Genomic DNA, 57,506 nt, shown 5'->3' on the forward strand with positions numbered 1-57,506 from the left:
CGAACAGCAGCAGGATCCAGGCCGTATCTCTGAGCAATTCAAGCAGGTAACGTACGAAAAAGCCGGGGTGCCCCCAAAGGCTCTGGGAGACCAGGGTGCTTGCCCACAAGGTGGTGACCAACGCCGCAAGGAAGAGGGCGCGGTCAAGATCCCTTCGCAGATAACGTGTAGCGATCAGCACAGACAGCACCGCGAACAATGCTGCCGCCGCACCGTAGCTGATCACGCTGATGTCCCTGAGCATTCGGCCTTTCCTTGAACCTGGATTCTGTACTTATTCTGTACAGGGTAGCTCTGAACTCCCGGTTCCGTCTACGGGTATCGGCGTTTTCCCGGCCTGGTTCACACTGGCCGTTTGTTGTCCCGATAGTAACGGAAAATATCTTTCAACTGACGTTTGGGGGTAAATCCGAACTCCCGGGCAAAGGCCCGGCCATCAATCACCACTGGGTACTTGAAGAACGCCATCAGATAAGTCGGGAAGCTCCTGAGGTTCAGAATTCTTGAAATCGCCTTGGGAACGACGGGGGGAATGGATGGCAGTGGAATGCGCTGGCATCCGCAAAGTTTCAGGGCCTGTTGATAGGCTACCCAATCCTGGGGGGCGACGTTGAACACGCCTTTTACGGGTTTGTTCCAGGCCAGTACGATGGCATCTGCCATGTCGTCTATGTGGATGAATTGCATCATCGGCGAGAAGCCGGCCAGCACCGGAGCCCGGGAGCTGCCCAGCAGTGAGCTCATGGAATTTCGCACACCGGGGCCCACGATGTTGCATGGCCGAAGAATGGTGATGTTCAGCTCTGGATAGCGCCAGAGGTAAATGTTGGCCAGGTTCTCCAGTTCCACGGAATCCACAAGATCCGCGCTCAGGCCCGCGCTTTTGAGAGGGGCGGATTCATCAATCAGGGCCGGGTTGTAGGCGACGGCGCCGTATACGTGGTAAGTGGAGAGAACAATCACCCGGCGAATGCCGTACTTCTGGGAAAGGTCCAGCAGCTTCTGGGTGCCCAGCACGTTGGCGTTATAACGGCGCATGCGCGTTAGCTGGCTGGACAGTATCCGGCCCAGGTGGATCACGCCGTCAAACTGATATCGCCTGAACAGGTCCTCGAAAACTCGCTTGTTGAAGTCGATGCAATAGCTGGGGATGTCATCTCCGAGGTACACCTGCTCACGGAAATCGACGGCGACCAGGTCGCAGGTTTCCTTGAGGCGGCTGATGACTTGTTGAGCCAGGGCGCCGGCGGCACCAGTCACGAGGATGTGGGGTCTGCGTTTGGTGGTCATCAGAACAGCCTTTTCCTTTCACTAAGCCCTTTGTCGATCAATCGGCTGATTTCAGCCTTGACGGCTTCCACCCGCTCGGTCACCTGTTCTTCCGGGATTTCGGTATTGTCGAAATGCATGGGTGGGCCGAAGTTCAGGTGTACCTTGGCCGGAAGAATCACCGGCAGTGCCACCGGAACGTAGGGCACGCCCAGTACGTTGGCCAGTGGCTTTATATTGGCAATGGCAGGGATGGTTTCCTCGCAACCCACCACACCTACCGGAACAATCGTCGCGTTGTATTTCATGGCCAAATGCATGAAGCCGTTACCGAAGCGCTTGAGCTGATAACGGTCACGGTACAGTTTGCCGGAGCCGCGAACCCCTTCGGGGAAGACGATCACCGCTTCATTGTTCTCCAGCATCTTGGCGCAATTGACCGGGTCCCCAAGAACGGCGCCCATCTCATTGAGCAGGTTGCCCAGCCAGGGCACGGTGGGAAAGAACCGCTCGATCATGGCCCGGGGAATGCGGGGGTTGTCTTTTCGTGATGCCAAAGCATAGCCGATAAGGAGGCCATCCAGGGGGAGCTGGCCGGAATGGTTGGCAATGATCAGAACCGGGCCTTCGGCGGGCACATTGTCAACGCCAGAGGCCTGAACACGGAAGTACTTCTCGTAGATCTGCCGGGTAAGGGAGAAGCCGTACTTGATGGCCTCGTTGTTATAACCCCAGGGGTCGTAACCCAGTGAGCCGATTGGCTTGCGTATTCGCTCTATCTGCTGGTCCAGTTCGGCTGGTACCAGCCTGGATTTGAGAAACGATGTCAGGCCCATGCCTGCTCCCTGTCTGATGGATTTGGATTTTCGGCGCCGTTAGATGCGGCCGATCAGTACACCCAGAGTGTGGCTCTGGCCCTCATTCAACACCCGATAATCGCCCGCGGCATTGGCTGTTTCGACACACAGCATTTTTTGCCAGCCATTGCTGGGGAAGTCCGAAAGCCGGGCAGATTTGTCCGGGCCGGGATTCCAAACCACGGTCGAATCACTGCCCACCGAGGTCAGCTTGCGTTTGCCAAGCGGTGTCACCACTGTAAGGGGCTCGCCGGATTCATAGATTCTGTCGGTTTCACCCTCGAAATAGACCGGGCCTTCCTGAGTGCAATAATCCCAGTCTTTCAGGGTGTCTATGTACTGACTGTTGCCAAGGCCAAGCACGCGGTTGCGGCTGATGTCAGCGGTTGGTAAATAGGTGTGCAGCGCCTGGCTGAACGCCAGTGGCTGGCGTGAGAGGTTGGTGGTGGTCAGTGCAACCTGGCAACCCCTGACCGAGAAACTGAACGTGGCCAGCACGAGTGCGTGGCCATCCCATTGCTCGGCGAAATCCTCGTTGGCATTCAGGGACAGACTGATCTCCACTTCATGGGCACTCTCGCGTACATCTTCCAGGCGCCACAGGGCGGTGCGGGCGAAACCGTGAGCAGTCGGTTCATGAACCCGCTTCCGGATTTCCGGCGGGTTTTTGGCTGGGTCGCCAAACCAGGGCCAGCAAATTGGAATGCCGCCCCGGATTGGCCGGCCTGGTTGGAATTTGGCCAGCTCACTCAGCCACAGCCAATTGTTCTGGTCCCGTGGGGAAAAGTGAGTCAGGTGTGCGCCTTGGAGGAAAATAGTGGCCTGAAACAGAGGATGGTGCACCTCTAGGGCCTCAAGCTGGCCGATGGTTTGCCAGCGGGTGAACGACCATTGTCCCGGTGTAACCGAGACCGGTGGTTTGTTACTGCTTTCAGACATGGCGTGCGACGACTTCCTTTGCGATGACTTCCTTAAGGGTATCTGCTTACCAAGAGAGTAAATTAAATCCGCCGCGCCGGCGAGTTTGATCATACAATAGCCTAAAATTCAGGGGGTGTATTGATGGATTCTGATAGCCAGAGCGCGGTTATTGTTCCACTGCCGGAGCCTCGGCTCGAACACGGCCAGGGACATTTCGATCGGGTAGTGGGCGAGGGCTCGCTGGCGGGCACTGCGGGCGCGCACGATGTTGATCGCGTTGACGCAAGGTGGCTGGATCAATTGGCGGATGGCTTGAGCGAGCACGCCTGGCTTGAGCTGGATCTTGCTGACCGCCTGCCGGAGGGCTTGGTGCCGGCCCTGCTCAATGAGGTGAAGATTCTCGAACGCACCGAAGCGATGAGCCGGGCTGGTATCGGGCGTGGAGCGGATCTGGTGAAGGATCGCAGCGTTCGGCGAGACAGTATTGCCTGGCTGGAAGGGTTCACCAAACCGCAGGCAAGTCTTTTCAGGTTTCTGGACCAGTTGATGGCTGGCCTCAATCAAAGGCTGTTTCTCGGGCTTAAACGGTATGAAGCGCATTATGCGACCTATCAGGCCGGCGACTTTTACAAGTGCCACCTCGACAGCTTTCGCGGGCGAGCGTCCCGGATGATCAGCCTGGTGCTTTACCTGAATGACGACTGGGGCCTTGAAGACGGCGGCGAATTGCAGGTGTTCAGCCCACGGGAAGAGGATAGGGCGATTGGCCTTGTGCGCCCGGAAGCTGGCCGTGCCGTACTCTTCCTGAGCGAGGAAGTGCCCCATGAGGTGCTGCCGGCAAGGCGAACCCGTTATAGCATTGCCTGCTGGTTTCGGCAGGATGAAGTGCTCTTGCCGCTCTAGGCCGTTGTAGTCCTTATATCCTTCTGATAACATGCGCGCCACTTTCGGGGTAAAAGTCCCGGAACGCCGTTATGGTGGCCCCATTGGTGCCCCCGCAACATGAAACCGTGAACCCGGTCAGGCCCGGAAGGGAGCAGCCGAAGCGGTGGATGTGTGTGCCGGGGGATTGCTGATGGGGTCACCCCCAGATTTCCCTCCCCTTTGTCCTTGAAACAGCGTTCCCTGAAACAACTTTTCTTCTTTAGAATCACGGTCCATGCTAAGGTTATGCTCGATTTTCTGAGTAGTTGAAGGATCATGAGCTATCAGGTTTTAGCCCGAAAATGGCGCCCCCGAACCTTTGAGGACATGGTGGGGCAGGAGCATGTGCTTCAGGCACTGGTGCATGCGCTTGAGCACCAGAGGCTGCATCACGCCTACCTGTTTACCGGCACCCGGGGCGTGGGTAAAACCACCATCGGTCGATTGCTGGCCCGTTGCCTTAATTGCGAAACAGGCATTACCGCCAATCCGTGTGGCAAGTGTGGCAGTTGCCAGGAAATCCTGGAAGGGCGGTTTGTTGACCTGATTGAGATCGATGCGGCCTCCCGCACCGGTGTTGACGACATGCGTGAACTGACAGACAACGTTCAGTACGCTCCCAGTCGCGGCCGCTACAAGGTATACCTCATCGATGAGGTACACATGCTCACCAACCAGTCCTTCAATGCCTTCCTGAAGACCCTGGAAGAGCCGCCCGAGCACGTAAAATTCCTTCTGGCTACGACCGATCCCCAGAAACTGCCGGTGACGGTGCTATCCCGTTGTTTGCAGTTCAACCTGAAGCGGATGACACCGGAACACATCGTAGGCCACCTCAAGCACGTACTGACCGAAGAGCAAATTCCCTTTGAAGAACCAGCGCTCTGGCTGCTTGCCCGGGCGGCGGACGGCAGTATGCGTGATGCCCTGAGTCTGACCGACCAGGCGATTGCCTTTGGCAACCAGAACCTGGCCGCCAGTGATGTCAGCAATATGCTGGGCACCATTGATCAGCGCGACATTGAGCGCATTGTTGCAACGCTGGTTGAGCGGGATGGCCCCGGTTTGCTGGCGGAGATCAGCCGCATTTCAGATTTTGCGCCGGATTACGCGGTCATTCTTGCGGATCTGCTATCAGTCTTTCACCGGGTCACCATGGAACAGGTGGTGCCGGGCAGCGCCGACAATGCCCTGGGGGATGCCGCCCAGGTTCAGTCACTGGCGAAACAGTTGAGCGCGGAAGACGCCCAGCTGTTCTATCAGGCGGCATTGATGGGCCGGAAAGATCTGGCGATCACACCCGATGCCCGTATGGGGTTTGAAATGACCCTGCTCCGGATGTTGGCTTTCCGGCCCGGGGCTGATCGCCGTGAGCCGCCAACCATTGCCTCTGGTGGCAATGAGGGCCAGGCGCGCGCCGAACCGGAACCAGACCCTGCGCCAGCTCAAAGCCAAAAGCCTGCACCGGTAACTGAGCAGGCGCCAATGCCCCCGCAGAATCCTGAGCCGGTGCAAGAGCCGCAGCCGATTCCAGAATCAGCGCAAGCACACCGTCCAGCCGAGGCTGACTCGGCAGAACCGGAACCCGCGCCGCCCATGATGGATGCTCCACCCTGGGATCCAGACCCCGGCGACCCGGCTCTGAGCGCGGAGGCTGAAGAGCCAGAGACTTTGGTGAGTAATATTGCACTTGAGCCCACCGAACCGCCGGTATTTGAGGAAGCCCAACCTCAAGGCCCGGTGGAACCGGAGGTTGAGCCGGTTGTCGAAAATCAGGAGCCGGTAACTGCGGACGGATTTGTATGGGAACGGGATTTTCGCCAATTGGACATTAATGGCATGCCCGGCAACCTCGCCAGTTACAGTGCCATGGCGATGGACGGGCAAACCGTGGTGTTAACCCTGGATGAAGGTCACGCCCGGCTGCTGAATGCGCGCCATGAAGAAAAAATACTGGCGGCCTTGAGATCGCGCTTCGGTGATGCCACTTCACTGAGAATAGAGCAGGGTGAGCCAGGGCTTCATACCCCGGCCGCCTGGGAAGAACGCCAGCGGGCTGCCAGGCAGAAAGCGGCAGAGCAAGCGATCCGTCAGGACCCGGTGGTAAAAAATATCGTTGAAAGATTTGAAGGGCGGGTGGTTGAAGAAAGTATCCGCCCCATAGAGACAGGCAGGAGATAAACACATGATGAATAACATGGGCGACCTGATGAAAAAGGCGCAGCAGATGCAGGAGCAGATGCAGAAGGCCCAGGAAGAGATTGCAAAGGCGGAAGTCACAGGCGAGTCCGGTGCCGGCCTGGTCAAAGTGACCATGAACGGTCGCCACGACGTTCGCAAGGTAGACATTGATCCGTCGCTGCTGTCTGAAGACAAAGAGATTCTTGAAGATCTGTTAGCAGCGGCCGTTAACGATGCCGTTCGCCGTGTTGAGGCAAATCAGAAAGAAAAGATGTCTGGCATGATGTCCGGAATGGGTGTGCCCCCCGGATTCAAGATGCCGTTCTGAACCTGGCCCCGGCCCGCCATAGTCTTTGAGGAGCGTTCATGGCATTCAGCCCCCTGGTTGATGAATTGGTTGAATCTCTCCGGTGCTTGCCCGGAGTTGGTCAGAAAACAGCACAGCGCATGGCATTTCATCTGCTGGAGCGGGGCCGCTCCGGTGGCACCCGGCTAGCCGGTGCTCTGAGCCAGGCCATGGACGGTGTTCGTCGTTGTAACAGCTGTCAGAATTTCTCCGACACCGAAATCTGCCATATCTGCGAGAAGCCTGAAAGGCGCACCGGCACCCTTTGCGTTGTGGAAAGTCCTTCCGACTTGCTTGCCATCGAACAGGCCGGCGATTATCGGGGCAGTTATTTCGTGCTGATGGGGCACTTGTCGCCGATTGATGGCGTGGGCCCGGAAGAAATCGGTATTGAACGGTTGCTACAGCGGGTGCGCGAAGAAGGCGTGACCGAACTGATCCTGGCGACCAATCCCACCGTCGAAGGCGAGGCAACTGCCCACTACATCGCCGACCGCCTGGATGGCCAGAATATCCTGATCACCCGTCTGGCCCATGGCATCCCGGTGGGTGGCGAGCTGGGCTATGTAGACGGCTTTACACTTACCCATGCATTCCGGGGCCGCAAGCCCCTGTCTGAATAACGTCTCAGGTTCCTTCATGACTCTTTCCGCACCGGCCGTTACCGTTCCCCCGGCCCCTGACACTGTTCGCTGGATTCGCGAGCCAGATACCCTGGACAATTGGCTGGACGCCCTCGAGCCCGGGGTACCGGTGGTGCTGGACACAGAATTTGAGCGGGTATCTACTTTCTATCCCATTCCCGGTCTGGTGCAGTTGGGCGGCGGCGGTGAGTTCTGGCTGATTGATCCGGATGTAGCCGAGGCCTCTGAACGGTTTCGGGCGATGCTGGCGGATAGCCAGCGACCAAAGCTGCTATACGCCATGAGCGAAGACCTTGAGCTGTTCCGGCACTGGCTGGATGTGATGCCTAAAGGTGTGTTGGACCTTCAGATTGGCGCGGCACTGGCCGGTGCCGGGTTTTCCGTGGGTTATGCCCGCCTGGTGGAAACCCTGTTCGGCGAAACCCTGGATAAATCTGTTACCCGGTCCGACTGGGTAGCCAGGCCATTGAGCCCGGAACAAGAGCGCTATGCTCTGGATGATATTCGTTTTTTGCAACCGGTGTATGAGTGGGTCTGCCATGGCTTGCGCCAGCGCGGGCTGGAACAGGCTATGGCCGACGAGTCACAGCGCTTTGCGGATGAAGCGGCCAGCCTGGAGGACGCGGGGCAACACTACCTGAAACTTCGCGGCGGTTGGACACTGAATCGGGAACAGCAGGCGGTTCTGCAGGCCCTGGTGGTGTGGCGGGAACAGGAGTGCAGGCGGTTGGACCGCCCCCGAAACCGGGTGTTGAATGATGGCTTGCTGATAGCCATTGCCGAGCGCTGCCCTGGTTCGCTCAGAGTCCTGAATGATGTCCAGGGCGTTCCGGGCGGCATTGTAAAGCGTTATGGTGAACACCTGCTGGAACTGGTTCGGGGTGCCAGAGAAGCCGACCACACCGATCTGAAGCCCATACCCAGGCCGCTGACCCGAGATCAGCAGGCGCTGTTCAAGAAAGTTAAGCGTTGCTTCAGAAAAGTGGCAGACGATACTGATATACCAATTGAATTGCTGGCGCCAAGAAAACGCCTTGAAGGCGTTATTGAAGATGGCACCATGGCAGGTAATCCGTTTTTTGAAGGCTGGCGCAGAGACATACTGGCGCCGGTCGTCCCGGAAATTGAGGAGCTTCTCGCACAATGAAAGACCGTGAATTTGTATCGGTGTTTCGCAGCAGTAAAAAAAGCGATACCTACATCTATGTTCGCCGCGGCCAGAATTGGGACGACCTGCCCGAGGCCTTGCGTTCGATCTTCGGGCAGCCGGTTCACGCCATGGATCTGCTGTTGAGCCCAGACAAAAAACTTGCCAGGACCACTGGCAAAGAAGTGCTGGAGGCATTGGCCGAGAAGGATTTCTTTTTGCAAATGCCGGAAGAGCAGGAAACCTACATTGTTGATTTTCGGAGTAAAATCGAGCGGCGTGGACAATGATCGCAGAGATTCCCTTCTGGCAGCGTAAGCGCCTCAACGAAATGACCAGGCCGGAGTGGGAATCTCTGTGTGATGGCTGCGGGCTTTGTTGCCTGCAGAAGCTTGAAGACGAAGACACCGGCGAGGTGTACCACACCGACCTGGTCTGCGGTTACATGGATACGCAAACCTGCCGTTGTACCGTGTATTCCGACCGGCTGAAAAAAGTTCCAGGTTGTACGGTTCTGACACCGGAAACGGTATCAGACTACCACTGGTTACCGTATACCTGTGCTTACCGAACGTTGGCGGAAGGCCGGCCCCTTGCGGACTGGCACCCCTTGCGATCCGGTGATCCGGATTCCGTGCATCGTGCCGGGGTATCCGTTCAGGGCAAAGTCGTCTCTGAGGACAGCGTGCCGGAAGAGGATTGGGAAGACCACATTATTCACTGGGTTCTGTAATGATCGATACTGATGCTTCACTAGCTTACGGAATTTTCTGGGCGGCCTATGCAGTTGCTTTCGTTGTGTTGTTCTACATGATGAAAGCGCTGTTTCGGATACTGCCATTCTATGGTGTGCGGACGCTGCTGTTGTCGGCTATGGTTGTTTTATTTCTGACGCCCGTAGAGTCTGCAGAGCTTGCAGGCTGGTGGATTCCCGCCTGGTTGTTCGCCGGTTACGAACTTATTCTGGGAGACGCCGACGCGGCGGGCAGGGCACTGCTGAATTTCAGCATTGCCGCTCTGGTGATGTTGTTGGTCTGGATTCTGGATCTCGTCCGGTATCGGCTGGTGCGCAAATAACTCCAAGAACGTGCGAAATGTCAAACAGGTAAGGGTAGATATGAAACGAGTTCAGGTAATCCTCATGCTGGTGCTGGCCAGTTTTGTGCCAGCGCAGTCCAGTGCCCAGGATTCAGGTCTGACATTACCCGAGCAGGCCGACGTGCGCATCATTGTTGATATCTCCGGCTCTATGAAAGAAACCGACCCGGAGAACCTTCGCCGGCCGGCGGTGCGCTTGTTGGCCCGGATGCTGCCAGCGGGTGCTGAAGCCGGTGTCTGGACCTTCGGCCAGTATGTCAACATGCTGGTACCCCACGCCACTGTTGATGATGCCTGGCGTAACAGGGTTATTGAGCGTTCCGAGCAGATCAATTCCGTCGCCCTCTATACCAATCTCGGGCTGGCTATGGAAAAGGCCAGCGACGACTGGTTGTCTGACGGAACCCTGGAAAACACCCACCTGATTCTTCTGAGTGACGGCAAGGTCGATATTCCGGGCGGAGAGGCTGCCAGCCGTGAAGAGGAGCGGCGCATCCTTGAAACCCTGCTGCCTTCCCTGAAAGCCAAAGGCGCCACTATCCATACCGTTGGCCTGTCGGAATTGGCAGACATCACCTTCCTGCAGCGCCTGGCCCGGGAAACAGGCGGCAGCTTTCAACTGGCCAAAACCGCTGAAGCACTCAATCTGGCGTTTGCGGATGCTCTGAACACGGCCGTACCGCAGGAGCAGATTCCCATTGAGGGCGATGGCTTCGCCGTAGATGCTGGCGTCCGGGAATTTACCGCTTTGATCCTCACGGGCGGCTCCGACTCCGAAGTGCGAAGCCTGGCCCTCTCTGAGCCGGATGGTGAGCCGTTCACGGCCAATAATCTGCCAGACAACGTGCGGTGGGCGGTAGAGCCGGGTTACGACCTGATTAGTGTAACTGAACCGGCCGCAGGGCGATGGCGTATTGTTGGAGACCTCGGCCAAGGTAGCCGGGTGACGGTTGTCAGTGACTTGCGCATGGCCGTGAGTGAGGTGCCGCCAGAATTTTCGGAAGAAACGCCGTTCAATCTGGAGGTCGTGTTTTTCGAGGAATCCGAGCAGATCAGGAATCCGGATTTTCTGGGCGTGATGCAGGTAAGCCTGTCGATCACCGCCAATGATGGCCGGCGGGGCACCAAGGTGCTGTCTGGTGATCAGCCACCGGAAGACGGCGTTTATCGGGACACGGTGACGCGTCTGCCTGCTCCCGGGCGGTACCAGATTGATGTGGTGGCTGACGGCGGTACGTTCTCCCGGAAATTCAGTGCAATGACCGCTTTCACTTTGCCGGGCGAGGAGCCTGAGCTGGCGGTGGTGTCTGAGCCTCTGGTGCCTGATCTCAGTGAACAGGTTGAACCCGAGGCGCCGGCTGAGCCAGAACCGGTCGAGGCGCCGGTGCCTGTCGAGGACCCGGAACCAATGCCTGTGCCTGAATCTGAGCCTGAACAGGCAGAAGCGCCCTCGGAGCCACAACCTGAACCGGTTCACGTACCGGAGAAAGGCACGTTGTGGGGAATACCGGTTTGGGCATTTGGGGCGGGTGCCGCCTTGCTGGTGGCCATTATCGGGCTGGGGCTTTTCGCCTGGCGCCAGAAGAAGTCCATTGCGGAGGCTGAGCAGGCCGCCGCAGCGGAGAGAGAGACCCTGGAGGATCTGCTGGAGGAAGAGCCGGAGATCCCTGTGGTGGCAGCGGCTGTGCCAGACAGCGAACCGGATGAAACGCCGGAGCCCGAGGATGTCCCGGAACTGACCGAATCGCTTGAAAGCGATGAGATTCTGGAAACGGAAGATGACCAGATTCCCGTTGCCGATGATGCGGTTAACGAAGAGCCGGAAGACGATGAGACTTTGGCCGAAACTGATCCAGAGCCAGAGCCAGAGCCAGAGCCAGAGCCAGAGCCAGAGCCAGAGCCAGAGCCAGAGGAAGACGACGATGATGAGTTCGGTCTTGAAGACTTTGACTTGTCGGAGTTTGATGATCTGCCGGAGCTGGACGAATCAGAAGCGGACGACGAGGCTACGGACAAGTCCGAAGCCGACGACACCGATAAAGACGACGAAGATCAGAAAAAGTAACCAACAGGAAACAGACACATGAAGTTTACCGGTACCGATAAATACGTAGCCACCGATGACCTGCAGATGGCTGTAAACGCAGCAATCGCGCTCCAGCGCCCGTTGCTGATCAAAGGCGAGCCCGGCACCGGAAAAACCCTGTTGGCGGAAGAAATGGCCGCGGCTCTGGGCATGCGCCTGATTCCCTGGCACATCAAATCCACCACCAAGGCCCAGCAAGGTCTGTACGAGTATGATGCGGTATCCCGCCTTCGTGATTCCCAACTGGGGGATGAAAAGGTCAAGGATATCCGCAACTACATCGTCAAGGGCAAGCTCTGGGAGGCCTTCGAGGCCGATGATCAGGTGGTGCTGTTGATCGATGAAATCGATAAGGCCGATATCGAGTTCCCGAACGATCTGCTGCTGGAACTCGACCGCATGGAGTTCTTCGTCTACGAAACCCAGGAGTTCGTGAAAGCGAAGAAGCGCCCGATTGTGGTTATTACCAGTAACAACGAAAAGGAGCTGCCAGACGCCTTCCTGCGCCGGTGCTTCTTCCACTACATCAGCTTCCCGGACCACGACACCATGAAAGACATCGTGGATGTGCATTTCCCGGGCCTTCAGCAACAGGTTGTGCGTGACGCCCTGGAAGTGTTCTTTGACGTGCGCAAGGTGCCGGGACTGAAGAAAAAGCCGTCAACTTCCGAGCTGATTGACTGGCTGAAACTGTTGATGGCCGATGAGCTGTCTGCCAAGGCGCTGCAAGAGAAAGACAGCAGTTCTGCACTGCCGCCCCTGTATGGCGCACTGGTGAAGAACGAGCAGGATGTCCACCTGCTGCAGAAGCTGGCGTTCATGGCACGTCGCCGCAACTGATCTCTGGCAAGAGTTTCGCTTTATGTTGATCGATTTTTTCCTCGAAGTGCGCCGGGCCAAGGTTCCGGCCAGTCTGCGAGAGTTCCTTGACCTGCTGGAAGCTATCCAGCAGCGCCTGGCGTTCGCAGACATGGAGGAGTTCTATTACCTGGCACGGGTGTGCCTGGTGAAAGACGAAAGGCACTTCGACAAGTTTGACCGGGCCTTCAAAGCGTATTTCGAAGGCATCGAGAACCTGGACGATCTGCTCGAAGCCCTGATCCCCGACGACTGGTTAAGGGCCGAGTTCGAGAAGCACCTCACCGAAGAAGAAAAAGCCAAGATTGAATCCCTGGGTGGCCTTGAGGAGTTGATTGAAACCTTCAAGAAGCGCATGGAAGAGCAGAACGAGCGCCATGCCGGCGGCAATAAATGGATTGGCACCGGCGGTACTTCACCCTTTGGTGCCAATGGCTATAACCCTGAAGGCTTCCGGATTGGCCAGAAGAACGGCCGCCACGGCCGGGCCGTCAAGGTCTGGGAAAAACGGGAATACCGTGATCTCGACGACAGCATCACCCTGGGGCTGCGCAACATCAAGGTGGCCCTGCGCCGGTTGCGTAAATTCGCTCGACAGGGGGCGGCAGATCAACTGGATATGGATGACACCATCCGTTCCACCGCCCGCAACGCCGGCTACCTGGATCTGAAAATGGTGCCAGAGAGGCACAACGCGGTGAAGGTTCTGATCTTCTTCGACGTCGGCGGCTCCATGGACCCACACGTCAAAGTATGTGAAGAGCTGTTCTCCGCCGCCAGGCTTGAGTTCAAGCACATGGAGTATTTCTACTTCCACAATTTTATCTATGAGAGTGTGTGGAAGAACAATATTCGCCGCATGAATGAGACCCTGAGCACCTGGGACATCCTGCACAAGTACACCCCGGACTATAAGATTATCTTTGTTGGGGATGCCACCATGGCACCTTACGAGATTACCCATCCCGGTGGGTCTATCGAGCACTGGAATGAAGAAGCAGGCGCCACCTGGTTCCAGCGGGTGTCGGAGCATTTCCGCAAGGTGGTTTGGCTGAACCCGCTACCGGAAAGTTACTGGGGTAGCGGTGGTTCGCTGGGCATAACCAAGCAATTGGTCAATAATCATATGTACCCACTGACCATTGAGGGGCTTGAATCCGCCATGAAACACCTGAGCAAGTAGTTCTGTTCGAGGTGGGTGGATCAAAAAAAAGCCGATGCGGTTGAGGGCATCGGCAAAGCTCGGCATATTCAAGCGGGGGTTGCCAGAAGGCGCTCCCGCCGCTTTCCCCGTAGCAAGCCTTGGGCCACTGGTAAATAGGCTTTAATTATCAACTGGTTACCTTTTTAGTTCGGCCATATCCACTGGCCCTCTTCGTTCCCGCCTTTTGTTCTGTCAAATAACTCGACACTTATTCCTACGCCACTGCCGGCGAAAGTTTCATTTGGTGAATTGGATACCGTTCTTGGTTGTTAGCGGGTGTTACTCTTTATTTCGAATTGTAACGGTGCCCGGTTTTGCCGGGGCCCGAGATCGCACGGCAGGAAAATTATGTTCGGCAAACAAAAATCACAACACTGCCGGATTGTCCCAGGGACCAAGGGGCTTTGGATATCCGGAATGATGGCCGCACTGGCATTCGGCTCTGTTTCAGCTTCATCGCTGGACGATGAAATCGACCGCCTGACAGCGGACGTTACCCGTCATTCGGCATCGGTGCATGCCCTTGAGCAACGCTTGCTGCACCCGGTGGATACCCGTGTCTCGGTATTCCTGACCCTGGGGAACCGGCAGGCACTCAATCTTGATTCTGTTGAACTCTTTATCAACGATCAGCCCGTAGCATCCCATCTATACAGCGCCACGGAACGAACGTCGTTGGAGCAGGGTGGGGTGCAGCAGCTATTCGTTGGCAATATGGCTGACGGCAACCACCAGCTGAAGACGGTGATCAACGCCCGGGCTGCCAACAAGCGCTTTGTCCGCCGTGAGGTGGTTCACCGGTTTGATAAACGTCCGGGTACTTTGCGGCTACAGATGAATCTCGATGCCCGGGCTCCGGACTACGAGCCGGAAGTCACGTTCCAGGAATGGAAGTAGCCGATCATGACGGGACCTGTTCGCACCGTTCATTGCGCTGCCCGGGCTTTGCTAGTGGTTTGTACGCTGGCGGTGCCTCAGGCAGGCGCATCTGAGTCTGTGCCGACAGAGCTGGCCACTGGTGTTGCCCGGTTTGCGCTGGATACCGGGAATATCGCACAGGCTATTCCTCTGGCCGGCCAGGTCAAAGGCGATTCCGCCGACTACCTTAACGCGCGAGTGTTGCTGGCCAGTGGCCGGACCAATGAGGCGAAACGGTTGCTGGAGCGTGTGTTCAACAGCAACGTTCATCGCGCCGAAGCCGCTCTGGAGCTTGCCCGACTGGCAGAGACGGGAGGGGACCAGGTCGAAGCTGACCGGTGGTATCAGGAGGTTGTCCGAGCCGGATTTGGCGAGGTTCGCCAAAGAGCACTGCTAAACCTTGCGGAAACACAGCGGCAGCAGGGAAAAACGGATCGTGCCGGCCAATACCTTGCCAGTATGGACGACGGTTACTGGGCCGCAGTGGGCTATATGAACCTGGCGGGCGATTTCGCCCGGGATGACCTGGATCCATCAAGGGCCCTGGTGTCTTTGAGGGTTGCCATGGCCATGGCTGCGAAAGACCCCGACAGTGCCCGTAGCGCGGATCTGCGCGATCAGCTTTATCTCCGGGCAGGCTATTTGTCTGTGCGCGACCAGGATTACGACAAGGCCACAGACTTCCTTGAGAAAGTCTCTCTGGAGAGCTATTACACCCCCCAGGCCCTGTACCTGCATGGTTTCGCCCTGTCCGAAAAGGGCAATCACCGAGCGGCGATGCAGAGCTGGCACCGTGCCAAGAAATTCCCGCTGGCGTTTCCCGGGGTGGCCGATGCCTGGATCGGAATGGGCCGTGGATACGATCTGGCGGGCTATCCGGGGCAGGCCGGGGAAGCCTGGCTTGCTGCCAACGCTGCTTACGAAGGGGAGCGGGTAACGCTTGGTAAGCTCGCAGAGCGAATCCGTGTTGAAGGTGCCTACAAGGCGCTGGTGGCAGACGCACGGGGCGTTGATACCCAATGGTTCCTTGCCGACAGCCGAACGTTGACCCAGCCCCGGCTGGCTTACCTTCTTCGCTTCCTTGAGAGCGCCGAGGGGCAGTCGGCGGTTGGTCGGGTAGCCCGGCTTGATGATCTGGCGTTCTCCCTGGAGAGCAGCAAGCATGATCTCGATGTATTTATCGGTGCCCTGGAAAACAACCATTATGGTGGTGGGGGCGGCCAACGGACCGCGTTGCAGGAGCAGCAAGACACGTTAACCCGGCAACTTGAACAGCTTGCGGATCGCCCATTGAGTGCAGATCACATCGCCCGGCTTCGGCAGCTGCAGCGTTTGCTTCAGTCTGGAGGGCAGCGTCTGTCGTCCTTGCCCCGTCGTGAAGCCGGCAGGCAAGAGCAGTTGCGGGACAACCTTGCCGAGGCCCGGCAATTGCGGGACGAGATCTCCAGCCTGCAGACCCGTGTGAGCAAAGCCCGCACCCGGGCTGCTGACTACCTTGATAAAAAAGCGCTGGCCCTGGTTGCCGCTGAAGAGCAGCGGATGGCCCACTCCCTGGGTAAAACCGAACAACAGATTGCGCACCTATACGAGTATCTTGCGCTGGAAAACATCGGGGAGGCTGCCCGATGAATCGTCAGTTTATGCGTCGGTTGTCGCTCGCTGTAATCCTGATATCTGCAGTTCCAGGTGGGAGCGTAGAGGCCCAGGAATCGTTCCGTGTGGAACTTGGCCGGGATGGCGAAACCCTGGGCGATATGCGCCCGGTGTTTCTCAAGTTTGAAAGCCGCCCCCTGCCTGCAATCTCGCCGAAAGAGGTGGCTCGTCGCTATCAGAAACTGTTCGAGAAGTCCGACGAACCTGAAGTCCGTATTGATGCGCTGAATCGCCTCAATAACATCCGAGACCGTGCCGGCCAGGATATTGGCTTCTCCGATCAGCAGCAGTCGGCGGTTTATGAAGAGGCTCTGGCCAGCTATGAGAGCATCCTGGCCCGCGGATCCTTCTCCGGCAAACTCGACGAGTTGCTCTATCAGATGGCCAAAGCCCATGCACTGACTGGACAACATGAAGAGTCCATCCAACGACTCAGACAGCTGGTGGGCCTGTACCCTCGCTCATCACTGGTGCCGGAAGCCCGGTTCCGGATTGCCGAAGCTGCCTATAACGCCGGCGAGTATCAGGAAGCGGAAACCGGGTATCGGCAGTTGATTGAAGGTGACGGTCACCAGGACCTGGTCATGAAAGCCCGTTACATGCTGGGTTGGAGCCAGTTCAAACAGGGGCCCGCGGCCTGGAACCGGTCGGCCGAGACGTTTATGGCATTGCTGGATCAACAGCTGCCCAGCGAAGCCACGTTGCTGGATCCGCCGCAGACTGGTTTGGACATGATTGAAGACAGTTTTCGAGTGCTGGCTTTGATGGCCGCCCGGACTGACAACTCTGCGACATTGGCCGCGTGGCTTGGCAACCGAGCGCCAGTGGCCTGGCCGCACCTGCTTTACGACCGGCTGGCTGATTTGCACGCCCTTGAAGGGCGTTTTGATCTGGCCGTTGGCATTAACCAGGCGTTCGCCGGGAACTATCCCGAGCATTCAGCCGCTCCGGATTTCCTGGCTCAGAGTGTGGATTACTGGCGGATGGAGGGCGACACCAGTAAGGCTCGTGAAGCGAGGGCAGATTATGTGGCCCGGTACCAGTCACAGCCGAAGTTTCAAGAGTTGAAGGGCCAACAGCAGGCTCTCTGGCGGGACTATGCACGCTTCCTGGGGGATTACCATTATGCTGCAGAGGATTGGACCAGTGCGGCTGGCTACTATGAAGTACTTGCAGGCCATTCCGGCGACACTGGCAAACTGTTGCACCTGGCCGGCGATGCCCGGTTACAGGCCGGCAACCGCAACAAGGCTCTGGAGAACTATCGCAGCGCCGCATACGGCGCCAGTGGGGGCGGCCAGCAGCGGTACCCCGATGCGGCCGAGGCGGGTTGGGCTGCTATCAAGGTGTTGAAATCGACCCTTGAGGAAAGCGCTGCCGGGGCAGCCAGAGGCGTCTTGGCGGAGTTATCCAGTGAGGAGCAACAATTCGGCAAAACCTTCACGCAGGACCCCAGGCTTTCAGGTTTGAGGGCTGACCTGGCAAACCGCTGGTACGAGGTTGGTGCCTATGATGAGGCACTGGCGTATGCCCGTTCGACACTGGTTCTTGAATCGGCAAAGACCGAAGAACGTTATGCCACCTGGCTGGTGACCGCCCGGGTACGCCAGAGAACCGGGGAGTTCGGGCTGGAAGAGCGGGCCTGGCGACAGGCGCTGTTGCTGGTGGACAGCGCGCCTGATCTGGCTACAACTCCGGACGAACCGGAACAGATTCGTGAGCAACTGGCAACAGCCATCTACCGGCAGGGTGAGAAAGCGGCGACCCGTGGCGACACTGCCGTGGCGGTCGCCCATTTCCAGCGTGTGAATTCCGTTGTGCCCAATACCGAGATTGCCATCCGGGCGCGCTTTGATGCCAGTAATGCATTGCTCAAGGCTTCTGAATGGCAAACGGCCATTAACGAGCTGAACCGTTTCCGGCTCGACTACCCGGCCCATGAGCTCACGGAAGAGGTCAGTGAAAAGCTGGTCTACGCCTACCACGAATCCCGCCAACCTCTGAAAGCAGCCGGTGAACTGATGGCTGCCTCTGAACGTGCGCAAGAACCCTGGCCGCTGAAGCTACGCGCTGCGGCGCTCTACCACCAGGCCGGTGAATCGCCCGAGCGCAATGCCCTGTATGTGGATTGGCTGGCGGTTGCTCCGGATCCGGATGCGGCGGCTGACCATGTGCAGCAGCAAACCATGCGCCAGAGGTTGATTGAATCCGGTGTTGATTCAGTGCGCCAGCAGAAAGCGATGGTCACCCGTGAAGCAGCGAGCCAGTGGCACTCGGAAGAAACCCTGCTGTGGGCCGGCAAGGCGGCGCTGGCCCTGGGTGCTTCGGTGGCTCAGGAATTTGCTGCCATCCGCCTGGAACATCCCCTGGAGCGGGCACTTGAACGCAAGCAAAAGGCAATGGAGCAGGCCCAGGCCTATTTCCTCGAAGCGGAATCCTTTGCCGGAGAAACTGTGGCATCAGAGGTGCTATACCGAAGGGCCGAGCTCTATCGCACCCTGGCGGCAGACCTAATGGCTTCTGAGGTACCGTCAGAACTCAATGAGCTGGAAGCCATGCAATACCAGATGCTTCTGGAAGAAGAAGCCTGGCCGCTGGAAGAGCGGGCAATGGAATTGCATTCCAGGAATCACGGGCGCATTGCCAGCCAGGGTTTTGATGAATGGATTGGTCAGAGCCTGGAGGCGCTGGCCGTCATGCACCCAGGGCGTTACGACCGTGAACTTCGCTGGATGAGCTGGAACATGGAGGAGAACGAAGGTGCATAGAGGTTTTCACTACGCGCAACGTGCCCTGATCATCTCAGTGCTGGCGGGTTTGACCGCTTGCGCTACTGGCCCCGGCAAAGCCCCCGAGCGGGCCGCGATGCAGCCTGTGCATTCACCGGAACAGGCGAGAGAGTGGGCCATAAAGGGGGTGAACGCCCATGAGAACGGCGACATCCCCGGGGCCATCAAGGCCTGGCAGACCTCGGTGGCCCTGGACCCCAGCGACGCGACAACGGTCAATAACCTGGCGCTTTTGCTGAAACAGCAAAACCGTTTCCGGGACGCGGCCAACCTGCTGGAGCAGGGCGTGGAGGCGGCTCCGGACGTTGCCCAGCTGCATTACAACCTGGCGGTGATCAGTGAGCTTTATCTACTGAATCTTGATAAGGCGCTGGTTCATTACCAGCGATACCGGGCGTTGACCGCTGAGGAAGACAAGCTGGTTGCCGGCTGGATCGCCGACCTTGAGCGGAGGCTGCAATGAGCATCGGCCGGAATCTTCTCCGCCTCTGCATTGTTGTGCTGGCCAGTGGTTTTTTCCAGGCGGCCACCGCCGAAGACCGGGAGCAATCGGCCCTGACAGTGAGCGGTTTGTCTGCCAGCGTGGGGTACGATGACCCCAGGGTGCTTTACATTCTGCCCTGGCAGAACCCGACGCTGCCCAGAAGGCCCAGGGCAGAGCTCAATAGCCAGGCGCCGGAGCTTAACCAACCCCTTTCCCCTCAGGTGCTGGAAAACCATCGCCAGTTCCGGGAATCCCTGAACCCATTGGTTCTGGAACCAGCCGCAACTGTGTCTGGCCCCAACCAACCGTGACCCTGCAGTAAACGGAGACGAAGACATGCTCGATACCATCATTCGATTTTTTCAGGACGGCGGTCCATTCATGTACCCCATTGCCATTGTGTTGGCGCTGGGGCTGGCAATAACCCTTGAACGGTTTCTTTACCTGGGGTCGGTGCGGCGGCGCAATCGCCTGGCGTTCGAGCGGGGTATTCTGCCTGCCCTGCAAAAACGGGATTACCAACGTGCCATGAAGGCGGCAACCAGCTCCGACAGTGCCATTGCCTCGGTGCTCGGGGCGGGCATTTCACGGTTGCTGAATAACAGCCGCCGCGAAGATATCGAATACGCCATGGAAGAAGGTTTGATGGAAGTATTGCCGCGCCTGGAAAAGCGCACTCAGTACCTGGCAACCCTGGCCAATGTGGCCACTCTTTTGGGCCTGCTTGGCACCATTATTGGCCTGATCGCGGCGTTCACCGCCGTTGCCGCAGCCGATCCTGCCCAGAAGGCCACCCTGTTGTCGGAAAGTATCTCGGTGGCCATGAACACCACCGCGTTTGGCCTGATATCCGCCATTCCCTTGCTGTTGTTCCATGCCCTGTTGCAAACCCGCACCAATGAAATCGTGGACAGCTTCGAGATGGCCGGGGTCAAGCTGTTGAATATGGTGTCAGATCCCGACGCCGGCAGGGTAGCCGCCTGATGCACTTCGTGTTTCAGCCAGTGTAAACAGGAGTATGGCGATATGAGACGCAGACATCGCAGGCTGACGGCTCAGGCGGATCTGGACATTACCGCGTTTCTGAACCTGATGATTGTGCTGGTACCGGTGTTGTTGCTGGGCATGGTATTCACCCAGATCCGCATGATCGAGCTGAATTTTCCCGGGATGGAAGCCGGGCAGGCGCCAGCCTCTGAAAATTTCCGGCTGGTGGTCACTGTTATTCCGGGTGGCCTGGAAGTGGCCGACAGTGAGCGTGGGCTGATTGAAGTGCTTCCGGTCAAGGATGGGGGCCAGGACTTTCAGGGGCTCAGCACTGTTCTTCAGCAGATCAAGGCCCGTATGCCCGAAAAGACCGACGTAACCCTGGAAGTAGGCCCGGATGTGGATTATCAGACACTGGTAACCGTTATGGACACAGTCCGCTCTTACCCGGCAGTCGTTGCCGCCAGCGTGGTGGAGGCTGAGTTGTTCCCCGATGTGTCCCTGATGGATGCAGGCGAAGATCGCTCCCTGGCTCAGCGTGCCCCGGCAGCAGACGGAGGTGGCGTATGAAGGCATCACGCCGCGCCCGTCTGCGCCAACGCCATTACGGCAGGATGCACAAGGCCGGTGGCCTGAACCTGGTGTCGCTGATGGATATCTTCACCATTCTGGTGTTCTTTCTGATGGTGAATTCCTCCGATGTGAAGGTCATGCAGAATACGGCAGACGTGCCTTTGCCCACCTCGACGGCGGAGAAAGAAGCCGTGGAGAATCTGACCGTGCAGATCAGTGGCCGGTCTATTCTGGTTCAGGGCCGGGAAGTGGCAAGGCTGGACGGTATTGAGGCCTCGGACACTCACATTGCGGGCCTGTCTGAGGAGCTGGCGTATCGCCGGGGCCGCTGGGCGGAAGTGCCAGATCAGGGACTGGAAGTCACCATCATGGCGGCGAAAGAGACCGACTACCGGTTACTGCGCAAGATCATGCAAACCTGCGTGGACGAGGATTTCCGACAGGTCCGGCTGGCGGTAGAGGCGGAGGTGCGCAATGGCTGAGCGCAGGCCAGGGTTGCACTCTACACGCCTGCCGTGGAGCAGGGATGGCAACGAGAGCGCGCGTTTCGGTGTGATACTGGCGGTCATGCTTGCGCTGTTTCTGGTGCCGGCGCTGATCATTCCCAACCTGCAGATCCCCAAACCGGAACGATCAGAAGCAGAACGCATTCCGCCGCGCCTGGCGCAACTGGTAGAAGCGCCCAGGCCCGTTGTGGTTGAAGTACCGGAACCTGAGCCCGCGCCTGAACAGGCAGAAACCGAACCAGCCGTGGCCGATCCAGAGCCTCGTCCGGAGCCCAGAGTTGCGGCGCCAACAGAGCAGACAACCGAGCAGGCCAGGGAGAACGCTGCGAGGTCTGGTTTGTTCGCCATGAAAGACCGGCTCGCGGCATTGAAGGCGCCCGAGCCAACGGCCCGGCCTGAGAACCGGACCGCCAACGTCGGTGCTGCCGTGGTCGATGGCCAGGAACCGGAGGACCGACGCTCTCGGGTACTGGCTGGAAGCGGCGGAGTCCAGAGCCGTGAGGGGCCGACTCGGGAGGTGGAGCTGGCGGAACAGAGCATGCAAACCGTCTCTGCGCCCAAGGAAGTGGCCGTCGCCCCGGCAACTCCTGCCAGGCCGTCGGTAGGTGAGCGGGCCATGAGCAATATCCGGCAGGTGTTCGATACCCAGAAAAGTGTGCTCTATGGCCTGTACCAGCGGGAGCTGCGACAGGACCCGACGCTGGAAGGCAAGGTCACCCTGGAGCTGGTAATAGAGCCGGACGGCTCGGTGTCCGCATGCCAGGTGGTCAGCTCAGAGCTGGGCAACCCGGCCCTGGAGCAGCGCATTGCCATGCGGGTACAGATGTTCAACTTTGGTGCTGACAATGTCGAAACCCGGAAGGTTCGGTTCCCGATTGATTTCCTCCCGGGCTGACAGAATCCGACCTCAGCTTTCGATAGTAATTTTCGGCAGGCGTGGCTTTTGCAGTAAGATTTTCTCGGTGGGGGCGATGACTTTCGCCTCGCCGGTAACCACCTGGCTGTCATTCTGATTGCGCACATCGCACTGGAGTACCACGCGATTCTTCGGTTCTTTGCGCAGTACGGTGAGGGTGACGGTCAGGGTGTCGTCCAGTTTGACCGGGCGCTTGAACGACAGGCTCTGCTCAAGGTAAATGGTGCCGGGGCCGGGCATGACCGTGGCCAGTGCGGCAGAAATCAGAGAGCCACTCCACATTCCATGGGCAATGCGCTCCTTGAACATGGACTCCGCGGCAAACTCGGAGTCCAGGTGTACCGGGTTCACATCGCCCGAAACCGCAGCAAACAATACCAGCTCATCTTCGGTCAGTGTCCGGGTGAAGGTGGCAGAATCGCCCTCGTTCAATTCGTCATAGGTAATATTTTCAAGGGTATCCAGGGTGTCGCTCATCACAGACTCCGGTGACGGAAGAAGTGTTTGAAAGGGTTGTACAGTTGTACCGGTTAACGCTTTGAAAACTACCTCATCGTTAACAAAACTGCTATTCTCTCCCGACTTTTTAAGGCTGAGACTTTTGTCGGGTTGATTTTTTGACCAGTTCGGCCTTGGCAGAACAGTACAATCAGGGAGTTTCTGAACCCATCCGGTTGCTCCCCAATAGCGCCAATCAGACAGGAGATGGTGATGGATTTTGAGCAGTTCTATCAAGACAAATACCCCGCCGGCATTCCACGTGAGGTAGATCTCAAGAAATACAAGAACATGGTGGATGTTTTTGACCAGGCTGTTAAGAAGTTTGCAGAAAAGCCTGCGTTCACTGCGGTTGGCGTCACCCTGACATACCGGGATCTTGATACTCAGAGCCGTAATTTTGCGGCCTGGCTGCAGAATAAAACCGATCTCAAACCGGGTGATCGCATTGCGGTGCAAATGCCCAACATTACCCAGTACCCGGTGATTGTCTTCGGTGCCATGCGCGCTGGCCTGATCGTTGTTAACACCAACCCGCTGTACACCACTCGTGAAATGGAGCACCAGTTCAACGATTCCGGTGCCAAGGCGCTGGTGGTGCTGGCCAACATGGCAGACAACGCGGAGAAAGTGCTGCCCCATACCGGCATTGAGCACGTGATCGTGACTGAAATTGCCGATATGCATTCACCCATCAAGCGTACCCTGATGAACGCTGTGGTGAAGCACGTCAAGAAGATGGTTCCGTCCTACAACCTGCCGACTGCCCACAAACTGCCGGCGGTGCTTAGTGCCGGTGCCCGTGAGAAGTTCACTCCGGTAGATATAAATCTGGACGACCTGGCTGTACTGCAGTACACCGGTGGCACCACGGGTGTCGCCAAGGGCGCGATGCTGACCCACGCTAACCTGGTGGCCAACCTGACCCAGGTGCGCCCGATGATGGAAGATCAGGTAGAAGAGGGCAAGGAAGTGGTGATTGCACCGCTGCCGCTGTACCACATCTACTCGTTCACCCTGAACTGCGGCATCATGCTGGAAGCCGGTGCCCACAACGTTCTGATCCCCAACCCGCGGGATATTCCGGGCTTCGTGAAGGAAATGCAGAAGCAGAAGTTCTCTGCTTTCATTGGCCTGAACACCCTGTTCGTTGCCCTGTGTAACAATGAGGACTTCCAAGACCTGGATTTCTCTGGCCTGAAGCTGACGGCTTCTGGTGGCATGGCGCTGACCAGCGATACCGCAAAAATGTGGGAGCGTGTGACCGGTTGTGAAATCAGTGAAGGTTACGGCATGACTGAAACCTCTCCGGTGGTGACCTTCAACCCCCGCAGCGCTATCCAGATTGGCACCATCGGCTTGCCGATCCCGTCCACCGTGGTGAAAACCATTGACGACGACGGCAACGAAACCCCCATCGGCGAGCCCGGCGAACTGTGTGTGAAAGGCCCGCAGGTGATGCGTGGTTACTGGCAGCGCCCGGAAGATACTCAGAAGTCTTTCACTGACGATGGCTTCCTGAAAACCGGTGACGTTGCACTGATCCAGGAAGACGGCTACATCCGCATCGTCGATCGCAAGAAAGACATGATCATTGTGTCTGGTTTCAACGTGTTCCCGAACGAGATTGAAGACGTGGTAACCAGCCATCCGAAAGTGGTTGAGTGTGCCGCTGTGGGTATTCCGGACGCCAAGAGTGGCGAGGCCGTGAAGGTCTATGTGGTGCCCACGAAAGAAGGCGTAACTGCAAATGAACTGAAAGAGTTCTGCCGCGAGCGCCTGACCGCCTACAAAGTGCCCAAGCACTTTGAGTTCCGGGATGAGCTGCCCAAGAGTAACGTGGGCAAGATTCTGCGCCGGGAACTGCGGGACGAAGCCAACGCCAAGTAAACGGCGCAACTGTCAGGTTGCACCGCTTCCCACAAAGACCCTGCTCAGGCAGGGTCTTTGTGTTTCTACCGTTCGGATTTCCCGCTAGACTGTGGCGCCTTGTGATGCATCCATCAATCCATGAGTCCGTTGCCGTTCAATGACTGACAAAACAACGCCCGATAACGACCAATCCACGGCTGCCAATCCTCAGGCGGCAGTGAAGGCCTTGATGAACCAGCTGGATATCTGCAACCAGCAGGAGGCGGCGCGCATTATCCGCAGGGTGGGCCGCACCAAGGGCAAGCCGGGCCAGAAAGACCTGGAACAGATGGCAAACTGGTTGGAGCAGGGGCTTGAGAAGGTGCGCCAGCGTCAGGCGCTGCACCGCCCTGCGAGCTTTCCGCCGGGACTACCGGTCAGTGATCGGGTGGACGACATCAGCGAGGCCATCCGCAACCATCAGGTGGTGATCATCGCCGGCGAAACCGGCTCCGGTAAAACCACTCAGATTCCAAAAATATGCCTGAACCATGGCCGTGGCGTTCGTGGGCTGATTGGCCACACCCAACCGCGCCGGATTGCCGCACGCAGTGTCGCCGCCCGCATCGCCGAAGAGCTTGGTGAACAGGTTGGCCAGCAGATCGGTTACCAGGTGCGCTTTACCGATAACACCTCGGAGGCGTCCCGGGTCAAGGTCATGACCGATGGTATTCTGCTGGCGGAAATTCAGCACGATCGCTTCCTGGATCGTTATGACACGCTGATTATCGATGAGGCCCATGAACGAAGCCTGAATATCGATTTCCTGCTCGGGTACCTCAAGCAACTGTTACCGAAACGGCCGGATCTGAAAGTCATCATTACCTCCGCCACCATTGAGGTTGATCGCTTCAGCGAGTTCTTCGATAAGGCACCGGTTATCGAGGTCAGCGGCCGAACCTATCCGGTGGATGTGCGCTACCGGCCCCTGACTGGGGATGAAGACGACCGGGACCAGGGCTGGACCGACGGTGTACTGTCGGCCATTGAGGAGATCGAACAGCACGAACGCAAGGAGAAGCAGCCCCCAGGAGATGTGCTGGTGTTCCTGCCGGGTGAGCGGGAAATACGGGCCCTCAGTAAAGTGCTGCGGCATGCGGAGCTGCGACACACCGAAGTATTGCCGTTATATTCCCGGCTTAGTAACCAGGAACAGAACCGGGTTTTTCAGGCCCATAAAGGCCGGCGGCTTGTGTTGTCCACCAACGTGGCGGAAACCTCGCTGACGGTACCCGGCATTCGTTACGTGATCGATACCGGGGTTGCCCGTATCAGCCGTTACAGCGTTCGCTCCAAGATTCAGCGCTTGCCGATCGAACCAATCTCCCAGGCCAGCGCCAACCAGCGGGCGGGCCGTTGCGGGCGGGTGGCGCCGGGTATCTGTTTCCGGCTCTATGATGAAACCGACTTTCTCAACCGGCCCGAGTACACGGATCCGGAAATCCTCAGAACCAATCTGGCGTCGGTTATCCTGCAAATGGCCACCTCTGGCCTCGGCGATATCCAGAATTTCCCGTTTCTGGAAGCTCCGGATCGCCGCCAGGTTAACGATGGCTACAAGTTACTCGAAGAGCTGAGTGCGGTCGACGACAAACGCCGGGTTAGCCGCCTTGGCCGCACTATGGCCCGCCTGCCACTGGACCCGCGCCTGGCCCGGATGCTGGTGACGGCCGCGGAGCAGGGCAGCCTGAGCGAAGTGCTGGTTGTCATTGCCGGCCTCAGTGTCCAGGACCCGAGAGAGCGGCCCCAGGATAAACAGCAGGCGGCTGATCAGGCCCATGCGCCGTTCAATGACAAGGAATCAGACTTTGCCACCTTGTTGAATATCTGGAACTGGTTTGAGGAGCAGCGCCAGGAGCAATCCCAGAACCAGCTGAAACGGCTGTGCCAGAAAACCTTTCTGAGCTGGATGCGAATGCGCGAGTGGCGGGATATTCACCGGCAGCTGACGTTAATCTGCCGGGAGCAAAAGCTGGCTCTGAACAAGCAGCCGGCAAGCTATGAGTCCATGCATAAGGCGATTCTTGCGGGTTTGCTGGGCCACGTTGCGGTCAAGGTAGAGAAACGGGAGTACCTGGCAACCCGGAACCGGAAAGTGATGATTTTCCCTGGTTCAAAGGTGGCCAAGTCCGGGCCCAAGTGGATTGTGGCGGCGGAAATTGTGGAAACCAGCAAGGTATTCGCCCGCATGGTTGCGGCCATTCAGCCGGAATGGGTGGAGCCCTTGGCGGGCCATGTGGTGAAACATCACTTTTTCGAACCCCATTGGGAGCAGAAACGAGCCCAGGTGATGGGTTACGAGAAGGTGACTCTGTATGGGCTGGATATTGTCGCCAAGCGGCGCATTCCCTACGCCAAGGTGGACCCGGAGGAATGCCGTAATCTGTTTATCCGGCGAGCGTTGGTGGAAGGCGATTACCATTCCAAAGCGCCGTTTATCGCCCGCAACCGGGAGATGCTCGATACCGTCGAGAATCTGGAAAAGAAAACCCGCCGTCGTGATCTGTTAGTGGATGACGAAGTGCTGGTGGCCTTTTACGACCAGCGCCTGCCGAAAGAGATTGTTGGCGGCCGCCACTTTGAAAGTTGGTGGAAAGGTTTGTCTGCCGACGAACTTCGCAAACTGGAGCTGACCGAGGCCGATGTCTTGCAGCGCCCGCTGGACCAGGGTGCCGCGGAGCAATACCCGGATTATCTGGAATGGGAAGGCGTCAAGTACCCGCTCAGTTACGAATTCGAGCCCACCAGCGAGCGGGACGGGGTAACGTTACAAGTGCCCCTCATGGCGCTCAAGCAGATTCCCTCTCGCCGGCTGGAATGGCTGGTGCCAGGACTGTTGCGAGAAAAATGCATCGCCCTGGTGAAAGGGTTGCCCAAATCCCTGCGCCGAAACTTTGTTCCGGTTCCGGATTTCGTGGATGCGGCCCTGGCCAACATGCAGCCTGGCAACGAACCCCTGGCCCTGAAGCTGGGGGATCAACTGCGCCGGATGACGGGTGTGCAGATTGATCCGGAAGCCTGGCCGGAGGACGAACTGCCCCGCCACCTGCGGATGAACCTTCGGGTAACCGGTGACAAAGGCAAAGTGGTGGCAGAGAGCCGGGATACCGACGATTTGCAGGCCAAGCTGGAGGGCCGGGCGGAAGCTGCGCTGGCCTCGGCCACGAGCGATGAAAGTAGCTCGAAAGCACCTAAAGAATTCAGTGACTGGCAGTTCGGCAAGATGCCAGTGCAGGTGCAGACTGAAAAAGGCGGTATGCAGGTAACGGTCTATCCCGCCCTTGAGGACCTGGGCAAGCAGGTGCGGTCTATTCGCTGCCTGGACCGGTTAACCGCTGAGGACACCATGCGCCAGGGTATTGCCCGGCTGATCATCAACCGGTTTGGCAACAGCCTGGCGGACCTTGAGCGCAAGCTGCCCCGGTTCAAACAGTCGGCACTGATGTTTGCCCCGGTGGGGCAGGCGAAAGTGCTGCTGGACGATCTGTTGTTGTCTGCGGTGATGCAACACTTCCTGCCCGGAACCCTGCCCAGAGACGAACAAAGCTTTGTCAGGGTATTCGATGCCCACCGCGGGGATTTTATTCCGGCGTTGGAGCAGGCCGACGAACGCCTTTATCAGGCTATTGCCGGTTACCAGAAAGTCGCCAAGCAGCTCAAGGGCAAAATCAATCTGGCGCTGGCGCAAGGCATGGCAGATCTCAAATTCCAGCTTCAGCACCTGGTCTATCCGGGCTTCCTGGTGGCCACGCCATCCCAGTGGCTGGAACGCTTCGGGGTGTATTTCGAGGCAGCCTTGATTCGCCTGGAAAAAATGCCCAGGGAGATGGGCCGCGAGCGCGAATTCCTGCACACCATAGAGCCACTGTGGGCCCGCTACGCCACCAAGCTCGAACAGCAGAAACGCCAGGGCGTGCAGGATCCTGAACTGGAGCTGTATCGCTGGATGCTGGAAGAATACCGGGTCTCATTCTTTGCCCAACAACTGGGCACGGCGATGACCGTATCGGCCAAGCGACTCGACAAACAGTGGCAGAATACACGGGTGTAGGAGCTGAACAGGGTGCTTCTCGGGCCAGTATGGGGGAAGGCTGCACCGTTCTGGTGCTACTGGACTTTGGTCAGGCGGGCAATTCCGGCCGTGTGTGTTAGTATTTCTGACAGCATAGTGTCTTATTACAACCATGACGTGGGGTTATTGTGATTAAAGCCGTCATCAGCGGAACCGGCCTGTATACGCCACCCGCCATTATTGAAAACGATCAACTGGTTGAAGCCTTCAATCAATACGTAGAGCTGTATAACGATGAACACGCGGAAGAGATAGCCCGCGGTGAACTGACGGCTCTGCAACCTTCGTCATCTGCCTTTATTGAAAAGGCATCGGGCATCAAGCGACGTCATGTGATTGACCGTGACGGTATTCTGGACCCGAGGCGCATGACACCGAATATTCCGGACCGGGATAACGAAGAACCGTCAGTCCAGTGCGAGATGGCCATTGTGGCCTGCAAGGAAGCACTTGAGCAGGCGGGCAAAACCACGGCGGATGTGGATGCGGTGATTGTTGCCTGTTCCAACCTGCAGCGGGCCTATCCGGCCATTTCCATTGAAGTCCAGCAAGCCATGGGCATCGACGGTTTTGCCTATGACATGAATGTGGCCTGCAGCTCCGCCACCTTTGGTATCCAGGCTGCGGTGAACGCGGTGGAAAACCGCAGCGCCAGAGCCGTTTTGGTGGTCAGCCCGGAAATCTGCTCCGGGCATCTGAACTTCCGGGACCGGGACAGCCACTTCATTTTTGGAGACGCCTGCACGGCGATTCTGGTGGAAAGGGAAGAGAACACCCAGGCTGGCCAAGGTTTTGAAATTCTCGGTACCCGCCTGAAGACTCAGTTTTCCAACAATATCCGGAATAACTTCGGCTTCCTGAACCGGGCGGACGAATCGGGTATTGGCAAGCCGGACAAGTTGTTCATCCAGCAGGGGCGCAAAGTGTTCAAAGAGGTGTCACCGCTGGTGGCAGACACCATTCAGGGCCATCTGGCATCCCTGCAGCTGACGCCGGAAGACCTCAAGCGCATGTGGTTGCACCAGGCCAACCTGAACATGAACCAGCTGATTGCCCGTAAGGTTCTTGGCCGGGATGCAACGGTCGAAGAAGCGCCGGTGATTCTGGACGAATACGCCAACACCAGTTCGGCCGGTTCAATCATTGCCTTCCACAAACACAAAGATGACCTGAAAACCGGCGACCTGGGCGTGATCTGCTCCTTCGGCGCCGGCTATTCCATCGGTAGCGTGGTCGTTCGCCACCGTTGAGGCCTGTTACCTCGCTGCCAGTGCCCTGAGGGTGTCCGGCAGCGAGGTAGACTTGCGGGTTTCCCGATCCATCCAGACTATTTTTGCATAGCCTTCCGCGTACACCACTCCCGTATCCGAATCTTTCAGCAAGTGGTAGGTATCCAGACTGGTATTTCCCGCCTTGTCCGCGTATGTTTCAACCACAACGTTGGCGGGGTGAGTCAATTCCTTCAGAAATGTGGCACTGGTCTTTATAATAACCGGTCCGGTTGGCTCTTCCGCGCCACCCAGTTCCAGTGACGACAGCCAGACAATCCGGGCTTCTTCAAAGAAGCGGAAGTAAACCGTGTTATTGGCGTGGCCGTATGCATCCATATCGCCCCATCGCAGCGACATGGTCAGGGAACTGACGGGATTTCCCGGTACTGACATCTGATTTCCTCCGGATGACTCACATAATAAAAATCGCGTGCTGGTATTGTCGACGAACTGAAACAGATTAAACAAGCCAAGAGAGCAAAATGAGAAACCTTTTATCCCGGCGCCTGGCCCTGCTGGCCGCTCTGCTCCTTCTCACGTTTGCGGGTGGCCAGTTACACGCCCAGAACATGCAGGAGCCGGTTCCCGAGGGTTCTATCCCGGTGAATACTGAGGATCCCTACGAGAACTGGAACCGGAAGGTGTTTTCGTTCAACGATGCCATTGACCGGTGGTTCCTTCGGCCCGTCGCGCAAGCCTATCGCACCGTAACGCCCACCATCGTTGACCGGGGTATCACCAACTTTTTCAATAACCTCACCGAAATCCGGAACTTCAGTAACAGCCTGCTGCAGCTGAAAGGGGAGTCAGCAGTGGTGGCCGCCGGGCGTTTCACCTACAACACGGTATTTGGCCTTGGGGGCATTTTCGATGTGGCCACCGCCTTTGACCTGCCCGAACGCCCGGAAGACTTTGGCCAAACGCTGGGATACTGGGGTGTTGGCTCTGGCCCGTATCTGGTTATGCCGTTTCTCGGTCCGGCCACCCCGCGTTATTTCACCGGCATGGCCACGGACGGTTTCGTTTTGCCATCCGCCTGGGATGAGGTCAGCAGTCCGGAATGGTATTACCTGCGGACCCTGCAGATCGTAGACAGACGCGCCGACCTGATACCGGCAGAAAGTTTTATTTCTGGTGACCGGTACTCGTTTGTGCGCAATGCGTTCCTGCAGCGTCGTGAATTTCTGATTAACGATGGTAAGATCACACAAGACCCCTTCGCAGATGATGACGACTTTATGCTCGACGATTTCTGAGCGTTCACGCCGGGAGGCCGCAGGTGATCAAGGACCCCAGGATAGCCCGATTCCGCAAGTTGTTGGCGGAAGCTCCCAATTATGAACAGTGGAAGGCCGCCGCGCTGGAGCTGGATTTTTTGGAAGGCAATGCGGAGTGGAAGGAGGACTTTGCGTCTGACCTTTACCACTATGAGCTGATCTATGATCGGCTCAGTAATATCAAACAGTATCGTCAGCAGAACGACTTCGAGCGTTTGAAGCGAGCGCTCCGGGAAGGCCTCCACCATGATCTTGGCAACATGGGCAATCCCGCGCTTTACACACGTTCCCGGGTTGGCACCAAGCACCTGATCGAGGAATACATCACCCAGGTGTGCGAGGCCCTGGATTACCTGTGTGATCATCCGGTGCCGGGCTTCCCCGTCTATGACAAACTTCAGTTTTTCCGAGACACCCTGACCAGTTATGGCCGGCCAACGCTGCTGCTCAGCGGTGGCGCCAGTCTGGGTATGTTCCATTTTGGGGTGATCAAGGCGCTCTGGGAAAAAGGCCTGCTGCCGCAGGTGATTGCGGGTTCCAGCATTGGCGCCATCATTTCCGGTATTCTCGGCGTGCATACTGACGCGGAAATCCCCGAAATGCTGGTGCCCGAGAACCACAACCTCAACGCCTGGAAGTGGCGGGGGATCATGAGCGCCATGCGGGGTGATGGCCTGATGGATCAGGAAACCCTGAAAAACTGCCTGCGGGCAAACATCGGCGACTATACCTTTGAAGAGGCCTACCAGCGCACCGGGCGAAGCATCAATATCAGTGTGTCGCCGGTTCAGACGCACCAGAAAGCACGGTTGATGTGCGGTTACACCTCGCCTTATATCCAGATGTGGAGTGCGGCTCTTGCCAGTGCCGCGGTGCCAGGCATTTTCCCGCCCGTTACTCTGATGAAGAAAGACCTTTACGGTAATTCGCTACCCTACATGCCCCGGTTGAAGTTTGTGGATGGCTCGGTGGTCAGCGATCTTCCTATTGAACGGTTGATGCATTTATACGATGTGAACTTCACTATTGTCAGTCAGACCAATCCCCATGTTGTGCCGTTCCTCAGCCAGCAGAGCCGCGATGAAAAGCTGTCCCTGGGCCGGCTGCCGGTGCATCTGGTGAAGTCCGAGATCCAGTTCCACGGCCAGGGTGTGTTCGATTATCTGAGAAAGCGGGTACGCCCGGAACTGATGCGGCAGATGGCTGGTCAGATGTACACCATCATGGCCCAGCGCTACTCCGGTGATGTGACGATTGCGCCCACCTATGCATTCCGGGACTTCCGTCGTATGCTGTCCAACCCCAGTCCGGAGTATGTTCGTGAGATGATTCTGGCCGGTGAGCGAGCAACCTGGCCGAAAATTTCGATGATTCGCTCCCATGCACGCATTTCGAAAACGCTTGAACGGTGCGTTCGTCGTTTGAAACAACAGAACCGCAAGGCCGCTGAATTACGCCTGGTCAGCGGAGCCGATAAGGCTAAACCCTGATCCTGAGGAACCATGTACTACGATTTTTTCGGCTTTAGGGAACCTCCGTTTTCCATCGCACCGGACCCTCGCTACCTGTATCTGAGTGATCGCCATAAAGAAGCGCTGGCGCACCTGATGTACGGCGTGCAGGGGCAGGGCGGGTTCATTGTCATTACCGGTGAGGTGGGAACCGGTAAAACCACCGTGTGCCGCTGTTTTATCGAGAATGCCCCCGAACATGTCGATATTGCGCTGATTCTCAACCCGCGGCTGTCTGCCCGGGAGCTGTTGTCGTCCATCTGCGACGAGCTGGAAATCGACCACGCGCCGGAAGCCACCATCAAGCAGCTGGTGGATGGCATCAATCAGGACCTGCTCAAGGCCCACGCTGCTGGCCGCCATAAAGTTCTGATTATTGATGAGGCCCAGAATCTGTCCGCCGACGTGCTGGAACAGCTGCGCCTGCTCACCAACCTGGAAACCGCTGAGAAGAAGCTGCTGCAGATTGTGCTGTTGGGGCAGCCGGAATTACAGGACATGTTGGCGCTGCCTGAATTGCGCCAGCTCAACCAGCGTGTGACCGCTCGGTACCACCTCGATGCCATCGAGCAGGCAGACCTGCCGGCCTATCTGCGTTACCGGTTGAGTGTGGCCGGGCTGCGTGGCGATATCTTTAGCCCGGCAGCTGTCCGGAAACTCTATCGCCAGAGCCAGGGGATTCCCCGATTGATCAACCTGATCAGCGATCGCGCGCTGCTGGGAGCCTATGCGGAGGGTGAACATCAGATCACGGCAGACCACATCCGTCATGCCGCTCGGGAAGTGCACGGTAACAGTCGCCTGAATATCACCGGCGGGGGCAGGGACGTTTCCCGTGCCGGTCACCTGTTGCTGTTATCGGCGTCGGTCCTTGTGGCAATTATCGGCACCATCTGGTTGTTCCAGCTGCCAGTAACCGAACAGACTCTCGCTGACGACCTCGAAGCACCCGCCATCTCTGGCGTCATCGAGCGTGTCACTGAGCCGGTGATGGCGGAGCCTGAACCGGCCGCAGCGGAGCCGACAACGCCCCCGGCACTCGTGGAACCCGATGTGATGGCCTTCGAATTTGAACGCCACACCCAGACCCTGACTGATGCATTTGGGGAACTCTTCGGCATCTGGGGCGAAGAGTATGACGCCCGGCAGTTTCCGGTTGCCTGCGATTACGCCCGCAGCGTCCGCCTTGGCTGCCTGGAACGGCAGGGCAGCCGACGCAGCCTGGAGTTTCTGGATCGCCCGGCGATTCTGCGCCTGCGCAACGGAACAGGCGACACCAGCTATGTGGTGCTGCGATCTCTGGAGGAGGATACCGCCCGTATTGAGTTGGCGGATGAAACCCGCGAAGTTCCGTTTCGTCAGATAGAGCAGTATTGGTACGGTGATTTCCGGGTGCTGTGGCGAATGCCCGAGTATATGTCGGGTGATGGTTTTTTTGCTGGCACTTCCGGGGCGCAGCTATGGATGGGCGCGCGGATGATGGAACTGGCAGACCGGATATCGCCGAACCAGGCAGAGAGCGCCCGGGTAAAGCGGCTGACTACCGAAGAACAGGTGCGCTGGTATCAGGAGACCAAAGGGCTGACGGTGGATGGGATTGCCGGGCCGATGACCATTATCCAGATCAATAATGACCTGGGCACGAATATACCCCGGCTGGTAGCGGCCCGTGTGGGCAATAGCGGGTAGGCTATGTCATATATACTTGATGCGTTGAGAAAATCTGAAGCCGAGCGGCGACAGGGCAAGGCACCAGACCTGGGGCAGCAGGTACAGATGGTCTACAGGCCCAAAAAGAAGCCGTTATCACCCGTTGTCTGGGTGGTTCTGGCGCTGTTGCTCAATGCTGCTGTCATGGCTTACCTGTTCTGGCCAGCGCAGCCTTCAGTTCAGCGCCCGGTGGAGGACGCACCGACAGTGGCGCAGCCAGCGCTAACCGCTGCAGATCCGGATGACGTGGTCACCGAACAGCAGTCGGTGGCCCCGGAAACTGCTACGGTCGAGGCGACGCCACAGGTTGAGCCAATCCGGGAAGTGGTTCCGGTGTTTGAGGTGGCGGACGAGCCCCTGTTTGAATCCGGCAATGAAGCTCCCCTGGTGATTGTTCCGGACCAGTCTGTTAGGGAAAGGGTGTTGACGCCGGCAGACTCTCAGGGCAGAGTGCCGCACCTGGTAGAACTGCCGCTGTCGTTTCAAAAGAGCGTTCCTGATTTGACCTTCAATAGCCATATCTATTCGTCCGACCCCATGGCCAGCCGGGTAATGATCAACAATCAGTATCTTCGCCCTGGCGACACCTTTGCCAGCCTGGTGGTTGAGCGTATCACTGAGGATGGCGTGATTCTCAGCAAATCTGGCCAACGTTTCCGGGTAGGCACGGTACGAGACTGGGTGAGCCCGCGATAATGGCGCTGACCGACGACGTCAAACAACAGATACAGCAGGCTTATCGAGATGTCTTGGCCGGTAAGGACGTTCGCGCCCGTTACGGCCAACGGCTGATGATCGCGGAGATTGCCCGTTACATGGGTGAAATCACCGACAACGATGGCCAGCGTACCTCGCCACCGGCAGCCTGTGTGGTGGAAGCCGGCACCGGTACCGGCAAAACCCTGGCGTACCTGATCGCAGCGATACCCGTAGCCAAAGCCCTGGGTAAAACGCTGGTGATCTCCACGGCAACAGTGGCGTTGCAGGATCAGATTGTTCTGAAGGACCTTCCCGACCTTCGCAAACACAGCAAACTGGATTTCAGCTGGACCCTCGCTAAGGGGCGGGGTCGATATCTGTGCATGTCCCGCCTGGAGGCCCGGTTACACGACGAGGGCCATGGTGACAGCGACACCATGCCCCTGTTCCTTCTTGATCAGCCCATGGATGACGAGGCTGCAAGCCGAATCACCTTTGAGAAGATGCTTGCCACCTACGGTTCCCGTGAATGGGACGGCGACCGGGACCATTGGCCGGAGCAGATTCCCGATGAGATCTGGCGCCAGGTGACCACCGACCACCGCCAGTGTACCAATCGCCATTGTGCTTACTTCGACAGTTGCGCGTTTTTCGATGCCCGCAAAGACCTGGACGACGCCGATGTGGTGGTGGCCAACCACGACCTGGTGTTGGCCGACCTTGCCTTGGGCGGCGGTGCCATTTTGTCGGAGCCGGAAAATGCCCTGTTCATATTTGACGAAGCACACCACCTGCCAGACAAGGCGCTGAATCATTTTGCTGCGTCGGTGCCGTTGAACTCCACACGGCAATGGCTGAAACAGTTATCCCAAGCCCTGGTGAAAATGCAGTCATGGTTACCTGGCGGCTCCCAGGCCGCCAAGGCGGTTGAGAAAATCAGTACGTCTGGCCGTGACCTGGATCTTGCCCTTGGTAAGGTTTACGAAGAGGTTGAGCAGAACACTGATTGGGAATTCAATGACGAACGGCGCAGTGCCCAGTGGCGTTACCCGGATGGTGAGCTGCCGGACGCCGTTGCGGAGCTGGCGGCGGAGACCCGGATTGTCACGGCGGGCCTGGTTCGGCATCTCGGCACCTTGGTGGATGAACTGCAAAGCGCCTTCGATGAGCGAAAAGACCCGGAACTGGACCGGGACACTGCCGACTCCTGGTATCCGGTGATTGGCGCTTTCCATAGCCGGGCAGAGGAGCAGCTACGCCTGTGGGCAGCCTGGTGTGAATCCGGGCCGGTCATTCCACAAAACGAAGAGCAGGTGGAAGCGGCACCGGTCATTCGTAAAGGGCCGCCGCCTGCCCGCTGGGCCGTGCGCCAACGTTGGGACCATGCAGAAGATATTGCCCTGTTCAGCTCACCGGTGCTGGCGGACAACCTGTTGTATTCCCGGCTGTGGTCGCGGGTCTATGGCGCCGTTCTGACCAGTGCCACACTGACGGCCCTGGGCCGTTTCGACCGTTTGCGTTCCCGTTCGGGATTGCCAGAGGCCAGCCGTTATCTGGTGGTGCCCAGTTCCTTCCGTTATGGCGAGATGGCCACGGTGGAAGTGCCGGCTATGGCTGCAATGCCAACCGATGATGGCTTTGCCGAGGCGCTGATCAAGCGACTACCGGATCTCTGGGCAGGTGAGAAGGCCACTCTGGTTCTGTTTACTTCCCGCCGGCAGATGCAACAGGTGAGGGATGCTCTGGCGCCGGACTACCCTGAGTTGATTCTGACGCAGGATGACATGGCGAAGAATGAGGTGTTGCGCACGCACTGCTCTCGTGTTGATGAAGGGCGCCCCAGTGTTCTGTTCGGAGTGGCCAGCTTTGCTGAGGGAATCGACCTGCCCGGAAAATATCTGCACCACGTGGTGATCACTCGCCTGCCTTTCTCTGTGCCGGACGACCCGATCGAGGCCAGTCTGGCTGAGTGGGTGACCCAGCGGGGTGGCAACCCGTTTATGGAAATCACCGTGCCGGATGCCTCCGTAAAGCTGGTCCAGGCGGTGGGGCGGTTGTTGCGCACCGAGCAGGATACCGGGAGGGTAACCATTCTGGACCGCCGTATAGTGGCGCGCCGATACGGCCAGTTGCTGCTGGACGCGCTGCCGCCGTTCCGGCGAATCATCGAGCATTAATTCGGGCCGTGCCCATAAAAAAAGAGCCAACCCGAAAGGGGATGGCTCTTATCGAAAGGGGTTCAAACGAACCCGGGCGTCGAAACAACGCGGAACAAGAAGTCTGAAGGCCTGAAGTTCAGAATTCCCGGCAAGGCGTTAACCTCACCATGGTTGAATAATAGGGCTTAACGGGGCGTAAACGGATCGTCCAAAGGGCGTAGTGAGGAGGCTTAATTCTCGAAAAGTGTGACCTGCATCACACTTTTATTCGCGGAGCACTTTCAGTTCCCGTGCCCGGGCCAGAGCTTCGGTGCGCCGGCTAACGCCGAGCTTTCCGTACAGGTTCCGGATGTGTGCTTTGACGGTGGCGGGCGCCACCGCCATCCTGATGGCGATGTCCTTGTTGGCCAGCCCCTGATTAATCAGCAGCAGTACTTCCTGTTCTCTCTGGCTCAGGGGTTCGGCCAGCCCGTCAGTTGTTTCAGAAGGCTGGTCCGATTGGGGCTTGGATATGGCAATGTCGGCGTTTCCGGATAGCTGGTCTTTTAGCATGGTCAGCAGTTCACGGTTCCAGCGCCCAGGCGTTCGTAGCCGGGGGCAGTCCAGCAGCATGGCCCGGAGACTGGGGCTTTCTTCCGCAAACAGCTTCAAAAAACCTGCGTTTTCGGCTCTATCCAGCGCCCTCTCCAGCATGACGGCGGCTTCCTCAGTGCGATCTTCCTGCGCAAGGGCATCGGCATACACCAACAGGATCTCCACCAGATGTCGGTTATGGGCGTTGCGTTCCGCCACCGGAACCAGTGCCGACAGGGTTTTCTGCGCTTTCTGGTAATCCTTTTGCGCTACCTGCACCCGGGCCAGCGCGATCTGGTTCTGTTCCCGGTTCAGGGGGTTGGTGGCTGGTGTTTCCAGGGCCGCCTTCAGGGTGGTCATGGCTTTATCAGAGAGGCCCAGCGCAAGGTAACAACGAGCCAGAAGGGCCGAAGCGGCAGGTGGCTCAAACAGGATGTGGTCACGGCGCTTGCTGCCAACGGCGACAGCGTCATCCAGCAATTCAATGGCCTCTTCGAGTTTGCCTTGGCTGAACGCAAGGTGGCCGCGTACGTACTGGATGACCACGTGCTGTCCGGGCTCCGTACCTTTCTCCACATGCTCTAGCAGCGGAGACAGGTAACTGGCGGCCAACTCCGGTTCATTGCGTTCACGGTAGATTTCGGTCAGCGCGCTGTTCTGCCAGCAGGAAATAAGGCGTGGCTGGCTTGGGTCTGCAAAATGCTCATCCACCCAGTTGCGTACGCGGGTGGTGGTTTTCAGGGCCAGCTCGGTGTCACCACGATTGTACTGAATCCACGCCAACAGGCCGCCGGAGGACAGCGCGGTGCTGGCCTTGCGCTCTATCTGGCCATAGTGAACGGCTGATTCCAGCGCTTCCTCGGCATCGTTGAGTTCACCCTTACCAAAGTAGTCGAGGCCGAGGCCGTAATAGGTGACGGATTTCAGCGGAATCTGGATCTGATCGATGTCCTTGAGTACCTGGCGGGTCAGGTCTGACGCATTCTTTTCGTCATTCCTGCTTCGGGCCAGGTAAGAACGCACCAGGGATATTTCACTGTGGATAGCCAGCGCGCCCTCAGCATCCGGATGGGAATCGGCTACCCGACGGTCGAGCAGATCTTCGACTTCAGTCAGCAGGGGCGCCAGGCCCTCAACGCGGTTGGCAAAGAACAACCCCCAGATTCTGAGCATCTGCAACTGAGGGCTTTCAGCCAGTTGCCTTGGCGGTATCGTGTCCAGCCAGGCCAGTACCGGCAGGTGGTAGCCACCGTGAATCAGGTTGTTACCATGCTCGGCAAGTACCCGGGCCAGGCGGTCAGTGTCATTCTGGCTGACGATCTGGGCAATCCCTTCCTGTACCTGGCCGTGGCTAAGCAACCAGTCAATGGTGCGGGATTGGAGCTCCGCCGCCCGTTGTGGATCAATCGATTCTATCCGTTGGAGCAGAGCTTCGCGGAACAGGTCATGGTAGCGGAACCACTGGTTGTGTTTGTCCAGGGGAATCAGGAACAGGTTCAGGGAAAGCAGGCGAGTGAGGATGTCCTGGCTGTCATCCCGCTGGCGAACGGCATTGCACAGTGAGCTCGACAGACGAGGGCAGTAAGCAGTATCCAACAAGAATCCGGTGAGTTCGTCCGGGAGCTGGTGAAGAACTTCGGCAAGAACATAGTCACTAATCAGCGCACCATCTGGTGTGCCGATACGCTCATGGCCGGAGTGGCCGGACTCCAGGGCTTCGGTTTTACCTGCCAGGGCGGAGAGCTGCATGGCGGCAACCCAGCCCTCGGTACGCCGGCAAATGGTGCGGATCTCCTGTTCAGAAAGGTTCATTGCCATGGTGTCCTGGAAGAAGGCTCTGCATTCGTCTTCCGAAAATGCCATCAGTCCCAGATGAATATCCTGAACCTGGCGCCTGACCCGCCATCGTGCCAATGGCAGTGGGGGTTCAGTGCGGGAGGCGATGGTTATCAGGATGCCCGGGGGAAGGTAGTCCATGCACCAGGCTAACTGACGGTGGATGCCGTCGTTACTGATCACATGGTAATCGTCGAGAACCAGATGCCAGGGATTGCGGTCTTCGGCCAGGGTATTGACCAGCCCGGTAATGGCGGCAGTCAGGTCGTCACCCTGTTGCCGGGATATCTGCTTCTCGCAGTCTTCAAGCCCCATGAGACCGGCATGCTTGAATGCGCCAATCACGTACTGCCAGAACTGCCCCGGCTGATCGTCATGCTCATCCAGTGACAGCCAGGCGGTGCTGGTACTGTTGCGGGCGCACCACTGGCTGACCAGGGTGGTCTTGCCAAAGCCTGCCGGTGCCACGATCAGGTTCAGCCTTTTACCTTGCTCCGGTTCCAACAGGGCGTCCAGCCGGTGCCTGCGCACAGCTCTGGAATCGGGTGTTGGCCTGAGAAATTTTGTGGTCAGTAGCATGATTTCCCGGGGTCAAGGCATGGTAGTAACCGGATTGTGTGCTTTGTCGCACACAAGTCAAGTGTTGCGGTGACGCAAAGCGTTGGTGGGGCAGCGAATCCTGGTAATTGGTCTACACTGAATACAGATAAAATTGTATATCCAAAAAGAATGAAAAAATAAATTCTTATGCGTATTATCGGGTAAAAGACTCATCCAGGGAGCGACAGACTCAATGAAATTACAGCAGCTGCGTTATATCTGGGAAGTGGCGCACCACGATCTGAATGTCTCCGCCACCGCCCAGAGCCTTTTCACTTCCCAGCCGGGTATCTCAAAGCAGATTCGGTTACTGGAAGATGAGTTGGGCCTGGAGGTGTTTGCCCGCAGTGGTAAGCACCTGACTCGCATCACCCCCGGTGGCGAGATTATCATCCGGGAAGCCGGTGAAATACTGCGCCGGGTGGAGGGCATCAAAAAGATTGCCCAGGAGTTCAGTAATCAGCGCAAGGGTGACCTGAGTATTGCCACGACCCATACCCAGGCCCGTTACGCCTTGCCACCGGTGATCAGTGGTTTCATTGAAGAATATCCGGACGTGTCTCTGCATATGCATCAAGGCACGCCGATGCAGATTTCGGAGATGGCTGCCAATGGCGCTGTGGACTTCGCCATCGCCACTGAGGGCATGGAGCTGTTTAATGATCTGATCATGATGCCTTGTTATAAGTGGAATCGCTGCGTGATTGTGCCCAAGGATCATCCGCTGGCAAAAGGGCAGGAGCTGACCCTGGAAGAGCTGGCGGAGTATTCCCTGGTGACCTACGTCTTTGGTTTTACCGGCCGGTCCAAGTTGGATGAGGCCTTCCAGTCACGTGGTCTGACACCAAAAGTGGTGTTTACCGCTGCCGATGCCGACGTGATAAAAACCTACGTAAGGCTGGGGCTCGGGGTCGGGATTATCGCCAGCATGGCGTTTGATCCAAAAGTGGATACCGATCTGGTATCGCTGGATGCCAGTAAACTGTTTCGGCCTTCCGTCACCCGAATCGGGTTTCGAAAAGGGACCTTCCTGCGTGGTTACATGTACGATTTCATGCACAGGTTTGCGCCACACCTGACCAAAGACAGGATCGATAACGTGGTCGCGCATCAGGGCAGTCGCACAGAAATCCAGGATTTGTTCAAGGATATTGAGCTGCCGGTTTATTGAAGTTCTGAATAACAAAAAAGCCCGCCGTCCGTGATGACGTGCGGGCTTTTTTTGCGGGTGTGAAATGGGGTTAGCCTGATTTGCCGATCAGGTTGCCCGCATGCAGGCCACATTCCTTATGGGTGGCCTCTTCCCACCACCAGCGGCCTTCCCGCTCGTGCTGACCCGGCAGAACCGGCCTGGTGCAGGGCTGGCAGCCGATGCTGACGAAGCCTTTTTCGTGCAGTGTGTTGTAGGGCACCTCAGACATCCGGATGTAATCCCAGACCTCTTTCGAGCTCCAGTTCGCCAGCGGGTTGAATTTCACCAGAGTCTTGTTGTCGCTGGAGAAAGCTGAATCAACCTGAACGACCGGTACGTCGTTTCGGGTACCGGGGCTCTGATCCCTGCGTTGCCCGGTAATCCAGGCATCAACGGTCGCCAGTTTCTTGCGCAGAGGATTGACCTTGCGAATGCCGCAACATTCGGAATGACCATCTTCGTAGAAGCTGAACAATCCTTTGCGGTTCACCATGTCCTGAACTTCACCGGCATCCGGGAACAGCACTTCGATCTCGATTCCGTAATGCTTTCGCACTCGCTCGATGAAGTCGTAGGTCTCCGGGTGCAGCCGGCCTGTGTCGAGGGTAAACACCTGCAGGTTTTCGGTTAGCTTGTGGGCCATTTCGATCAGCACCACGTCTTCGGCGCCGCTGAATGAAATGGCGATGTTGTCATAGCGCGCCAGCGCCGCCTTGAGGATAGCCCGGGGGCTTTGGCCGTCGAGTTCAGCGCGGAGAGTTTCAATATCAGTCATGTTGCTCCAGGGGGCTTTTCCACTGTGCGATCAACGGAGTGAATAAAGGCGTGATCTAACCTGAAATAAAGGCTACCACCAAATGCCTCATAGCTTGAAGGAATGAGCATCTATATCTTTATGCCTCGCTGATAAGGTGATCCATGGGATTCACGATGCATTCCGGCCAGGATTTTCATATCATACGCCCCAGACATCCTGGGCCTTGTTGGCCCGGCCAATTATGACTTTTTCAGGAGACCGTTGTGGAACTCGCATGTCTTGACCTTGAGGGCGTACTGATCCCGGAAATCTGGATCGCATTTGCAGAAAAAACCGGCATAGAGGAGCTCAAGGCAACCACTCGGGATATTCCTGACTATGATGTGCTGATGAAGCAGCGCCTGCGGATTCTGGACGAGCACGGTTACGGGCTGCCGGAGATCCAGGAAGTGATCAGCACCCTGGACCCACTGCCTGGCGCCCGTGAATTTCTGGATTGGCTGCGTGAGCGGTTCCAGGTGGTGATCCTGTCGGATACCTTCTATGAATTCGCCATGCCCCTGATGAAAAAACTGGGCTATCCGGCTCTGCTTTGCCATAAACTCGAAGTGGCGGAGAATGGGCAGATCACCAACTATCTGCTGCGTCAGCGTGATCCCAAGCGCCAGTCAGTTCGTGCTTTTCAGTTGCTGAATTACCGGGTGATTGCGGCCGGTGATTCCTACAATGACACCACCATGCTGGGCCAGGCAGAGGCCGGCATTCTGTTCCATGCTCCGCAGAATGTTATTGACGAGTTCCCGCAGTTCCCGGCGGTGCACAACTTTGATGACCTGCGGCAGGAATTTCTCAAGGCCAGCGCTGTTCATACGGCCTGATTATTCGAGACTCTGAGCCGCGTTACCGTTACCCGGTAGCGCGGCTCAGGGTTTCAGTTCCTCCAGAAATCGCATCAATGGTTGCACCTTGGCCAGCGTTTCCTGGTATTCGGCTTCCGGCTCGGAGTCGGCGACGATTCCACCTCCCCCCCAACATCTGACGGTTCCGTCCGCTTCGCACAGCAGCGTTCGGATCGCAATACTGCTGTCCAGACTGCCATCAAGTCCGTAGTAGAACACGGATCCACAGTAGGGGCCGCGCCAGTGGGGCTCCAGCTCCGCAATGATTTCCATGGCCCGGATTTTCGGGGCGCCGGTAATGGAGCCACCGGGGAACGCATCAAACAACGCCTGCAGCGGGCTGACGCCGGGTTTCAGGGTGGCCCGAATGTGGCTGACCAGGTGATGCACGTTACGGTAGGACTCAAGGGCGAACAGCTCGTCCACCTTGACCGAGCCGGGCAGGGCATGGACGCTGAGGTCGTTACGGAGCAGGTCGACGATCATCAAGTTTTCGGCCCGGTCTTTCTCCGAGGCGAGCAGTTCACGGGCCAGGGCTTCATCCTGTTCGGGATTATGCCCCCTGGCACGGGTGCCCTTGATGGGACTGGTTTCAATCACACCCCCGCGAATGGCAAGGAATCGTTCCGGCGATATCGATACCACCGCATCACCACGGCAGCGGAGAAAGGCTGCATAAGGCGTTGGGTTGGCATGGCTGAGCGCGTTGAAGGCATCCCAGGGACTGCCTTGATAACGCCCCTCAAAGGACTGGGACAGATTGGCCTGGTAGCAGTCACCAGACTGAATGTACTGTCGTACCTGATCTACCCGCCGCCGAAAACGCTCGGGCGCCTGCGTTGGGTTGAAGGGGTGGGGCATCCGCCAGGGTTCATGATCAGCGTTAACGGGCTGGTCAAGCCAATCGACGAGTCTGGTTTTCGTCGGGGCTGGCAGTTGGGGGTGGACCCACAAATAACACTCGCCGCTTTCCAGATCCTCACTGGCCATCCACAGGTACAGCCCGGAGAAAAACAGGGGGTAACGGTGTTCTTTCGCCAATCTGTTCAGCTTTGGCTCCCGGGCGTAGCCGAACTCGTAGGCAATACTGCCAATCCAACCTCCCTTTAGCGGGCAGGGCACTTCGTCATCAATGATGCCGGGCTGCCGGCAGGCGTCTGCCAGTGCCTCCAGTTGAGTGGCCAACGCTGGCGTATCGATTCGGTTACCGGGGCTTCTCTCGATGACGACCTGTTCCACAGCAAGACAACTGAAGCCCCGGGCCCCACCACGGCCCCCCGATGACGCCTGGCTGCCGAGAAAAACAAAGTCCGGTTGCTGCGAGGCATGGGTGCATAGTTGGTTGTACTGTTGCCGAGTAACCGGTTGGCAGAGAGGAAAGGCCAAGATACCTCCGTTAAAAATTGGAAGAATGATACACGATGCACAAAACGGCCGTTGTCGGATTAGGACAGGCGCTGATCTAATGGTTATACGGCACTGATCCACCCGGAGCGCATTTTACCGGGTTTTGACGCCCATGAACTGAAAATCCATAAAACAAGAACGGAAGTTGTCCTATGTCCCGCTTCAGAAAACACGCACTTGCCGCCACGTTCAGTCTGTTTGCCCTGGGTGCGACGCATTCGCTTGCGGAGGGTTTGCCGCAAGACGGTCCCTTGTCTGATGGAAAAATTTCGGAGAATGAGTTGGGTGTGGTTATTCTCAGCGCGCAGCAGCAGCTGATTCGGTTGTCGGAGGCGGCAACGAAAGAATATCAGTCAGCCATCTTGGAACCGGGTGCAAATACGCCGAAGGCCTGGATGCTGATGAAGGATGGTGAAACCGTAAAGCGGATCAATATTGATGCTAAGGCTGTTGGCATGCCTGCGGTCGCACAATTAAAGATGTATCGGGCAGCTATTAAGTCGATTGCCCAGCGAGGACAGATAAACGCTGCGGCGATCCTCTACACCGGTAGGGTGAGTGAGGGGAATGAGACGGAAGTTCTGGTGATAGAGCATGAGCATCGCTTGGGCGTGTCCTCAAACAAGGTGATTGGCTACGAGATTCGTAATGAAGCGATTTCCTGGGCTGAGCCGGTCTCTCAGGAGAAACCGTTTGAATGGTTTTACGAGGGTAAAGGCGGTAAGTCCTGAGCAAAATGAGAACTCATCGATACTTGTTTCCAATTGTAAATGTAACGTAAAAGACTGTGAATGGAGTCACGGACTAGGACTGTAAAACAATCTTAAATGGACCTGTGGAGTAAAGGACTTCACTTAAAAAACTCACACAAGAATAAAATGAGTTTCACAAGGAGATAATAATGAAAGGCCTGAAGAAAATTGCTCTGGCAACTGCCGTTGCCGCTATGCCATTCGCTGCTCACGCTGACATGAAAGCTCTTGACGATACCGCAATGGGTAACGTTACTGGCCAGGCTGGTGTGACCATCGAACTGGAAACCAAAGTCAGCATCGGTCAGTTCGTGTACACCGATGAAGGTAGCTTCACCGTGAACGATATCGTTCTGGGTGGTTCTGGTGTTGCTGGCGGTCCTGGCTCCGATCTGCTGGACGACCTGTACATCGATATCGATGTAGAGGCTGACGGCGACGCAGTCATCTCCGTTCACTCCATCTCCGGCGCCCCGATCGACTGGGGTATGACAGCCAGCTCCATGGAACTGGTTGCAGCTGATGGCAGCGAGAGCACCACACTGGTTTCCAACCTGAGTGGCTACGGTGCGTTGGGTCAGCTGGACATTCGTGTTGATACCGCGACTGACACCCTGAACCTGGACGTTGCATTCAACGTGCAGCAGATGGACTTCGATGTTGACTTCCTGGGTGTTGGTATCCGTGACATGGCTATCATGGGTGGTAACTTCTTTGAAGAAGTTGCAGCTAACGGCCAGCCAGTTAGCGCAGCCGGTCTTTTCGCTGTTGCTAACGTAGATGTTTACAAAGGCGATGGTCTTGGTGCATCCACTATGACTGACGTCCTGCGTATCGACATCAACGAAATCACCATGGACATGTCCATCGGTGCGATCGAGATTGGCGGCGCTTCCATCGGCTCTATCGCCATGGATAACCTGACCATCTCCGACACTCGTCTGGCTGTTTACGGTCACTAATCTGACCTGAACACCTGTGTAGGTGATGAGCGCCCCGCATTGCGGGGCGTTTTTAGTTAGTCAGAAAAAATCTGGCCAAAACAAAACGGCGACCCGAAGAAGGTCGCCGTTTTACTTTTTTTAAAGATGAGGGCTCTGAATCAGCGGTCGGGCACCTGAATGGACAGGTCGAATCCGCCACCGGGTCTTGGGGTTAGTTGGATTGGCCCCTCATTGATCCCGTGGGGAATATCAATGCGATCAATGCCCGGCGGATTACCGATACTGAAGTTCAGGTTCTGCCCGTCGAATCCAATTCCCAGTTGGTCGTTAAGAAACGTCTGGGTAAAAGGTTCGTCGGGTATCTGTGGTTGCTGGCCGAAAATGAGTTGTGGAAGGGTATCGGCAAAATTGGCCGGGGGTTGTGCCCGGGCCAGTTCCTCGGTTGGCAGCAGGAGAGCCCTGCGCAGGAATTCCTCCTCGGCGCTGCTCAGAGCGTCGGACTTGCCATCTTCCATATAGCGCTGGAGCGCTTCGCGGTAGGCTTCCTCTTCGGCTTCACTCAGAACCGGCTCGCCGGGCGAGATGGTCAGCGCCCTGATAATGCGCTGGCGATCCGCTTCGTTTCTTTGCTGGTCCCTTGGCACAACTATGACTGCGGAATCCTGAACATAGGTTTCCACCATCTCATCCGATGTCATCGTCTGAACGCCGGCCATGGCCGGAGCGGAGAGAGTGACGGTGATGGCCGTTGCAAGCAGTGTTGGGCGTGTCATGGCATAGCCTCTTGCGTTACCGGATCAGTTGAGGGGCGCGGCTGAGACTACTCTATTCAGTCAATACGCTTCCTTATCGGAGTATTCGGTTTGTCAGACAGTTTTTCAACCGGAAAGTGCCTGGTCTGTGATCAGAATCCGCAGTTTGGCAGTAAAGCTTTATGAGCGGCCGGATAATATGGTTTGATGCGTGCCGGTAACGGGTGAACTTTTGAGGAAGAATGCGGCCTGATGGGCATGATAACGCGAAAACTCCGGCAACGATGGCAGCACTGGATTAACCGTAGGGTTCCCCGCGGAGACAGCCAGACGTTCAGCCAGAAAAATATCTTCATCCTGCCAACCGGTGCTGGGGTGGTTTTTGGTGTTCTGCTGCTGATCATGCTGATCACCGGTATCAATTACCAGAACAGCCTTGTTTACCTGCTGACCTTCATTCTCGGGGCCCTGTTCGTCGGTGCCATGCATCAGACCCATCGCAATCTCTCGGGGCTGACGCTCGCCCTTATTCAGCCCGGCGAGGGCGAGGCCGGGGATGATGTACCGTTTCGATTCCGGGTCACCGCTGGAAAGGATAGCGGGCTTGCCATTGCGCTGTCGGTTGTGGATTCAAAGCTGGAAGGTGTCCATGTGCCGGCTGGCCAGGCCCGGGACGTTATTTTGCCCATCCCCTCAGCCGATCGTGGGTACCTTCGGCCAGACAAGGTTCGGATTGAAACCCGTTTTCCATTCGGGTTGCTCAAGGCCTGGTCCTGGTTGCGCCCGAGTTCGGCCGGCATTGCCTATCCCAGGCCACTGGTTGCTCCGGAGGTAATCAGCCAGGTGGATGACGGCAGTGAAGCCCGTTCTTCCGCGCCGGTGGCCGGTCAGGACAATGCCGACCTTCGGCCCTGGCGTGAAGGGGATCTGAGCCAGCGGGTGATGTGGAAACGGTTTGCCCGCTCCGGGCAGATGGTGGTTGCCGATTGGGAAGGGGAGCAAGGAAGCCCCCACTGGCTGGATTTCAACGCTTTCCCGGGCGCGGATACTGAGCTCAGGCTCAGTTACCTGGCCTGGCTGGTGGCCGACCGGCTACAGAAAGGTGCAAAGTTCGGTTTGAACCTGCCGGGGGAGGTCATCGAACCCGACACCGGCGCAATCCATGGAGACCGGTGCCTGCGGGCGCTGGCGGTCTGGGGCGAAAAGCCGCCGAGAGAGCAGGATGCATTGCCGTTTGGTACCCGTAAAACCGTGGACGGCGCTACGGCGGGAGGCAGCGTATGAGCCGCCTGGTCGATGTACTTCTTGGTAGAAACCGCCGTTCCGATGTACCGTTAGATGCCATTCCTGGCACTGCGCTACTCTGGCTGATTGGCAGTTTTGCACTGTTACTGTTGCCGCAGTGGAACCGGTTACCCTGGTGGCTGATTGCCGCCTGCGTGGTGCTGGCCGGTTGGCGCTGGCTAGCCCAGAGTGGTCGGGTGCGATTGCCGGGGCGCTGGTTGCGTACGGGCATTATGCTGGTGTTGATCGGAGTCTACCTGGGCACTGTTCAGGGCCGCTTTACCGTTGATACTGCTGCGTCGTTCTTCGTATTGGCGGTGGGGCTCAAATGGCTGGAAACCCGCTCCGCCCGGGACTTCTATGTACTGTTTTTTATTCTGGTGTACCTGGCGGCTGTAAACTTCCTGTTCCAGCAGGACATCCTGTGGGCCCTGCTGACGTTTGCGGCCATTGCCTGCCTGCTGGTGGGCCTGCAGATTCTCAATGCCCCGGATTTGCCCGGTTCATTGAAGGCGGGCTGGAAGCGGCTGGGCCTTTTGATGGTGAAAACCCTGCCGGTAGTCGTCCTGTTATTTGTGTTCTTTCCGCGTATGGCGCCGCTGTGGAGCGTCCCGCTGGTTTCCGGCGAGGCTCGCAGCGGTATCTCCGATACCATGCGCCCCGGCGATATCTCCAATCTGGCCCAGAGCAGTGAGCGGGCGTTCCGCGTGAGTTTTGGTGGTCCGATTCCGGAGTATCGGGATCGCTATTGGCGAGGGCTGATTCTCGATTATCTTGACGGGGAGACCTGGCGGCAGCGCGACCGGGAGCCATTTCAACGCCCGGGCAGGGTGGCGGTGGATGGCGGCATTGGGGCGCTGGCGAGCAACCAGTACGATGTACTGATGGAGCCGACGGACCAACGATGGGCCTTCTCTCTGGAAAATTCCATTGCGGTGTCGGACAACGTGTTTGAAGCAGGGGAAGACCTGTTCCGTTTCCGTCGCCCCGCGGACAGCCCGGTGCGCTACCGGTTGGCAATGGCTCCCGGGCAAACCCGGCCGGAGGGCGAGCTTTCCCGGGAGGCTCGTCAGCGCTACCTGCAACTGCCCGGCGACGGTAACCCCCGGGCCCGGGCGTTGGCCATTGAACTGGCAGGCCGGTATGCCCCGGCCGAGGTCGTCAACGAACTGATGCAGCGGTTCCGTAACGAGGAATACTATTACACCCTGCGGCCGCCGGCGATGCCGAACGATGGTGTGGATACTCTGTTGTTTGAGGCGCAAAGGGGGTTCTGTGCCCATTACGCGGGCGCTGCCACCTTTGTGTTCCGGGCGGCCGGAATTCCATCCCGTGTGGTAGTGGGGTACCAGGGCGGGGATGCCGGTGCCGGGGGCGATTATCTGATTGTGCGCCAGTATGATGCCCATGCCTGGGTGGAAGTGTGGCTGGAGGGCCGGGGCTGGGTCCGGGTTGATCCTACCGCCGCGATAGCGCCTGATCGCATTGAATTTGGCCTGCGTGAGGCGATGGCTGAAGAGGGCTCCTTCCTGGAGAATAACCTGACCTCTCCCCAGCGGTATGGCGATCTGGCGGTTTTGCAGTGGGCGTCGTTGCAGCTCGACCGAATAAACTACCACTGGCAGCGTTGGGTGGTGGGCTATCAGGGCCAGAGCCAGATGAACCTGATGTCCCGGCTGCCAGGCGGCATTGGCATGAAGGAGCTTGGCTACATTACCGCCGGGCTGGTTGGCTTTGCCCTGCTTGTGGCCGGGTTGGTGTCGGCGCTTTCAATGACCCGGGGAGCCCGTCAGGATGGCTTCAGGCGCGTGGTCGGATCATGGCACCGGCTGTGTGAACAGGCCGGTGTGCCTGTGCGCAGTGGCGAAACTCCGGTGGTGCTGGCGGAGCGGATGGCCGAGGCCCGGCCATCGGTGGCGGAGTCTGCCCGGATCTTTGCCCGGACAGTGAACAGCCATTACTATAGCTCTGCCTCAACCCGTCAGGCTGATGACGATACACGGCGGCTGAGGCGGCTACTGAAAACCATGAAGCGTCAACTCAAACGCAATCAGGAAACCGGATCCCGGATGCCGAAACATGACTGACATCGCACAGGAAATGCCCTGGCTGGCCCGCGCCTGGTCGGCAGTGCAAAGCCGACTGGCACAGGATCGTTTGCCCCACGCATTGCTGGTAGTGGGTGAGCGTGGCGTAGGAAAGCGCGCCTGGGCCCAGGCAGTGGCCGGATTGCTGTTGTGTGAAACACCGGCCAAATCAGAATCCGGCGCGGCGGTGGCGTGTGGCCATTGCAAGCAGTGTGAGCTGATGGCTGCAGGCAGTCATCCGGATCTGCGGGTTTATACCCCGGAAAAATCGCGCATGGTGAAGGTTGACCAGATACGGGCACTCTCCACGTTTGCTGTTGCTTCGCCCCAGGTTGGTCACCACAAGGTCGCGATTGTTGACCGGGCAGATCAATTAAACATCAATGCCGCCAATGCGTTGCTGAAAACCCTGGAAGAGCCGTTGCCGGACGTGACTTTGCTGCTGTTGCAGGAGAGCGGTCGGCCGGTCCTGCCGACCATTCGCTCCCGTTGTCAGGCGCTGACCATACCCTTGCCGACAGCAGAGCAGGGCGGGCAATGGCTGGCTGCCCGCGTGGCTGAGCTGGACGAGGCAAGCCGGCCGGGGGCGGAGACCTTAGCCAAAAGCCTGATGCTGGCGGGCAATGCACCGCGGTTGGCGCTGGACTATGCCCTCGGAGATTTTTTGCCCCTTCGGGACAAGGCCTTTGAAGCATTCCGGCAGTTTATGAAAGGGCAGATCCCGGTTGGCGAAGCGGCTAAATCCTTCAAGGCCCTTGGCCTGGACAATTCGCTCTGGTTATTTGAAAGCTGGGCCGCGGATCTGGCGCGGGCCAGTGTGGGGGGGGCAGTATCTGACCCGGAAGCGGCGGACATGCTTGGTTATCTGGCAAACAACAATCCGCCGTGGCGGGCTCATCAGCTCCTGGACCTGGTCAGGGAAAGTCGCAGTGCCGCGGTATATAATGCCAGCCCGGAACTGGAGGCCAGCCAGCTTCTGATTGCCTGGCGGGAACTGATGCCAAGGAAGCGGAAAGCAAGCTGAGCTTTCTTCAATTTCAGCTGCTATGATTGTGAAATGTCAGGAAATTCCTGAAGCATTGTGGCAATGTTTAACGACACAAGAACTTCCAGCGTAAAAGGTATGTGATATGGGCCCAGGATTTGGCGCACGCAGCGGCATTCTCACCCTGACCATCAAGGACAAAGCGGTTCTGTATGCCGCCTATATGCCCTACATTCGGCAAGGTGGTTTGTTCATTCCTACCCAGAAGCAATATCAACTCGGAGACGAGGTGTTTTTGCTGCTCAACCTGATGGACGAGGCGGAAAAGATACCCGTAGCCGGTAAAGTGGTGTGGATTACCCCTAAAGGGGCGCAAGGTAACCGTGCAGCAGGTATCGGTGTCCAGTTTAACGGTGACGATGAATCCGCAAGGACCAAGATCGAGTCTTACCTGGCAGGCTCGCTGAGCTCTGATCGCCCAACGCACACCATGTAGGACTCGCCTTGCATGACTGACACTGTGTTACCCGGCAGTGGGCACGACATTCCGGCCGGCTGCCGGGAGGCACGCTGGCCGCTCGATAACCTGACCCTTGCCGGCCTGACCTGGCATACGGACCCCTCGCACGAAGTTCGCTCCCCCATACTTATGGTGCACGGCTGGCTTGATAACGCCATGACATTCGCCCGGTTGGCGCCAGCGCTGGCCTCCGATGCCAGTGTTCACGCAATCGACATGGCTGGTCATGGCCACTCGGGGCATCGACCACCGGGCTATGGTTACTGGCTGATGGAGTATGTGGCAGACCTCAGTGAATTGATTGACCATCATTTCCCGGAAAGCGAACGGTACCCCCTTGATCTGGTGGGCCATTCGCTCGGTGGTATCGTTTGTGCTCTTTATGCGGCAGCTTTCCCTGAGCGGGTGAGGCGGCTGGTGATGATTGACAGCCTGGGTGCCCTGAGCCGTCCCGCCAAGGAAACCATCCCCCAGTTGCGCCGGGCCTTGCAAAAAAAGCGGAACGGATCTGCACCTCCGGCGGTCTATCCCGATGTGGCGACGGCGGCGAGGATCCGTGAGGGCGGGCTTAGCCCATTGAGCGCCGAGGCTGCAGCATTGCTGGTGCCCAGAAACATGCGGGCTGAAGGAGATGGCTTTGTCTGGCGCACCGATGCACGGTTAAGGCATCCCACGCCTTTAATGATGACCGAAGAGCAGGTTCATGCCTCGCTGGCCGCCATCCAGACGCCAACCCTGTTCGTAAGGGCGTCGGAAGGGTTGTTGGTCAGCCGTGGCGGATTGGACAAGCGTGCAGAGCTGATACCCGACCTGACGACAGTGGACGTTCCCGGGGGGCATCATTGTCACCTGGATGGTGACACCACGCCGGTTGCACATGCTATAAAAAGGTTTCTATTCAATGAATAATCGTGCTGTTGTAATGAAACTCCGGAGCCTGTTGGCGTTTGCTGTGTTGGCTTTCGGTTCCGTGGTGTCAGCTTCGGAGCTCGGCGAGCCGTTGGATGCGTTCGCCCAGTCGAGCCTTCAGTCGGCGCTGGACATTCGGTCGTCCGGGCACCTCGTGCTTATGAGCCCGGTTCGTGAGATACGCGGAGAGATCCGCTCGGATGTCATGGCCAGGCTGCCGGTAAACGGCAAGGGCCAGTTATTCGAAATCAACCGGGATGCGAGCCGTAGGGCCGCACAGGAACACTATCGGGGCGAGCTTCAGGCGCTAGGCGGCCAGATCCTTTTCGAATGTTCCGGAGTGGCCTGTGGTCGAAGCAACGTCTGGGCAAACCAGATTTTTGAGCAACCCAGGCTCCTTGGCCGGGATCAGGACCAGGACTACTTCGTCGGTGCCGTGGCGGATGTTGATGGCAACCGATGGTTGACCCTGGTGTACACCGTCACCCGTGGCAATCAGCGTGAATATGTTTGGGTTGAACATCTACAGGTAGCAACCGGAGCGGACATTCCCGGCTTTCAGGCCTCTGCTGCACGGTTGCTGGGTCCCATAATTGTGCCCTGGCAGGGCGGTGTTACCCATCGGTTTGATTTGTCGACTACCGATCGCCGGCGGTTGGGAGAGTGGGCGGCGGAGGAGGGCGCCGAGGTGGTGCTCGCCGCGTTTTCTTCACTGGAAAATGATGAAAGCCTGAATGATTCGATCGTAAGGGCGGAAAGGGCTGCGGGCGCCCTGGCCGACGTACTGGCGAAATCCGGCGTCTCCCGGGAGCAGGTCCGCACTCTGGCCATCGGGCCTGGGGTGCAGGTAGCGGACCCAAACCGCACGGGTGACCGCATCGAAATTCTGGTAATCAAGAGGTAAGGGAATGTCCGGGGACACTAAGCCAGACGACCAACCGGTCGGCAGTGAGCAAGCAGCTGCGGAGGATGGCGTCAGCAAAGTATTGGCAAGTTCTGACGTATCGCCGGCCGAAGCTCCGGCCAATTCTGCACGCAAGCCCTCGCAAACCGGAAACGGCAAAACGGTCGCCTTGACCCTGGGTAGTGGCGGTGCCCGGGGTTACGCCCACATTGGCGCCATTGAGGTACTGCAGGAACGGGGTTACAACATTATCGCGATCTCCGGCTGTTCCATGGGCGCCCTTATCGGCGGTATGTACGCGGCTGGCAAGATGAAGGAATACAAGGACTGGGTGACCGGGCTGGGCCAGTTCGATGTCCTGAAACTGCTGGACGTTACCTTCACTTCGGTCGGCGCGATTCGGGGAGAGAAGGTCTTCTCGGTGGTCCGTGACATTCTGGGCGACACCCGGATCGAAGACTTGCCCATTGCGTTTACTGCGGTTGCCACCGATCTCCTTGCCCATAAGGAAATCTGGTTTCAGGAAGGGCCGCTGGATCGCGCCATCCGTGCATCCATTGCCATCCCGAGTGTTGTGACGCCTCTGGTGCTGGATGGCAGGGTGTTGGTAGACGGTGCATTGCTGAATCCCCTGCCGATTATCCCGACGATCTCTGCCCACGCTGATTTGATCATGGCCGTCAACCTGAGTGGCGAGGATGAACAGCCAAGGCGAATTCCCGATGCGGCATTTGCCGATGAAGACTCCGGCAGCGATATGGATGAATGGGTCGACGCCATCCGGGATAAAGCCTCCCGGTGGTTTGACTGGGATGCCATTAAATCCCTGACTTCCAGGAAACTCGATACCGGGGAATCTCCCGAAGAAAAAATCACCCGGGAGATGGCGAAGAAGCATAAAGAGAAGGATTTGAAAGCCCGGCACGAGGAGCCCGAGAAGGCCGCTCATCACCAGAAACGGGATGACCACGAGACCATTGACTGGGACAAGCTGGGCATTGGCAAATTTGATGTGATGAACCTGACCATCGAAACCATGCAGAGTGCTTTGGTTCAATACAAGATTGCCGGGTATCCGCCTGATCTCCTGGTTAATATCCCCAAGAATGCCAGCCGAAGTTACGATTATCACAAGGCACCGGAACTGATTCAGCTGGGCCGGGAGCGTATGGCTGCCGCACTGGACCGGTTTGAGCAAAGCCGAAGCAGTTCCGGTCCGTTGGCCCTTTAATCTGTATGCGGGCTGCAGGCCTGTGCTTAATAGGCGTATAATGCCGCGCTACATTAGCCTGACCAGGAAGACGTTTTTGTGACCAGTCCAGTTGACGATCTACACACCATACGGGACTTTCTGCGCTATGCCGCGTCACGGTTTGCGGCATCGCCATTGTATTTCGGGCATGGTACCGACAACGTGTGGGATGAAGCCGTGCAGCTGGTGTTACGCAGTGTCCACCTGCCATTGGAGAACAACAATGTGTTTCTGGATGCGCGCCTGGTGCGCACAGAGCGCGAACTGATTGTTGAGCGCATTGAGCGCCGCATTAATGAACGAGTACCAATCGCCTATCTTCTGGGCGAAGGCTGGTTTATGGGTATGCCGTTCAATATTGATGAGCGGGTGCTGGTTCCCCGGTCGCCGATTGGCGAGCTGCTGGAGAATGGCCTTCAGCCCTGGTTGGGCAGTCAGCCCGTGCAGCGAGTGCTGGATTTGTGCACGGGCAGTGGTTGTATTGGTATTGGTGCTGCCACTGTCTTTGATGAGGCGGAGGTTGATCTGTCTGACATCTCCGAGGCGGCTCTTGAGGTGGCTGATTCAAACATCGAGTTGCACGGCCTGGAAGGGCGGGTTCAGACTATCCGGTCTGACGTGTTCGAGAAGATTGAAGGCCGCTACGATGTGATTCTCAGTAATCCGCCCTATGTAGATGCTGAAGACATGGCGGACATGCCGGAAGAGTATCGCCACGAGCCGGAGTTGGGGCTCGCCGCAGGCGACGATGGTCTTGATATTGCTCACCGTATTATCGCCGGGGCAGCAGAGCACCTTACTGAGACCGGGTTGCTAATCGTGGAAGTGGGCAACTCCTGGGGTGCCATGGATGACGCCTATCCGGATTTGCCCCTTACCTGGCTGGAGTTTGAAAGCGGTGGCGACGGGGTGTTCCTGGTAACGGCTGCTGATCTCCGCGAATGGCAAGCCAGAAAAAGTTAATTAATATTTTATAAAACCTTTATAAAGTGCTGAATTATGTCGGGAAATACATTTGGTAAACTGTTCACCGTAACCACATTCGGTGAGAGCCACGGGGCCGCTCTGGGGTGCATTATTGATGGCTGCCCTCCGGGTCTGGAACTGTCAGAAGCCGATATGCAGAAAGATCTGGACCGCCGTAAGCCCGGTACTTCCCGTCATACCACGCAGCGGCGAGAGGCGGATGAAGTGCGCATCCTCTCCGGCGTGTTCGAGGGCAAAACCACCGGGACGCCGATTGGCCTGATCATCGAGAATACCGACCAGCGCTCCAAGGATTACTCCAAGATTTCCGAACAGTTCCGGCCGGCTCACGCCGACTACACCTACATGCACAAGTATGGTGTCCGGGATTATCGGGGCGGTGGCCGTTCATCGGCCCGTGAAACGGCCATGCGTGTTGCTGCTGGCGCGGTTGCCCGCAAGTTTCTCGAGCAGCGTCTGGGTATTCGCGTTCGTGGCTATCTGTCCCAGCTTGGGCCGATCAAGGCAGTAAAACACGATTGGGACCAGGTGCACGAGAACCCGTTCTTCTGTCCGGACGCCGATAAGGTGCCCGAAATGGAAGCCTACATGGACGCCCTGCGTAAAGAGGGCGACTCCATTGGTGCCCGAATCAACGTGGTCGCTGAAGGTGTGCCGCCAGGACTGGGTGAACCGATTTTCGATCGCCTGGACGCCGACCTGGCCCACGCACTGATGAGCATCAACGCGGTAAAGGGTGTTGAGATCGGCGCCGGGTTCGGTTGCATTGATCAGAAAGGTACTGAGCATCGCGACGAAATGACGCCGGAAGGTTTTTTGTCCAATCACGCAGGCGGCGTGCTCGGCGGGATTTCCTCCGGCCAGCCGATTGTTGCCAGTATTGCGCTGAAGCCGACATCCAGCCTGCGTTTGCCGGGCCGGAGCATTGACGTGCATGGCAACCCGGTTGAAGTGATTACCACCGGTCGCCACGATCCCTGTGTTGGCATTCGCGCCACGCCTATCGCCGAGGCCATGATGGCCATCGTGCTGATGGACCATTATCTGCGCCACCGGGGGCAGAATGGCGATGTGGAAGTGAGCACTCCGGTCATCGGCCAGCTTTGATCACAGGGAGGCGACACCATCTACTGGCGGCTGTCTAACCTCTACTTCTGGTTCTTCGCCCTCCTTGGAGGGCTTTTGCCTTACTGGTCTCTGTATCTTGAAGGCCAGGGTTTTTCCTATCTGCAAATCGCCACTCTGATGGCGACTATTCAGCTCACCAAGATCGTCGCGCCTAGTGTTTGGGGCTGGCTGGGGGATCGCTCCGGTCAGCGGGTGCGGTTGGTCAGGTTTGGCGCCATTACCGGGTCACTGTTCTTTGCCGGCGTGTTCATGGAACCTGGGTTCTATGG

General features: G+C 57.6%; 52 protein-coding genes and 1 other RNA gene (2 of these 53 cut by a window edge). 43 read left to right on the forward strand and 10 right to left on the reverse strand.

From position 1 onward, the window contains the following. The 4 genes from prsK to ACTZWX_RS01910 all read right to left on the reverse strand — a co-directional run. Positions 1–244 carry the 5' end (the start) of an XrtA/PEP-CTERM system histidine kinase PrsK gene (gene prsK, locus ACTZWX_RS01895; protein ID WP_444712506.1) on the reverse strand. 1,892 nt of this gene lie to the left of the window's left edge, so 244 of the gene's 2,136 nt are visible here — the first part of the coding sequence; it begins with the start codon at positions 242–244; its stop codon lies off the left edge, out of view. Positions 245–342: 98 nt separating this feature from the next. Further along, positions 343–1,290 (reverse strand): SDR family oxidoreductase, encoded by a 948-nt coding sequence (locus ACTZWX_RS01900; protein WP_152438047.1) that lies wholly within the window; start codon positions 1,288–1,290, stop codon positions 343–345. After that, a complete protein-coding gene (locus tag ACTZWX_RS01905) occupies positions 1,290–2,105 on the reverse strand; it encodes a lysophospholipid acyltransferase family protein (RefSeq protein ID WP_444712507.1) in 816 nt (271 codons plus the stop codon). The genes ACTZWX_RS01900 and ACTZWX_RS01905 overlap by 1 nt, the downstream gene beginning before the upstream one ends. A 39-nt stretch (positions 2,106–2,144) precedes the next feature. Continuing rightward, a complete protein-coding gene (locus tag ACTZWX_RS01910; RefSeq protein WP_444712508.1) occupies positions 2,145–3,065 on the reverse strand; it encodes a D-hexose-6-phosphate mutarotase in 921 nt (306 codons plus the stop codon). A gap of 123 nt (positions 3,066–3,188) precedes the next feature. Between ACTZWX_RS01910 and ACTZWX_RS01915 the strand changes: the two genes are divergently transcribed. From ACTZWX_RS01915 to ACTZWX_RS02015, 21 genes are all read left to right on the forward strand, one after another. Then, the gene (locus ACTZWX_RS01915; protein ID WP_444712509.1) at positions 3,189–3,950 is read left to right on the forward strand and encodes a 2OG-Fe(II) oxygenase; all 762 of its coding nucleotides are present in this window, start codon (positions 3,189–3,191) and stop codon (positions 3,948–3,950) included. Between the two features lie 81 nt (positions 3,951–4,031). Next, an RNA gene (ffs, locus tag ACTZWX_RS01920) (signal recognition particle sRNA small type) lies at positions 4,032–4,128 on the forward strand. Positions 4,129–4,247: 119 nt separating this feature from the next. Continuing rightward, complete coding sequence (dnaX, locus tag ACTZWX_RS01925) at positions 4,248–6,152, forward strand: DNA polymerase III subunit gamma/tau (protein WP_444712510.1); 1,905 nt, start codon at positions 4,248–4,250, stop codon at positions 6,150–6,152. A 4-nt stretch (positions 6,153–6,156) separates the two neighbouring features. After that, a complete protein-coding gene (locus ACTZWX_RS01930; protein ID WP_152438051.1) occupies positions 6,157–6,480 on the forward strand; it encodes a YbaB/EbfC family nucleoid-associated protein in 324 nt (107 codons plus the stop codon). 38 nt (positions 6,481–6,518) lie between these two features. After that, on the forward strand, positions 6,519–7,121 hold the full coding sequence (gene recR, locus ACTZWX_RS01935; RefSeq protein WP_072677420.1) for a recombination mediator RecR: 603 nt from the start codon (positions 6,519–6,521) through the stop codon (positions 7,119–7,121). A 16-nt stretch (positions 7,122–7,137) separates the two neighbouring features. After that, positions 7,138–8,289 carry a ribonuclease D gene (locus ACTZWX_RS01940; RefSeq protein WP_444712511.1) on the forward strand — a complete coding sequence of 384 codons (1,152 nt, stop codon included), beginning with the start codon at positions 7,138–7,140 and terminating at the stop codon, positions 8,287–8,289. Next, positions 8,286–8,579, forward strand: coding sequence for a YcgL domain-containing protein (locus ACTZWX_RS01945; RefSeq protein ID WP_444712512.1), 294 nt, complete (start codon positions 8,286–8,288; stop codon positions 8,577–8,579). Before ACTZWX_RS01940 ends, ACTZWX_RS01945 begins: the two co-directional genes overlap by 4 nt. Further along, on the forward strand, positions 8,576–9,022 hold the full coding sequence (locus ACTZWX_RS01950; protein ID WP_342632389.1) for a YcgN family cysteine cluster protein: 447 nt from the start codon (positions 8,576–8,578) through the stop codon (positions 9,020–9,022). Before ACTZWX_RS01945 ends, ACTZWX_RS01950 begins: the two co-directional genes overlap by 4 nt. Next, positions 9,022–9,366 (forward strand): hypothetical protein, encoded by a 345-nt coding sequence (locus ACTZWX_RS01955; RefSeq protein ID WP_444712513.1) that lies wholly within the window; start codon positions 9,022–9,024, stop codon positions 9,364–9,366. The genes ACTZWX_RS01950 and ACTZWX_RS01955 overlap by 1 nt, the downstream gene beginning before the upstream one ends. 40 nt (positions 9,367–9,406) lie before the next feature. After that, positions 9,407–11,452: a vWA domain-containing protein gene (locus ACTZWX_RS01960; RefSeq protein WP_444712514.1), complete on the forward strand. Its 2,046-nt coding sequence runs from the start codon at positions 9,407–9,409 to the stop codon at positions 11,450–11,452. 18 nt (positions 11,453–11,470) lie between these two features. Next, positions 11,471–12,313, forward strand: a complete 843-nt coding sequence (locus tag ACTZWX_RS01965) for an AAA family ATPase (RefSeq protein WP_444712515.1) — start codon at positions 11,471–11,473, stop codon at positions 12,311–12,313. 22 nt (positions 12,314–12,335) lie between these two features. Then, complete coding sequence (locus ACTZWX_RS01970) at positions 12,336–13,514, forward strand: vWA domain-containing protein (RefSeq protein WP_444712516.1); 1,179 nt, start codon at positions 12,336–12,338, stop codon at positions 13,512–13,514. Positions 13,515–13,883: 369 nt separating this feature from the next. Further along, a complete protein-coding gene (locus ACTZWX_RS01975; protein WP_444712517.1) occupies positions 13,884–14,432 on the forward strand; it encodes an AraC family transcriptional regulator in 549 nt (182 codons plus the stop codon). A 6-nt stretch (positions 14,433–14,438) separates the two neighbouring features. Continuing rightward, entirely contained in the window at positions 14,439–16,082 is a 1,644-nt protein-coding gene (locus ACTZWX_RS01980; RefSeq protein WP_444712518.1) for a hypothetical protein, read from the forward strand. Next, positions 16,079–18,874, forward strand: coding sequence for an outer membrane protein assembly factor BamD (gene bamD / locus ACTZWX_RS01985; protein WP_444712519.1), 2,796 nt, complete (start codon positions 16,079–16,081; stop codon positions 18,872–18,874). Before ACTZWX_RS01980 ends, bamD begins: the two co-directional genes overlap by 4 nt. After that, on the forward strand, positions 18,867–19,358 hold the full coding sequence (locus ACTZWX_RS01990) for a tetratricopeptide repeat protein (protein ID WP_444712520.1): 492 nt from the start codon (positions 18,867–18,869) through the stop codon (positions 19,356–19,358). Before bamD ends, ACTZWX_RS01990 begins: the two co-directional genes overlap by 8 nt. Further along, positions 19,355–19,690: a hypothetical protein gene (locus tag ACTZWX_RS01995; RefSeq protein WP_444712521.1), complete on the forward strand. Its 336-nt coding sequence runs from the start codon at positions 19,355–19,357 to the stop codon at positions 19,688–19,690. The genes ACTZWX_RS01990 and ACTZWX_RS01995 overlap by 4 nt, the downstream gene beginning before the upstream one ends. Positions 19,691–19,715: 25 nt before the next feature. Further along, the gene (locus ACTZWX_RS02000; RefSeq protein ID WP_061331107.1) at positions 19,716–20,363 is read left to right on the forward strand and encodes a MotA/TolQ/ExbB proton channel family protein; all 648 of its coding nucleotides are present in this window, start codon (positions 19,716–19,718) and stop codon (positions 20,361–20,363) included. Between the two features lie 42 nt (positions 20,364–20,405). Next, positions 20,406–20,936 (forward strand): ExbD/TolR family protein, encoded by a 531-nt coding sequence (locus tag ACTZWX_RS02005; RefSeq protein ID WP_152438061.1) that lies wholly within the window; start codon positions 20,406–20,408, stop codon positions 20,934–20,936. Continuing rightward, on the forward strand, positions 20,933–21,421 hold the full coding sequence (locus tag ACTZWX_RS02010) for an ExbD/TolR family protein (protein WP_152438062.1): 489 nt from the start codon (positions 20,933–20,935) through the stop codon (positions 21,419–21,421). The genes ACTZWX_RS02005 and ACTZWX_RS02010 overlap by 4 nt, the downstream gene beginning before the upstream one ends. Continuing rightward, entirely contained in the window at positions 21,414–22,340 is a 927-nt protein-coding gene (locus ACTZWX_RS02015; RefSeq protein ID WP_444712522.1) for an AgmX/PglI C-terminal domain-containing protein, read from the forward strand. Before ACTZWX_RS02010 ends, ACTZWX_RS02015 begins: the two co-directional genes overlap by 8 nt. 12 nt (positions 22,341–22,352) lie before the next feature. Here ACTZWX_RS02015 and ACTZWX_RS02020 read toward each other — a convergent pair whose 3' ends face one another. Continuing rightward, positions 22,353–22,838, reverse strand: coding sequence for a MaoC/PaaZ C-terminal domain-containing protein (locus ACTZWX_RS02020; protein ID WP_444712523.1), 486 nt, complete (start codon positions 22,836–22,838; stop codon positions 22,353–22,355). Positions 22,839–23,072: 234 nt separating this feature from the next. On the opposite strand from ACTZWX_RS02020, the gene ACTZWX_RS02025 reads away from it, so the two are divergent. The 3 genes from ACTZWX_RS02025 to ACTZWX_RS02035 all read left to right on the forward strand — a co-directional run bounded on the left by ACTZWX_RS02025 (position 23,073) and on the right by ACTZWX_RS02035 (position 30,092). Then, on the forward strand, positions 23,073–24,749 hold the full coding sequence (locus ACTZWX_RS02025) for a long-chain fatty acid--CoA ligase (protein ID WP_444712524.1): 1,677 nt from the start codon (positions 23,073–23,075) through the stop codon (positions 24,747–24,749). 139 nt (positions 24,750–24,888) lie between these two features. Continuing rightward, positions 24,889–28,821 carry an ATP-dependent RNA helicase HrpA gene (hrpA, locus tag ACTZWX_RS02030; protein WP_444712525.1) on the forward strand — a complete coding sequence of 1,311 codons (3,933 nt, stop codon included), beginning with the start codon at positions 24,889–24,891 and terminating at the stop codon, positions 28,819–28,821. A 149-nt stretch (positions 28,822–28,970) separates the two neighbouring features. Continuing rightward, positions 28,971–30,092 carry a beta-ketoacyl-ACP synthase III gene (locus tag ACTZWX_RS02035; RefSeq protein ID WP_444712526.1) on the forward strand — a complete coding sequence of 374 codons (1,122 nt, stop codon included), beginning with the start codon at positions 28,971–28,973 and terminating at the stop codon, positions 30,090–30,092. 6 nt (positions 30,093–30,098) lie between these two features. Here ACTZWX_RS02035 and ACTZWX_RS02040 read toward each other — a convergent pair whose 3' ends face one another. Beyond that, positions 30,099–30,506: an acyl-CoA thioesterase gene (locus ACTZWX_RS02040; RefSeq protein WP_444712527.1), complete on the reverse strand. Its 408-nt coding sequence runs from the start codon at positions 30,504–30,506 to the stop codon at positions 30,099–30,101. Positions 30,507–30,595: 89 nt separating this feature from the next. On the opposite strand from ACTZWX_RS02040, the gene ACTZWX_RS02045 reads away from it, so the two are divergent. The 5 genes from ACTZWX_RS02045 to dinG are packed head-to-tail and all read left to right on the forward strand — an operon-like array spanning position 30,596 to position 37,487. Beyond that, positions 30,596–31,369 carry an MlaA family lipoprotein gene (locus tag ACTZWX_RS02045; RefSeq protein ID WP_444712528.1) on the forward strand — a complete coding sequence of 258 codons (774 nt, stop codon included), beginning with the start codon at positions 30,596–30,598 and terminating at the stop codon, positions 31,367–31,369. Positions 31,370–31,392: 23 nt separating this feature from the next. Beyond that, a complete protein-coding gene (locus tag ACTZWX_RS02050) occupies positions 31,393–32,880 on the forward strand; it encodes a DUF3336 domain-containing protein (protein WP_444712529.1) in 1,488 nt (495 codons plus the stop codon). A 12-nt stretch (positions 32,881–32,892) separates the two neighbouring features. Further along, positions 32,893–34,590 (forward strand): AAA family ATPase, encoded by a 1,698-nt coding sequence (locus ACTZWX_RS02055; RefSeq protein ID WP_444712530.1) that lies wholly within the window; start codon positions 32,893–32,895, stop codon positions 34,588–34,590. A gap of 3 nt (positions 34,591–34,593) precedes the next feature. After that, entirely contained in the window at positions 34,594–35,307 is a 714-nt protein-coding gene (locus tag ACTZWX_RS02060) for a general secretion pathway protein GspB (protein ID WP_444712531.1), read from the forward strand. Continuing rightward, positions 35,307–37,487, forward strand: coding sequence for an ATP-dependent DNA helicase DinG (dinG, locus tag ACTZWX_RS02065; RefSeq protein WP_444712532.1), 2,181 nt, complete (start codon positions 35,307–35,309; stop codon positions 37,485–37,487). Before ACTZWX_RS02060 ends, dinG begins: the two co-directional genes overlap by 1 nt. A 246-nt stretch (positions 37,488–37,733) precedes the next feature. On the opposite strand, the gene ACTZWX_RS02070 is transcribed toward dinG, so the two are convergent. Beyond that, positions 37,734–40,457, reverse strand: coding sequence for a LuxR C-terminal-related transcriptional regulator (locus ACTZWX_RS02070; RefSeq protein WP_444712533.1), 2,724 nt, complete (start codon positions 40,455–40,457; stop codon positions 37,734–37,736). 214 nt (positions 40,458–40,671) lie between these two features. Here ACTZWX_RS02070 and cysB point away from each other — a divergent pair, with 214 nt between their 5' ends. Then, a complete protein-coding gene (cysB, locus tag ACTZWX_RS02075; RefSeq protein ID WP_444712534.1) occupies positions 40,672–41,649 on the forward strand; it encodes an HTH-type transcriptional regulator CysB in 978 nt (325 codons plus the stop codon). Positions 41,650–41,719: 70 nt separating this feature from the next. On the opposite strand, the gene ACTZWX_RS02080 is transcribed toward cysB, so the two are convergent. Beyond that, entirely contained in the window at positions 41,720–42,445 is a 726-nt protein-coding gene (locus ACTZWX_RS02080; protein ID WP_444712535.1) for a phosphoadenylyl-sulfate reductase, read from the reverse strand. 245 nt (positions 42,446–42,690) lie between these two features. Here ACTZWX_RS02080 and thrH point away from each other — a divergent pair, with 245 nt between their 5' ends. Beyond that, complete coding sequence (thrH, locus tag ACTZWX_RS02085) at positions 42,691–43,305, forward strand: bifunctional phosphoserine phosphatase/homoserine phosphotransferase ThrH (RefSeq protein WP_058089690.1); 615 nt, start codon at positions 42,691–42,693, stop codon at positions 43,303–43,305. A gap of 45 nt (positions 43,306–43,350) precedes the next feature. Here the strand turns inward: thrH and pabB are convergent, their stop codons facing one another. Continuing rightward, positions 43,351–44,712: an aminodeoxychorismate synthase component I gene (gene pabB, locus ACTZWX_RS02090; RefSeq protein ID WP_444712536.1), complete on the reverse strand. Its 1,362-nt coding sequence runs from the start codon at positions 44,710–44,712 to the stop codon at positions 43,351–43,353. 173 nt (positions 44,713–44,885) lie between these two features. On the opposite strand from pabB, the gene ACTZWX_RS02095 reads away from it, so the two are divergent. Both ACTZWX_RS02095 and ACTZWX_RS02100 read left to right on the forward strand, forming a co-directional pair. Continuing rightward, entirely contained in the window at positions 44,886–45,464 is a 579-nt protein-coding gene (locus ACTZWX_RS02095; RefSeq protein ID WP_444712537.1) for a hypothetical protein, read from the forward strand. Positions 45,465–45,634: 170 nt separating this feature from the next. Continuing rightward, positions 45,635–46,447 (forward strand): DUF6160 family protein, encoded by an 813-nt coding sequence (locus tag ACTZWX_RS02100; RefSeq protein WP_444712538.1) that lies wholly within the window; start codon positions 45,635–45,637, stop codon positions 46,445–46,447. A 140-nt stretch (positions 46,448–46,587) separates the two neighbouring features. On the opposite strand, the gene ACTZWX_RS02105 is transcribed toward ACTZWX_RS02100, so the two are convergent. Further along, positions 46,588–47,202, reverse strand: coding sequence for a hypothetical protein (locus ACTZWX_RS02105; protein WP_342632406.1), 615 nt, complete (start codon positions 47,200–47,202; stop codon positions 46,588–46,590). A 237-nt stretch (positions 47,203–47,439) separates the two neighbouring features. Between ACTZWX_RS02105 and ACTZWX_RS02110 the strand changes: the two genes are divergently transcribed. The 10 genes from ACTZWX_RS02110 to ACTZWX_RS02155 all read left to right on the forward strand — a co-directional run. Then, positions 47,440–48,465 carry a DUF58 domain-containing protein gene (locus tag ACTZWX_RS02110; RefSeq protein ID WP_444712841.1) on the forward strand — a complete coding sequence of 342 codons (1,026 nt, stop codon included), beginning with the start codon at positions 47,440–47,442 and terminating at the stop codon, positions 48,463–48,465. Next, complete coding sequence (locus tag ACTZWX_RS02115; RefSeq protein WP_444712539.1) at positions 48,462–50,552, forward strand: transglutaminase TgpA family protein; 2,091 nt, start codon at positions 48,462–48,464, stop codon at positions 50,550–50,552. Before ACTZWX_RS02110 ends, ACTZWX_RS02115 begins: the two co-directional genes overlap by 4 nt. Continuing rightward, on the forward strand, positions 50,545–51,576 hold the full coding sequence (gene holB / locus ACTZWX_RS02120; RefSeq protein WP_444712540.1) for a DNA polymerase III subunit delta': 1,032 nt from the start codon (positions 50,545–50,547) through the stop codon (positions 51,574–51,576). The genes ACTZWX_RS02115 and holB overlap by 8 nt, the downstream gene beginning before the upstream one ends. 106 nt (positions 51,577–51,682) lie before the next feature. Further along, positions 51,683–52,033, forward strand: a complete 351-nt coding sequence (locus tag ACTZWX_RS02125) for a PilZ domain-containing protein (protein WP_444712541.1) — start codon at positions 51,683–51,685, stop codon at positions 52,031–52,033. A gap of 12 nt (positions 52,034–52,045) precedes the next feature. After that, positions 52,046–52,966: an alpha/beta fold hydrolase gene (locus ACTZWX_RS02130; protein WP_444712542.1), complete on the forward strand. Its 921-nt coding sequence runs from the start codon at positions 52,046–52,048 to the stop codon at positions 52,964–52,966. Beyond that, the gene (locus ACTZWX_RS02135) at positions 52,959–53,870 is read left to right on the forward strand and encodes a DUF4892 domain-containing protein (RefSeq protein ID WP_444712543.1); all 912 of its coding nucleotides are present in this window, start codon (positions 52,959–52,961) and stop codon (positions 53,868–53,870) included. The genes ACTZWX_RS02130 and ACTZWX_RS02135 overlap by 8 nt, the downstream gene beginning before the upstream one ends. Positions 53,871–53,874: 4 nt before the next feature. Next, a complete protein-coding gene (locus tag ACTZWX_RS02140) occupies positions 53,875–55,101 on the forward strand; it encodes a patatin-like phospholipase family protein (RefSeq protein ID WP_444712544.1) in 1,227 nt (408 codons plus the stop codon). Between the two features lie 78 nt (positions 55,102–55,179). After that, positions 55,180–56,085 carry a 50S ribosomal protein L3 N(5)-glutamine methyltransferase gene (gene prmB, locus ACTZWX_RS02145; protein WP_444712545.1) on the forward strand — a complete coding sequence of 302 codons (906 nt, stop codon included), beginning with the start codon at positions 55,180–55,182 and terminating at the stop codon, positions 56,083–56,085. A 36-nt stretch (positions 56,086–56,121) separates the two neighbouring features. Beyond that, positions 56,122–57,216 (forward strand): chorismate synthase, encoded by a 1,095-nt coding sequence (gene aroC / locus ACTZWX_RS02150; protein ID WP_444712546.1) that lies wholly within the window; start codon positions 56,122–56,124, stop codon positions 57,214–57,216. Between the two features lie 30 nt (positions 57,217–57,246). After that, positions 57,247–57,506, forward strand: partial view of an MFS transporter gene (locus tag ACTZWX_RS02155; protein WP_444712842.1) — the beginning only. The gene runs 880 nt beyond the window's last position; only the first 260 of its 1,140 coding nucleotides appear in the window; the start codon lies at positions 57,247–57,249; its stop codon lies off the right edge, out of view.

The sequence above is a fragment of the Marinobacter sp. NSM genome, from assembly GCF_052380025.1.
Taxonomy (GTDB): domain Bacteria; phylum Pseudomonadota; class Gammaproteobacteria; order Pseudomonadales; family Oleiphilaceae; genus Marinobacter.

Bases quoted from the DNA above. Each gene is read 5' to 3' on its own strand.
- ACTZWX_RS01900 (WP_152438047.1), bottom strand. From the start codon at position 1,290: ATGACCACCAAACGCAGACCCCACATCCTCGTGACTGGTGCCGCCGGC.
- ACTZWX_RS01905 (WP_444712507.1), bottom strand. From the start codon at position 2,105: ATGGGCCTGACATCGTTTCTCAAATCCAGGCTGGTACCAGCCGAACTG.
- ACTZWX_RS01910 (WP_444712508.1), bottom strand. From the start codon at position 3,065: ATGTCTGAAAGCAGTAACAAACCACCGGTCTCGGTTACACCGGGACAA.
- ACTZWX_RS01915 (WP_444712509.1), top strand. From the start codon at position 3,189: ATGGATTCTGATAGCCAGAGCGCGGTTATTGTTCCACTGCCGGAGCCT.
- dnaX (WP_444712510.1), top strand. From the start codon at position 4,248: ATGAGCTATCAGGTTTTAGCCCGAAAATGGCGCCCCCGAACCTTTGAG.
- ACTZWX_RS01930 (WP_152438051.1), top strand. From the start codon at position 6,157: ATGATGAATAACATGGGCGACCTGATGAAAAAGGCGCAGCAGATGCAG.
- recR (WP_072677420.1), top strand. From the start codon at position 6,519: ATGGCATTCAGCCCCCTGGTTGATGAATTGGTTGAATCTCTCCGGTGC.
- ACTZWX_RS01940 (WP_444712511.1), top strand. From the start codon at position 7,138: ATGACTCTTTCCGCACCGGCCGTTACCGTTCCCCCGGCCCCTGACACT.
- ACTZWX_RS01945 (WP_444712512.1), top strand. From the start codon at position 8,286: ATGAAAGACCGTGAATTTGTATCGGTGTTTCGCAGCAGTAAAAAAAGC.
- ACTZWX_RS01950 (WP_342632389.1), top strand. From the start codon at position 8,576: ATGATCGCAGAGATTCCCTTCTGGCAGCGTAAGCGCCTCAACGAAATG.
- ACTZWX_RS01955 (WP_444712513.1), top strand. From the start codon at position 9,022: ATGATCGATACTGATGCTTCACTAGCTTACGGAATTTTCTGGGCGGCC.
- ACTZWX_RS01960 (WP_444712514.1), top strand. From the start codon at position 9,407: ATGAAACGAGTTCAGGTAATCCTCATGCTGGTGCTGGCCAGTTTTGTG.
- ACTZWX_RS01965 (WP_444712515.1), top strand. From the start codon at position 11,471: ATGAAGTTTACCGGTACCGATAAATACGTAGCCACCGATGACCTGCAG.
- ACTZWX_RS01970 (WP_444712516.1), top strand. From the start codon at position 12,336: ATGTTGATCGATTTTTTCCTCGAAGTGCGCCGGGCCAAGGTTCCGGCC.
- ACTZWX_RS01975 (WP_444712517.1), top strand. From the start codon at position 13,884: ATGTTCGGCAAACAAAAATCACAACACTGCCGGATTGTCCCAGGGACC.
- ACTZWX_RS01980 (WP_444712518.1), top strand. From the start codon at position 14,439: ATGACGGGACCTGTTCGCACCGTTCATTGCGCTGCCCGGGCTTTGCTA.
- bamD (WP_444712519.1), top strand. From the start codon at position 16,079: ATGAATCGTCAGTTTATGCGTCGGTTGTCGCTCGCTGTAATCCTGATA.
- ACTZWX_RS01995 (WP_444712521.1), top strand. From the start codon at position 19,355: ATGAGCATCGGCCGGAATCTTCTCCGCCTCTGCATTGTTGTGCTGGCC.
- ACTZWX_RS02000 (WP_061331107.1), top strand. From the start codon at position 19,716: ATGCTCGATACCATCATTCGATTTTTTCAGGACGGCGGTCCATTCATG.
- ACTZWX_RS02005 (WP_152438061.1), top strand. From the start codon at position 20,406: ATGAGACGCAGACATCGCAGGCTGACGGCTCAGGCGGATCTGGACATT.
- ACTZWX_RS02010 (WP_152438062.1), top strand. From the start codon at position 20,933: ATGAAGGCATCACGCCGCGCCCGTCTGCGCCAACGCCATTACGGCAGG.
- ACTZWX_RS02015 (WP_444712522.1), top strand. From the start codon at position 21,414: ATGGCTGAGCGCAGGCCAGGGTTGCACTCTACACGCCTGCCGTGGAGC.
- ACTZWX_RS02020 (WP_444712523.1), bottom strand. From the start codon at position 22,838: ATGAGCGACACCCTGGATACCCTTGAAAATATTACCTATGACGAATTG.
- ACTZWX_RS02025 (WP_444712524.1), top strand. From the start codon at position 23,073: ATGGATTTTGAGCAGTTCTATCAAGACAAATACCCCGCCGGCATTCCA.
- hrpA (WP_444712525.1), top strand. From the start codon at position 24,889: ATGACTGACAAAACAACGCCCGATAACGACCAATCCACGGCTGCCAAT.
- ACTZWX_RS02040 (WP_444712527.1), bottom strand. From the start codon at position 30,506: ATGTCAGTACCGGGAAATCCCGTCAGTTCCCTGACCATGTCGCTGCGA.
- ACTZWX_RS02045 (WP_444712528.1), top strand. From the start codon at position 30,596: ATGAGAAACCTTTTATCCCGGCGCCTGGCCCTGCTGGCCGCTCTGCTC.
- ACTZWX_RS02055 (WP_444712530.1), top strand. From the start codon at position 32,893: ATGTACTACGATTTTTTCGGCTTTAGGGAACCTCCGTTTTCCATCGCA.
- ACTZWX_RS02060 (WP_444712531.1), top strand. From the start codon at position 34,594: ATGTCATATATACTTGATGCGTTGAGAAAATCTGAAGCCGAGCGGCGA.
- dinG (WP_444712532.1), top strand. From the start codon at position 35,307: ATGGCGCTGACCGACGACGTCAAACAACAGATACAGCAGGCTTATCGA.
- ACTZWX_RS02070 (WP_444712533.1), bottom strand. From the start codon at position 40,457: ATGCTACTGACCACAAAATTTCTCAGGCCAACACCCGATTCCAGAGCT.
- cysB (WP_444712534.1), top strand. From the start codon at position 40,672: ATGAAATTACAGCAGCTGCGTTATATCTGGGAAGTGGCGCACCACGAT.
- ACTZWX_RS02080 (WP_444712535.1), bottom strand. From the start codon at position 42,445: ATGACTGATATTGAAACTCTCCGCGCTGAACTCGACGGCCAAAGCCCC.
- ACTZWX_RS02095 (WP_444712537.1), top strand. From the start codon at position 44,886: ATGTCCCGCTTCAGAAAACACGCACTTGCCGCCACGTTCAGTCTGTTT.
- ACTZWX_RS02100 (WP_444712538.1), top strand. From the start codon at position 45,635: ATGAAAGGCCTGAAGAAAATTGCTCTGGCAACTGCCGTTGCCGCTATG.
- ACTZWX_RS02105 (WP_342632406.1), bottom strand. From the start codon at position 47,202: ATGACACGCCCAACACTGCTTGCAACGGCCATCACCGTCACTCTCTCC.
- ACTZWX_RS02110 (WP_444712841.1), top strand. From the start codon at position 47,440: ATGATAACGCGAAAACTCCGGCAACGATGGCAGCACTGGATTAACCGT.
- ACTZWX_RS02115 (WP_444712539.1), top strand. From the start codon at position 48,462: ATGAGCCGCCTGGTCGATGTACTTCTTGGTAGAAACCGCCGTTCCGAT.
- holB (WP_444712540.1), top strand. From the start codon at position 50,545: ATGACTGACATCGCACAGGAAATGCCCTGGCTGGCCCGCGCCTGGTCG.
- ACTZWX_RS02125 (WP_444712541.1), top strand. From the start codon at position 51,683: ATGGGCCCAGGATTTGGCGCACGCAGCGGCATTCTCACCCTGACCATC.
- ACTZWX_RS02130 (WP_444712542.1), top strand. From the start codon at position 52,046: ATGACTGACACTGTGTTACCCGGCAGTGGGCACGACATTCCGGCCGGC.
- ACTZWX_RS02135 (WP_444712543.1), top strand. From the start codon at position 52,959: ATGAATAATCGTGCTGTTGTAATGAAACTCCGGAGCCTGTTGGCGTTT.
- ACTZWX_RS02140 (WP_444712544.1), top strand. From the start codon at position 53,875: ATGTCCGGGGACACTAAGCCAGACGACCAACCGGTCGGCAGTGAGCAA.
- aroC (WP_444712546.1), top strand. From the start codon at position 56,122: ATGTCGGGAAATACATTTGGTAAACTGTTCACCGTAACCACATTCGGT.